The 55,942-nt window shown below is 60.8% G+C and carries 55 protein-coding genes, 1 tRNA gene, 1 pseudogene and 1 riboswitch (2 of these 58 running past the window's edge); of the genes and pseudogenes, 28 read left to right on the forward strand and 29 right to left on the reverse strand.

Going from position 1 to position 55,942, the window contains the following annotated elements; all coding sequences use genetic code 11:
- The 3 genes and pseudogenes from AC1DMK_RS06565 to AC1DMK_RS06575 form a co-directional block, all read left to right on the forward strand.
- Positions 1–31 carry the 3' portion of an iron ABC transporter substrate-binding protein gene (locus AC1DMK_RS06565; RefSeq protein WP_477857832.1) on the forward strand. It extends 998 nt beyond the left edge of the window, so 31 of the gene's 1,029 nt are visible here — the last part of the coding sequence; its start codon lies off the left edge, out of view; the stop codon is at positions 29–31.
- 63 nt (positions 32–94) lie between these two features.
- Positions 95–1,766 (forward strand): annotated as a pseudogene (locus AC1DMK_RS06570) (ABC transporter permease).
- Positions 1,763–2,800: an ABC transporter ATP-binding protein gene (locus AC1DMK_RS06575; protein WP_037059063.1), complete on the forward strand. Its 1,038-nt coding sequence runs from the start codon at positions 1,763–1,765 to the stop codon at positions 2,798–2,800. The pseudogene AC1DMK_RS06570 and the gene AC1DMK_RS06575 overlap by 4 nt, the downstream one beginning before the upstream one ends.
- On the opposite strand, the gene AC1DMK_RS06580 is transcribed toward AC1DMK_RS06575, so the two are convergent.
- From AC1DMK_RS06580 to thiC, 6 genes are all read right to left on the reverse strand, one after another.
- A complete protein-coding gene (locus AC1DMK_RS06580; RefSeq protein ID WP_477857834.1) occupies positions 2,801–4,129 on the reverse strand; it encodes a glucoamylase family protein in 1,329 nt (442 codons plus the stop codon).
- A 125-nt stretch (positions 4,130–4,254) separates the two neighbouring features.
- On the reverse strand, positions 4,255–4,893 hold the full coding sequence (locus AC1DMK_RS06585) for a thiamine phosphate synthase (RefSeq protein ID WP_477857835.1): 639 nt from the start codon (positions 4,891–4,893) through the stop codon (positions 4,255–4,257).
- Positions 4,890–5,663: a thiazole synthase gene (locus tag AC1DMK_RS06590; protein ID WP_477857837.1), complete on the reverse strand. Its 774-nt coding sequence runs from the start codon at positions 5,661–5,663 to the stop codon at positions 4,890–4,892. The genes AC1DMK_RS06585 and AC1DMK_RS06590 overlap by 4 nt, the downstream gene beginning before the upstream one ends.
- Positions 5,664–5,666: 3 nt before the next feature.
- Positions 5,667–5,864, reverse strand: a complete 198-nt coding sequence (thiS, locus tag AC1DMK_RS06595) for a sulfur carrier protein ThiS (RefSeq protein ID WP_037059067.1) — start codon at positions 5,862–5,864, stop codon at positions 5,667–5,669.
- The gene (gene thiO / locus AC1DMK_RS06600; RefSeq protein WP_477857838.1) at positions 5,861–6,859 is read right to left on the reverse strand and encodes a glycine oxidase ThiO; all 999 of its coding nucleotides are present in this window, start codon (positions 6,857–6,859) and stop codon (positions 5,861–5,863) included. Before thiO ends, thiS begins: the two co-directional genes overlap by 4 nt.
- Before the next feature lies 1 nt (position 6,860).
- The gene (gene thiC, locus AC1DMK_RS06605; protein ID WP_037059069.1) at positions 6,861–8,687 is read right to left on the reverse strand and encodes a phosphomethylpyrimidine synthase ThiC; all 1,827 of its coding nucleotides are present in this window, start codon (positions 8,685–8,687) and stop codon (positions 6,861–6,863) included.
- Between the two features lie 92 nt (positions 8,688–8,779).
- Positions 8,780–8,891, reverse strand: a riboswitch (TPP riboswitch).
- Positions 8,892–9,091: 200 nt separating this feature from the next.
- Here thiC and AC1DMK_RS06610 point away from each other — a divergent pair.
- Positions 9,092–9,391 carry a hypothetical protein gene (locus tag AC1DMK_RS06610; RefSeq protein ID WP_477857840.1) on the forward strand — a complete coding sequence of 100 codons (300 nt, stop codon included), beginning with the start codon at positions 9,092–9,094 and terminating at the stop codon, positions 9,389–9,391.
- 66 nt (positions 9,392–9,457) lie between these two features.
- Here AC1DMK_RS06610 and AC1DMK_RS06615 read toward each other — a convergent pair whose 3' ends face one another.
- Positions 9,458–10,423: an Abi family protein gene (locus AC1DMK_RS06615; protein WP_477857842.1), complete on the reverse strand. Its 966-nt coding sequence runs from the start codon at positions 10,421–10,423 to the stop codon at positions 9,458–9,460.
- 257 nt (positions 10,424–10,680) lie between these two features.
- Between AC1DMK_RS06615 and AC1DMK_RS06620 the strand changes: the two genes are divergently transcribed.
- Together AC1DMK_RS06620 and AC1DMK_RS06625 are read left to right on the forward strand one after the other, a co-directional pair.
- Positions 10,681–11,082: a hypothetical protein gene (locus AC1DMK_RS06620; RefSeq protein WP_477857844.1), complete on the forward strand. Its 402-nt coding sequence runs from the start codon at positions 10,681–10,683 to the stop codon at positions 11,080–11,082.
- A 920-nt stretch (positions 11,083–12,002) separates the two neighbouring features.
- Entirely contained in the window at positions 12,003–12,173 is a 171-nt protein-coding gene (locus AC1DMK_RS06625) for a transposase (protein ID WP_477857845.1), read from the forward strand.
- Positions 12,174–13,416: 1,243 nt separating this feature from the next.
- Here the strand turns inward: AC1DMK_RS06625 and AC1DMK_RS06630 are convergent.
- Positions 13,417–13,731 (reverse strand): helix-turn-helix domain-containing protein, encoded by a 315-nt coding sequence (locus AC1DMK_RS06630; RefSeq protein WP_477858138.1) that lies wholly within the window; start codon positions 13,729–13,731, stop codon positions 13,417–13,419.
- Positions 13,732–13,917: 186 nt separating this feature from the next.
- Positions 13,918–13,992: transfer RNA gene (locus AC1DMK_RS06635), tRNA-Gly, on the reverse strand.
- A gap of 256 nt (positions 13,993–14,248) precedes the next feature.
- Here AC1DMK_RS06635 and AC1DMK_RS06640 point away from each other — a divergent pair.
- The 4 genes from AC1DMK_RS06640 to AC1DMK_RS06655 all read left to right on the forward strand — a co-directional run bounded on the left by AC1DMK_RS06640 (position 14,249) and on the right by AC1DMK_RS06655 (position 16,747).
- On the forward strand, positions 14,249–14,758 hold the full coding sequence (locus AC1DMK_RS06640; RefSeq protein ID WP_477857847.1) for a prolyl-tRNA synthetase associated domain-containing protein: 510 nt from the start codon (positions 14,249–14,251) through the stop codon (positions 14,756–14,758).
- A gap of 53 nt (positions 14,759–14,811) precedes the next feature.
- Positions 14,812–15,777, forward strand: a complete 966-nt coding sequence (gene trxA, locus AC1DMK_RS06645) for a thioredoxin (RefSeq protein ID WP_477857848.1) — start codon at positions 14,812–14,814, stop codon at positions 15,775–15,777.
- Positions 15,778–15,877: 100 nt separating this feature from the next.
- Positions 15,878–16,549: an LON peptidase substrate-binding domain-containing protein gene (locus AC1DMK_RS06650; protein ID WP_037059451.1), complete on the forward strand. Its 672-nt coding sequence runs from the start codon at positions 15,878–15,880 to the stop codon at positions 16,547–16,549.
- A gap of 9 nt (positions 16,550–16,558) precedes the next feature.
- Positions 16,559–16,747 (forward strand): Trm112 family protein, encoded by a 189-nt coding sequence (locus tag AC1DMK_RS06655; RefSeq protein WP_037059073.1) that lies wholly within the window; start codon positions 16,559–16,561, stop codon positions 16,745–16,747.
- Here the strand turns inward: AC1DMK_RS06655 and AC1DMK_RS06660 are convergent.
- Positions 16,744–17,958 carry a ubiquinone biosynthesis hydroxylase gene (locus tag AC1DMK_RS06660; RefSeq protein ID WP_037059082.1) on the reverse strand — a complete coding sequence of 405 codons (1,215 nt, stop codon included), beginning with the start codon at positions 17,956–17,958 and terminating at the stop codon, positions 16,744–16,746. The genes AC1DMK_RS06655 and AC1DMK_RS06660 overlap by 4 nt on opposite strands.
- 86 nt (positions 17,959–18,044) lie before the next feature.
- Here AC1DMK_RS06660 and tesB point away from each other — a divergent pair, with 86 nt between their 5' ends.
- The 6 genes from tesB (at position 18,045) to AC1DMK_RS06690 (ending at position 25,631) form a co-directional block, all read left to right on the forward strand.
- On the forward strand, positions 18,045–18,929 hold the full coding sequence (tesB, locus tag AC1DMK_RS06665; protein ID WP_477857850.1) for an acyl-CoA thioesterase II: 885 nt from the start codon (positions 18,045–18,047) through the stop codon (positions 18,927–18,929).
- A 210-nt stretch (positions 18,930–19,139) separates the two neighbouring features.
- Complete coding sequence (locus AC1DMK_RS06670; protein WP_037059084.1) at positions 19,140–19,490, forward strand: P-II family nitrogen regulator; 351 nt, start codon at positions 19,140–19,142, stop codon at positions 19,488–19,490.
- Between the two features lie 23 nt (positions 19,491–19,513).
- Positions 19,514–20,878 carry an ammonium transporter gene (locus AC1DMK_RS06675; protein WP_477857851.1) on the forward strand — a complete coding sequence of 455 codons (1,365 nt, stop codon included), beginning with the start codon at positions 19,514–19,516 and terminating at the stop codon, positions 20,876–20,878.
- A 242-nt stretch (positions 20,879–21,120) separates the two neighbouring features.
- A complete protein-coding gene (locus tag AC1DMK_RS06680; protein ID WP_477857853.1) occupies positions 21,121–23,790 on the forward strand; it encodes an FtsK/SpoIIIE family DNA translocase in 2,670 nt (889 codons plus the stop codon).
- Positions 23,791–23,926: 136 nt separating this feature from the next.
- On the forward strand, positions 23,927–24,601 hold the full coding sequence (locus AC1DMK_RS06685; protein WP_037059088.1) for an outer membrane lipoprotein carrier protein LolA: 675 nt from the start codon (positions 23,927–23,929) through the stop codon (positions 24,599–24,601).
- Positions 24,602–24,827: 226 nt separating this feature from the next.
- Positions 24,828–25,631, forward strand: a complete 804-nt coding sequence (locus AC1DMK_RS06690) for an exodeoxyribonuclease III (RefSeq protein WP_477857855.1) — start codon at positions 24,828–24,830, stop codon at positions 25,629–25,631.
- A 25-nt stretch (positions 25,632–25,656) separates the two neighbouring features.
- Here the strand turns inward: AC1DMK_RS06690 and AC1DMK_RS06695 are convergent, their stop codons facing one another.
- Positions 25,657–26,112, reverse strand: coding sequence for a cyclic nucleotide-binding domain-containing protein (locus AC1DMK_RS06695; RefSeq protein WP_037059092.1), 456 nt, complete (start codon positions 26,110–26,112; stop codon positions 25,657–25,659).
- A 1-nt stretch (position 26,113) separates the two neighbouring features.
- The gene (locus AC1DMK_RS06700; RefSeq protein WP_037059094.1) at positions 26,114–26,797 is read right to left on the reverse strand and encodes a response regulator transcription factor; all 684 of its coding nucleotides are present in this window, start codon (positions 26,795–26,797) and stop codon (positions 26,114–26,116) included.
- Between the two features lie 142 nt (positions 26,798–26,939).
- Between AC1DMK_RS06700 and AC1DMK_RS06705 the strand changes: the two genes are divergently transcribed.
- Positions 26,940–27,488: a L,D-transpeptidase family protein gene (locus tag AC1DMK_RS06705; RefSeq protein WP_196246727.1), complete on the forward strand. Its 549-nt coding sequence runs from the start codon at positions 26,940–26,942 to the stop codon at positions 27,486–27,488.
- A 139-nt stretch (positions 27,489–27,627) separates the two neighbouring features.
- Positions 27,628–28,458, forward strand: a complete 831-nt coding sequence (locus AC1DMK_RS06710) for an aldo/keto reductase (protein ID WP_477857857.1) — start codon at positions 27,628–27,630, stop codon at positions 28,456–28,458.
- Between the two features lie 52 nt (positions 28,459–28,510).
- On the opposite strand, the gene AC1DMK_RS06715 is transcribed toward AC1DMK_RS06710, so the two are convergent.
- The 5 genes from AC1DMK_RS06715 to rplS all read right to left on the reverse strand — a co-directional run bounded on the left by AC1DMK_RS06715 (position 28,511) and on the right by rplS (position 33,162).
- On the reverse strand, positions 28,511–29,050 hold the full coding sequence (locus AC1DMK_RS06715; RefSeq protein ID WP_477857859.1) for a SixA phosphatase family protein: 540 nt from the start codon (positions 29,048–29,050) through the stop codon (positions 28,511–28,513).
- A gap of 121 nt (positions 29,051–29,171) precedes the next feature.
- Positions 29,172–30,581, reverse strand: coding sequence for a 3-isopropylmalate dehydratase large subunit (gene leuC, locus AC1DMK_RS06720; RefSeq protein WP_037059100.1), 1,410 nt, complete (start codon positions 30,579–30,581; stop codon positions 29,172–29,174).
- Positions 30,582–30,823: 242 nt separating this feature from the next.
- Positions 30,824–31,648 carry an amino acid ABC transporter permease gene (locus AC1DMK_RS06725; protein ID WP_037059101.1) on the reverse strand — a complete coding sequence of 275 codons (825 nt, stop codon included), beginning with the start codon at positions 31,646–31,648 and terminating at the stop codon, positions 30,824–30,826.
- Positions 31,649–31,667: 19 nt separating this feature from the next.
- On the reverse strand, positions 31,668–32,465 hold the full coding sequence (locus AC1DMK_RS06730; RefSeq protein WP_037059103.1) for a transporter substrate-binding domain-containing protein: 798 nt from the start codon (positions 32,463–32,465) through the stop codon (positions 31,668–31,670).
- A gap of 154 nt (positions 32,466–32,619) precedes the next feature.
- The gene (gene rplS, locus AC1DMK_RS06735; RefSeq protein WP_037059104.1) at positions 32,620–33,162 is read right to left on the reverse strand and encodes a 50S ribosomal protein L19; all 543 of its coding nucleotides are present in this window, start codon (positions 33,160–33,162) and stop codon (positions 32,620–32,622) included.
- 344 nt (positions 33,163–33,506) lie between these two features.
- Between rplS and AC1DMK_RS06740 the strand changes: the two genes are divergently transcribed.
- The gene (locus AC1DMK_RS06740; protein ID WP_477857862.1) at positions 33,507–34,961 is read left to right on the forward strand and encodes an NCS1 family nucleobase:cation symporter-1; all 1,455 of its coding nucleotides are present in this window, start codon (positions 33,507–33,509) and stop codon (positions 34,959–34,961) included.
- A gap of 108 nt (positions 34,962–35,069) precedes the next feature.
- Here the strand turns inward: AC1DMK_RS06740 and AC1DMK_RS06745 are convergent, their stop codons facing one another.
- Positions 35,070–35,933, reverse strand: coding sequence for a haloalkane dehalogenase (locus tag AC1DMK_RS06745; protein ID WP_477857863.1), 864 nt, complete (start codon positions 35,931–35,933; stop codon positions 35,070–35,072).
- A 71-nt stretch (positions 35,934–36,004) separates the two neighbouring features.
- Here AC1DMK_RS06745 and AC1DMK_RS06750 point away from each other — a divergent pair, with 71 nt between their 5' ends.
- A complete protein-coding gene (locus AC1DMK_RS06750; RefSeq protein WP_477857865.1) occupies positions 36,005–36,466 on the forward strand; it encodes a MarR family winged helix-turn-helix transcriptional regulator in 462 nt (153 codons plus the stop codon).
- A 95-nt stretch (positions 36,467–36,561) separates the two neighbouring features.
- On the opposite strand, the gene trmD is transcribed toward AC1DMK_RS06750, so the two are convergent.
- From trmD to ffh, 5 genes are all read right to left on the reverse strand, one after another.
- On the reverse strand, positions 36,562–37,242 hold the full coding sequence (gene trmD / locus AC1DMK_RS06755) for a tRNA (guanosine(37)-N1)-methyltransferase TrmD (RefSeq protein WP_037059113.1): 681 nt from the start codon (positions 37,240–37,242) through the stop codon (positions 36,562–36,564).
- A gap of 8 nt (positions 37,243–37,250) precedes the next feature.
- Positions 37,251–37,820, reverse strand: a complete 570-nt coding sequence (gene rimM, locus AC1DMK_RS06760) for a ribosome maturation factor RimM (protein ID WP_037059456.1) — start codon at positions 37,818–37,820, stop codon at positions 37,251–37,253.
- Positions 37,821–37,937: 117 nt separating this feature from the next.
- Positions 37,938–38,306 (reverse strand): 30S ribosomal protein S16, encoded by a 369-nt coding sequence (gene rpsP / locus AC1DMK_RS06765; RefSeq protein WP_037059114.1) that lies wholly within the window; start codon positions 38,304–38,306, stop codon positions 37,938–37,940.
- A gap of 48 nt (positions 38,307–38,354) precedes the next feature.
- A complete protein-coding gene (locus AC1DMK_RS06770) occupies positions 38,355–38,675 on the reverse strand; it encodes a chorismate mutase (RefSeq protein WP_477857868.1) in 321 nt (106 codons plus the stop codon).
- Positions 38,676–38,691: 16 nt separating this feature from the next.
- A complete protein-coding gene (gene ffh / locus AC1DMK_RS06775) occupies positions 38,692–40,248 on the reverse strand; it encodes a signal recognition particle protein (protein ID WP_477857870.1) in 1,557 nt (518 codons plus the stop codon).
- A 305-nt stretch (positions 40,249–40,553) separates the two neighbouring features.
- On the opposite strand from ffh, the gene AC1DMK_RS06780 reads away from it, so the two are divergent.
- Positions 40,554–41,561 carry an MBL fold metallo-hydrolase gene (locus AC1DMK_RS06780; RefSeq protein WP_477857871.1) on the forward strand — a complete coding sequence of 336 codons (1,008 nt, stop codon included), beginning with the start codon at positions 40,554–40,556 and terminating at the stop codon, positions 41,559–41,561.
- A gap of 14 nt (positions 41,562–41,575) precedes the next feature.
- On the opposite strand, the gene AC1DMK_RS06785 is transcribed toward AC1DMK_RS06780, so the two are convergent.
- Positions 41,576–43,534: an elongation factor G gene (locus AC1DMK_RS06785; RefSeq protein WP_037059124.1), complete on the reverse strand. Its 1,959-nt coding sequence runs from the start codon at positions 43,532–43,534 to the stop codon at positions 41,576–41,578.
- Positions 43,535–43,823: 289 nt separating this feature from the next.
- Here AC1DMK_RS06785 and dapF point away from each other — a divergent pair, with 289 nt between their 5' ends.
- From dapF to AC1DMK_RS06810, 5 genes are all read left to right on the forward strand, one after another.
- A complete protein-coding gene (gene dapF / locus AC1DMK_RS06790) occupies positions 43,824–44,729 on the forward strand; it encodes a diaminopimelate epimerase (RefSeq protein WP_477857874.1) in 906 nt (301 codons plus the stop codon).
- A complete protein-coding gene (gene mtaB / locus AC1DMK_RS06795; RefSeq protein WP_037059128.1) occupies positions 44,726–46,000 on the forward strand; it encodes a tRNA (N(6)-L-threonylcarbamoyladenosine(37)-C(2))-methylthiotransferase MtaB in 1,275 nt (424 codons plus the stop codon). The genes dapF and mtaB overlap by 4 nt, the downstream gene beginning before the upstream one ends.
- A gap of 15 nt (positions 46,001–46,015) precedes the next feature.
- Positions 46,016–47,683: a signal recognition particle-docking protein FtsY gene (gene ftsY / locus AC1DMK_RS06800; protein WP_477857876.1), complete on the forward strand. Its 1,668-nt coding sequence runs from the start codon at positions 46,016–46,018 to the stop codon at positions 47,681–47,683.
- A 66-nt stretch (positions 47,684–47,749) separates the two neighbouring features.
- Entirely contained in the window at positions 47,750–48,394 is a 645-nt protein-coding gene (locus AC1DMK_RS06805; protein ID WP_037059130.1) for a septation protein A, read from the forward strand.
- Positions 48,391–48,978: a DUF2585 domain-containing protein gene (locus tag AC1DMK_RS06810; protein WP_477857878.1), complete on the forward strand. Its 588-nt coding sequence runs from the start codon at positions 48,391–48,393 to the stop codon at positions 48,976–48,978. The genes AC1DMK_RS06805 and AC1DMK_RS06810 overlap by 4 nt, the downstream gene beginning before the upstream one ends.
- 29 nt (positions 48,979–49,007) lie before the next feature.
- On the opposite strand, the gene AC1DMK_RS06815 is transcribed toward AC1DMK_RS06810, so the two are convergent.
- The 5 genes from AC1DMK_RS06815 to ccmA all read right to left on the reverse strand — a co-directional run bounded on the left by AC1DMK_RS06815 (position 49,008) and on the right by ccmA (position 52,170).
- The gene (locus AC1DMK_RS06815) at positions 49,008–49,613 is read right to left on the reverse strand and encodes a DsbE family thiol:disulfide interchange protein (RefSeq protein WP_037059132.1); all 606 of its coding nucleotides are present in this window, start codon (positions 49,611–49,613) and stop codon (positions 49,008–49,010) included.
- Positions 49,610–49,777, reverse strand: a complete 168-nt coding sequence (ccmD, locus tag AC1DMK_RS06820) for a heme exporter protein CcmD (protein ID WP_477857880.1) — start codon at positions 49,775–49,777, stop codon at positions 49,610–49,612. Before ccmD ends, AC1DMK_RS06815 begins: the two co-directional genes overlap by 4 nt.
- A 2-nt stretch (positions 49,778–49,779) precedes the next feature.
- A complete protein-coding gene (locus AC1DMK_RS06825; RefSeq protein ID WP_037059133.1) occupies positions 49,780–50,541 on the reverse strand; it encodes a heme ABC transporter permease in 762 nt (253 codons plus the stop codon).
- A gap of 47 nt (positions 50,542–50,588) precedes the next feature.
- Positions 50,589–51,248 (reverse strand): heme exporter protein CcmB, encoded by a 660-nt coding sequence (gene ccmB / locus AC1DMK_RS06830; RefSeq protein WP_037059134.1) that lies wholly within the window; start codon positions 51,246–51,248, stop codon positions 50,589–50,591.
- 271 nt (positions 51,249–51,519) lie between these two features.
- Complete coding sequence (gene ccmA / locus AC1DMK_RS06835; RefSeq protein WP_477857883.1) at positions 51,520–52,170, reverse strand: heme ABC exporter ATP-binding protein CcmA; 651 nt, start codon at positions 52,168–52,170, stop codon at positions 51,520–51,522.
- 261 nt (positions 52,171–52,431) lie between these two features.
- On the opposite strand from ccmA, the gene acnA reads away from it, so the two are divergent.
- Together acnA and AC1DMK_RS06845 are read left to right on the forward strand one after the other, a co-directional pair.
- Entirely contained in the window at positions 52,432–55,122 is a 2,691-nt protein-coding gene (acnA, locus tag AC1DMK_RS06840; RefSeq protein ID WP_037059137.1) for an aconitate hydratase AcnA, read from the forward strand.
- Positions 55,123–55,362: 240 nt separating this feature from the next.
- Positions 55,363–55,942, forward strand: the 5' portion of a protein-coding gene (locus tag AC1DMK_RS06845; RefSeq protein WP_037059138.1) for a DUF1223 domain-containing protein. 158 nt of this gene lie beyond the right edge of the window; the window shows 580 of its 738 coding nt (coding positions 1–580); its start codon is at positions 55,363–55,365; its stop codon lies off the right edge, out of view.

Below are 55,942 nucleotides of genomic sequence, written 5' to 3' on the forward strand. Positions count from 1 at the left end.
CGAGTTGATGACCGCTGCTGGTCTCATCTAGGGCCTCGTGTCGCAGGTTCCTCCGGTCAAAACTATTGCTTTTGGCTCAAGAAAACCTTAGGGCATGACGAAATCCGGCAACCGCTTGGTCAAGAGCGGTTGCCTTCCTTTTTCAGGGTGTGAAGGCGCAGGCCTTGCTGCAGGACAACAGATTGCTCGCTCCTGGCCAACAGATGCCGACGGTGCGGCCGATGGTCGGACTGAACCGGCTGCGCGCCCGTATGCCGCATGTCTCCGTCGTCCTCATCGCTTCGGCCGTTGCCCTGTTCAGCCTGGTGCCGCTGGGTTTCATCGGCTGGATCACCGTCGATGTGGGTTGGGAGACGGTCAAGGAGCTGGTGTTTCGGCCGCGCGTCGGCGAATTGCTGGTCAACACCGTCCTCCTGGAATTGATCACCGTTCCTCTCTCCATCCTGCTGGCGGTGACGCTTGCGTGGCTGACCGAGCGCACGGATATTCCCTTTGGCCGGCTGTGGTCTTGGCTTGCCGTCGCCCCGCTCGCCGTTCCCGCCTTCGTGCACAGCTATGCCTGGGTCAGTTTGGTTCCGGGGATGCGCGGGCTGCAGAGCGGCGTCTTCGTTTCCGTGCTCGCCTATTATCCATTCCTCTATCTACCTGTCGCAGCCGCGCTTCGGCGGTTGGATCCGGCGATCGAGGATGCGGCTGCCTCGCTCGGCCTCGGCCCCTGGGAGGTGTTTTTCCGCGCGGTCCTGCCGCAGCTTCGGCTTGCGGTTTGCGGCGGTTCTCTGCTGATCGCGCTGCACCTTCTGTCGGAATACGGCCTCTACGTGATGATCCGTTTCGACACGTTCGCCACCGCGATCGTCGATCAGTTCCAGTCAGCCTACAACAGCGCGGCCGCAAACATGCTGGGCGGCGTGCTGGTCGGCTTTTGTCTCCTGCTCCTTACGCTTGAGGTTTTGCTGCGCGGCAACGAACGCTATGCGCGCGTCGGATCAGGCTCGGCCCGTCCGGCCGATCGCCGACGTCTCGGCTGGTTCGTCGTACCAGCGGTGCTCCTGCCAGCCTTGTTGGCCTGCCTCACTCTTGGCGTGCCGTTGGTGACGCTTGTGCGCTGGCTCTATCTCGGCGGCATCGATGTCTGGCGACTGGATACGGTGGGCAATGCGTTCGTGCAGACCATAGTCCTTGCCGTCGCCGGCGGCATACTGGCGACGATGGCAGCTGCCCCGATGGCCTGGCTTTCGGTGCGTGCTCCTGGACGGTTCCAGCGCATTCTCGAAGCTTGCCACTACTATGTCGGTTCTCTGCCAGGCGTCGTCGTGGCGCTGGCATTGGTCACGATCACCGTCCGGCTGGTTCTGCCGCTGTATCAGACGTTCGCAACGCTTGTCGTTGCGTATATTCTCCTCTTCCTGCCGCGCGCAATGGTCGGTCTTCGTGCCAGTATCGCGCAAGCCCCGGTCGAGCTGGAGCGCGCTGCCATGGGTCTCGGGCGCACGCCGGCGCAGGCGGTGCGGCAGGTCACCATGCGGCTTGCGGCACCGGGAGCGGCAGCCAGTATCGCTCTGGTGGCGCTCGGCATTACCAACGAGCTGACGGCGACTTTGATGTTGGCGCCCAACGGCGTCGAGACGCTGGCGACCAAATTCTGGTCGCTGACCAGCGAGATCGACTATGTGGCGGCCGCGCCTTACGCCTTCATGATGGTGGTGCTGTCGCTGCCGCTGACCCTTCTCCTCCATGCTCAATCGAAACGGACTGCCGGACAATGACGCTGCTCACGATCGCCGGCACCAGCAAGCGCTACGGCCATGTCCAGGCGCTGGAAAACATCTCGCTCGATGTCGCGGCCGGCAGCCGCACGGCCGTCGTCGGGCCTTCGGGTTCGGGAAAGACAACGCTTCTTCGCATCGTCGCCGGTTTCGAGCAGCCGGATATCGGACGGGTGACGCTGGACGGCGAACTCCTGGCCGATGGACCCGTCGCCGTACCGGCGTACAAGCGCGGCATCGGCATCGTCTCGCAGGAAGGCGCTCTCTTTCCGCATCTCAATGTCGCCGACAATATCGGCTTCGGTTTTCAGCGCGGGACGCCTGATCGTGACAAGCGCATCGCCGAGCTACTCGATATGGTCGAGCTCGACCGCAACATGCTGACCCGCCGGCCCCACCAGCTCTCCGGCGGCCAGCAGCAGCGCGTGGCGCTGGCGCGTGCGCTTGGCCGCAAGCCGCGACTGATGCTGCTCGATGAGCCATTTTCGGCGCTCGATACAGGACTGCGGGAAAACATGCGCAAGGCCGTTGCACGTGTCCTGCAGGCGGCTGGCATCACCACCATCCTCGTCACTCACGATCAAGCCGAGGCACTGTCCTTCGCCGATCAGGTTGCCGTGCTGCGCGAAGGCCGCCTCATTCAGGCCGGGTCACCGCAGTCGCTCTATCTGCACCCGCAGGACCGAGAAACAGCTCTCTTCCTGGGGGATGCGGTGATGCTGCCCGCGATCATCAAGAACGGCTTTGCCGATTGCGCGCTCGGCCGTGTCGCTGTCGATAGCGGCTATCAAGGGAAGGTCGAGATCATGCTGCGCCCCGAGCAGATCCGCGTCGTCACGGACGACAGCGAGCCGAAGTATGGCGGGCGCGTCGTCGAGGTCGAGTTTGGCGGCGCCACTTGCACTGTTGCAGTCTCGCTTGAAGGCGTGGCGCTGCCGCCGATCCTGATCAAGACCTCGAGTGTGGCGCTTCCCGAGCGCGGCGACCGCGTTCGCCTCGACATCGCCGGCAAGGCGCATGTGTTCGGCCGCTGATCAGGCCGTTTTGCGCTCGGCGTCATTGATGCTCGCGTCGAGCCAGCCGCCGGTAAAGCCCGCTCGCTGAAGGCCGGCGCGGATCACCGGCGATTGCCGCATCAGGCTCCAGATGAAGTCCGAGCGCTCGTTTTCGATCGACATCACCAACAGCCCCTGATCGATGCCGACACAACGGTCGTCGACCCAGCCTTCGGGCCGCGCGGTCTTGACCGTCGGATTGAAGCCGCCGGGAAAGCGGTCTTCATAGAGCAAGGCGGGATAGGTTGAGAGAAGCGCGCGAAGGCCCCCGAGCGAGGCCTGTCGATCGTAGGGAAGACAGGCGAGTGCTGCCCAGGGAGCAAGCGTACCATCGTCGGGGCCGAGAGGGGCCCCGCGAGCGGCGTAACCCAGGACGCGTGGGCGACGACCTCCGCGCATGTTGCGCGTGGGCGGTGGACCGTCGGTGGCGGAAAGACCCCAGACATCCTTGTTGTAGCCGACGAAATGGCCGGGGTTTCGCTCGGCGTAATCCCGCTGAACGGCGATGCAGGTCTGCGTGTTGCGGAAATAGTCCCAGTTTTGCTTGGCCATCGGCCTGTCCTGGATGCCGCGGAAATCGATCCATGCATGCGAAAACAGGTGGATGAACAGCGGCCCCGCATAAAGATAGGCCTGATCGCCGAAGAGCATCCACGAATAGCTGGATGTAAAGGCGTCGTAGCTCGATTGCGGGATCGGATGCGTCGGCGAAGCAAGCGCCAGCATGTAGAGCAGGACGGCTTCGTCGTAGCCCTGCCAGCGCCAACGCAGAAAGCCGCTTCCCGGCTTCCAGCCCATGCACACGGTCTGGCCCTTGTTCAACGCCCAGTGCCAGTCGATTCGCTCATAGATCAGGGTCGCCAGCCGGCGGATTTCGGTTTCTGCCTCGTCGTCGCGGTCAAAGTAGGCTGCCGATGTCAGGATGCCGGCGACGAGCAGCGTGGTATCGATGGTCGAAAGCTCGCTGTTCCAGGCGCGGTGGCCGGTATCCATATGCAGGAAGTGATAAAAGAAGCCGTGGTACCCGATCGAGTGGCGTTCGCGGCCCTGATGGCCGTCGGCGAAGAAGCATAGCGTTTTCATGGTGCGCTGCACGGCGTCTGGCCGCTCCATCCAGCCGCGTTCGACCGCAACGGTATAGGACGACAGCGCAAAGCCTACCGCCGCGATACTGCAGGGAACGCCCGCAACGGAGGTATCGGCAACAAGGCCGTTGTCGGGATTGTAGTGCTTCGGGAAATAGTTGAATGCACCCCGCTGCAGCCTGTCGATCAGCGCGGCGTCTGTTTCCTCGGTCCGTTGCAGCATGTGCTCCAAGCCCAATTTGTTGTCCCGCCCCCGGTTCACCATGCGCAAGCGCCGCGCGCAAATCAATCCTTTTTGAAGAAACTGTATACTCTGGATGTCCATGCAGCCTTACGTCGCCTTCTTCTTCAGCGTATCTCCCCCTTCGACCACGCTTGCGCTGTTCTCCAAGCAGAGGTAGCCGCAAGCCATTCCTTCGTTCTTGTCTCTGGATCGCCGTTCAGGGTGATATCGGTCACCACTGCCGCGCTGTCTGCACCATGCCCAAAGACGCCTTCGATGCGGTCTATGTTCAGACCGCCGATGGCGACAAGCGGCAGATCACCGATGCGCGCTTTCCATGCGCTGAGCCGATCCAGCCCTTGCGGAGCCCATTTCATCTGCTTGAGTATGGTCGGATAGACCGGGCCAAGCGCGATGTAATCCGGCTTTGCGGCCAACGCGGTTGCCAGTTCGGCATCGTCATGGGTCGAGAGCCCAAGTTTCAATCCAGCTGAACGAATGGCCTGGAGATCGGCCACGGCCAGATCCTCCTGGCCGAGATGCAGGAAGTCGCACCGCTCCTCGATGGCGAGCTCCCAGTGGTCGTTGACGATCAGCTGGCATCGATGTGCAGCGCATATCGCTTTCGCCGCACGGATCTCGGCGCGCAGTTCTGCCTGCGTCAGGTCCTTGATGCGGAGCTGCACCAGCTTGACGCCGAGCGGTACCAGCCGGGCAATCCAGCCGGCGCTATCGACGATGAGGTAGAAGGGATCGAGCCTCATGAAAAGACCGCCCTTCCGATGACCGGCGTTGAAGGTACCGCCATGTCGCGCGGCTCCATCATGCCGGCGCTGAACGCCTGCCTGCCTGCCTTGATCGCGCTGGCGAAGGCTGCCGCCATGGCGACGGGATCGCCAGCCCCGGCAACGGCAGTGTTGAGGAGCACCGCGTCGAAGCCGTGCTCCATGACGACGACCGCATGCGACGGGCGGCCGATACCGGCGTCGACAATCAGCGGCACGTCGGGGAAATGCGCGCGCATGGCGCGAAGGGCAGGCAGATTGAGCGGTCCGGCAGCACTGCCGATCGGTGCGCACCAGGGCATAAGGACCTTGCAGCCCGCCTCCAGCAGCCGTTCGGCCACCACCAGGTCGTCGGTCGTATAGGGAAACACCTCGAAGCCTTCGCTTGCAAGAATGCGCGCGGCCTCGACCAGGCCGAAGACGTCGGGCTGCAACGTATCGTGGTTGCCAATGACCTCGAGCTTTATCCAGTTGGTGGCAAACACCTCGCGCGCCATCTTCGCCGTCAGCACCGCCTCGGAGACACCATGGCAGCCGGCGGTGTTTGGCAGGATGCGAACGTCGAGCGCCCGGATCATCTCAATGAACGCGCCGCCATTGCGGCCTCCGGCGGTCTCGCGGCGCAGCGAGACGGTGACGATCTCCGTTGCCGAATGCCTGACTGCTTCTTCGAGAATGGCTGGTGAGGGGTAGCGCGCGGTTCCCAGCAGAAGGCGGGAGGCAACTTCGGTTTCATAGAGCTTCAGCATCGATCAGCCTCCCTGCATCGGCGACAGGATTTCGATTGTGTCATTGTCGCTGAGCGCGTGGTCGAGGCGGTCTTCGCGGTGTACGAGCTCTCCATTGACGGCCGTCGCCAGCCACTCGCCCTGGTATTCCAGCAGCGCGAGCAATTCGGACAACGTCTTTGCTTGGATAGTCCGGGGCTCGCCATTGATAAGCAGTTTCATGAGGCATCCCTTCCTGTTGTATTTAGGGCGGTGGAATTTGACGAAAAGACAAGGTCGGCCGCTTCGGCAGCCAGTGTCGGCGCCAGCAGGAAGCCGTGGCGATAGAAGCCGTTGAGCGACACCACGTTTCCATCGCGGGTCGCGCGGGGGAAATTGTCTGGGAAGGCAGGGCGGATGCCGGCGCCGGTTTCCATGACGGCTGCGTCCGCAAAGGCTGGATGCAGCGCATAGGCGGCGTTGAGCAGTTCCATCAACGAGCGTGCCGCGATCGGTCCGTCGAAGTCCGTCTCGATCATCGTGGCGCCTACCATGAAGCGGCCATCGCCACGGGGAACGACGTAGACCGGAATACGCGGATGGAGCAGGCGAACGGGTCGGGCAAGTTCGATCTCACCGGTCTTGAGGTAGAGCATTTCGCCGCGTATGCCGCGCATGCCGCGCATGCCGCCGGTCCCTCTCATTCGCGCGATACCGGTGCAGTCGACGACCTCATCAAAATTGCATTCGTCGGCAGGCTCGCCACTGAAAGCGACGCCCTCTGCCGCGAGCTTTTTGCGTAACGACGTCAGGACCCGTCGGGGGTCGAGATGGGCTTCCTGCGGGAAGAACAGGGCGTGCCTGAAGCGCCCGGCAAGCGCCGGTTCCAGTGAGGCGATGCGCTCCTCTTCGAGCCATTCATACCCGCTGGTTCGCCCGGCAAAGCGCTTCAGCTCGCCTTGGTCGCGGGCCGGCGCGACCACAAGCGTTCCGTTGCGACGTACCTCACCCGGCAGGATCGCGTCCCACCGGTCGGCGGCGTCGATGCCACGCGCGAGCACCGCCTCGCCGGCGCTTTCACGCTCGCACCAAGGCGCCAGCATACCGCCGGCGAGCCAGGATGCGGCATGGCTGTAGCCCGGCCGGGGGTCCGCGACCGTGACATTGGCACCGCGCGCGAGGAGTTCATGGGCGGCCGTGAGGCCGGCGACGCCGGCCCCTTTGACAAGGACAAGCATGTCACTCGGCCGCAGGCTTGACGGCATCGACCGCCATGTAGAGATCGCCGCCTTCCCGGTATTTTGCCGCCATGGCATCCAACCCTTCCTTCTGCGCCTCGGCGCGGATGTCGTGCGAGATCCGCATGGAGCAGAATTTCGGGCCGCACATGGAGCAGAAATGTGCGACCTTGTGGGCCTCCTTCGGCAGCGTCTCGTCATGGAAGCTGCGAGCCGTCTCCGGATCCAGCGAGAGGTTGAACTGATCCTCCCAGCGGAATTCGAAGCGGGCGCGAGACAGGGCGTCGTCGCGCAGCTGGGCGGCCGGGTGGCCCTTGGCAAGATCGGCGGCGTGGGCGGCGATCTTGTAGGTGATGACGCCGGTCTTGACGTCGTTGCGATCCGGAAGGCCAAGATGCTCCTTCGGCGTCACGTAGCAGAGCATGGCAGTGCCGAACCAGCCGATCATCGCCGCACCGATGCCCGATGTGATGTGGTCGTAGCCGGGTGCGATATCCGTCGTCAGCGGCCCGAGCGTGTAGAAGGGCGCCTCGCCGCAGACGGCGAGCTGCTTGTCCATATTCTCCTTGATCTTGTGCATCGGCACATGGCCTGGACCCTCGATCATCACCTGGCAATCCTTCGCCCAGGCGATCTTCGTCAATTCGCCCAGCGTTTCCAGTTCGGCAAACTGGGCCGCGTCATTGGCGTCCGCGATCGAGCCGGGGCGCAGGCCGTCGCCGAGCGAGAAGGACACGTCGTAGGCACGGCAGATGTCGCAGATTTCGTCAAAGTGCTCGTAGAGGAAGCTTTCGCGGTGGTGATGAAGACACCACTTGGCCATGATCGAACCACCGCGCGAGACGATGCCGGTGACGCGGTTGACTGTGAGCGGGATGTAGTGAAGCCGCACGCCCGCATGGATGGTGAAGTAGTCGACCCCCTGTTCGGCCTGCTCGATGAGTGTGTCGCGGTAGACTTCCCAGGTCAGGTGTTCGGCAATGCCCTCGACCTTCTCCAGCGCCTGGTAGAGCGGTACGGTTCCGATCGGCAGCGGCGAGTTGCGGATGATCCATTCGCGGATGTTGTGGATGTTACGGCCGGTCGACAGGTCCATGACGGTATCGGCGCCCCAGCGTGCCGCCCAGACCATCTTTTCGACCTCTTCGGCCATCGACGAGGTGACGGCCGAGTTGCCGATATTGGCATTGATCTTCACCAGAAAGTTCCGGCCGATAATCATCGGTTCTGCTTCGGGATGGTTGATGTTGGCGGGAATGATCGCCCGTCCCGCCGCCACCTCCTGCCGGACGAATTCAGGTGTGACGTGATCGGGAATATGGGCGCCGAAGCTTTCGCCGTCGCGTACCATTGCTTCGACCTTGGCCTTGCGGCCGAGGTTTTCGCGGATGGCGATGAACTCCATCTCGGGCGTGATGATGCCGGCCCGCGCATAGGCGAGCTGGGTGACCGCCTTGCCGTCCTTTGCCCGCAGCGGTTGACGCTGGCCGGGAAATTCGGGCGTGAGGCGCTCGCCGCTGGCAAAGCCGTTGTCTTCGGGGCGGACATGCCGGCCCAGGTAGGCCTCGACGTCGCCGCGGGCGAGCACCCAGTCGCGGCGCAGTTCAGGCAAGCCTTGCTCGATGCGGATGTCGGCGCCGTCGATGGTGTAGGCACCGGACGAATCATAGACCACAACGGGCGGCTCGCCCGATGTCGGGTGGACGCTGATCTCGCGCATCGGCACGCGGATGTCGGGATGGATATCTCCGGGAATGTAGATCTTCCGGGATGCCGGAAGCGCGCCGGTGGTCACGGTCGGGGTGAGATTTTTTGCGGCAATATTCATGGTTGAGGCTCCAAGTTTGCAATTGGAGACCCAGTCCTCAGCCGGAAAGATGAAAAGACGCCAGCACGGATTCCACGCGTGAATCCGAAGCCTTCCGAGCGCTTGCACCGTCCCTACGCCAGTATGAACTGGATCAGGTTCAACGGGTCACTGCGCGCGATAGCAGTATCTCAGCCCCTTGCCGGGACCCCCCTGGTGAATGCGAAAAGGTTAGAGTGTATGGGGCGACGCTGTCAACCCATCGGCATTGCAGCCATCGACAATGACGGCACGCTTCTTGGCGTTGTAATCGCCATGCCGGCGGAACCGACCCGGACACCGCGGATTGCAAGCCCACCAAAACGACAGGGCCGACAACTGGCAGTCTGCCGGTTGAGCGATCCTGAATTCAGGCGTTCGATGACTTGCCGAGACTTCTGGTCGCCGGCTTGGGGGAGTCAAAATCCTACGTCATAGCCTATCGCCCTGCCGGCAAAGGCCGTTCAGCGAATATGAAGCGCGTGAAAGTCGGTTCGCCCGAAACGATTAAGACCGCTTCCGAGGCGTGCAAGATTGCGTTTTCTATGCTTGGCAAGGTTGCTGCAGGCGGTGATCCAGCGAAGGATAGAGCGGAAGACAAGCGTCGCAAAAAGTCGCGCGTCACTGACCTCCTCGATCGCTATGAAGTCCTGACCCTAGCTGATGCGAATAGACGACGTGGTTGACTGGAATCACGGGTAGCAAAGGCGCCCGTGCTGTCGAGCCACGTCGCCGTGTATTAATTCGTACCGCTACGGTTGCCAGACCGGCTCCGCGAGCCAATTTCCGGGAAATCCGGCGTTCTGCATATTGATTGGAGGAAGGATAGGCAGGGTTTGCACATGAGTACGGAGGCGTTGCCCCCATTCGCTGCTAGGATTGATCACTTTCATCAAAACCTGAAGAATGAGCACTGCTGCATAAAGACGTGTCTTAGCTTGGGTATTCGCTTGGACGTGATCAACAAATGGCAATGACCCTGTGGCTGGCCATTTTGGATGATTGACCAGTGGCTTGTTCCAGAGGCGCGAATGATGAGCGCAAACGTTTCGAACGTCGTTCAAGCACCTCATCCAGCTTTCCAAAACCCGGCTGTCGTTGATCCCATAGTGATTTGCAATTTGATCGCGATCTTGGACCTGCAAACCGGCATACAGCCTTGAGAGAGAGCCAAATTCCCATAGTTCGACATCGATCCAGATCGGCGGATAGTCACCGGCATACTTCTGTTTAAAGTGTTTTGCAAAGTCCTCTCGCGAGTCTTGGAATTTCTTATCCTGCCTGCTCAACCACTCGTGATGCAATGTATCTGTCGAGTTTTTTGCCTGTCGGCGAGCAAAGTTACCATGGAGGTAACGAGGGTCGCGGTGGGCTCGCGGATTGTACTTTCCAATTAACAGCGCGACATCCGTTCTGATTGCGATTTCAACTCGCTCCAGCGCATCGAGCACAATCAGACGCAATTTCTTGTCAAATACGTACAGTGCCATGATGTCGGCAAACGTGACCTTTGGCCGAAAATCATCTTTAATTGAGTGAGAGCCGTCTGGGAGTATCTCAGATTGCCTGAACGGAAACCAGTAGGCGCTTAGACGATAATATCCTATGCGGGAAAGACACGCTTTCGCCTTAGGAAGGTCGGTAATAGACATTCCACGCGCTTGCAAGAGCGCAACCTGCTGATCGGTCGTCAGATAAGGTTTGGTGTAAACTGTCATCAACTTTTAAAATGAAGATCGACCCGTACAAAAAGTGCAAGCACTTAGTGAAGAGGGGCCGATCGTGTCGAGAACTGATATGATGCATCAATCCGCCATTAGCAAGGCGACAATCGAATCATCATTAAAATATGGTAGCAAACGAGTTGCTACCATATTGAAATACTCCGGTCAACAGGCATTGATGCCATTGAATTGACTGCGGTTTCACCGTATCAGATTAAACTGCAATGTGTTGCAAAAAAGATGGAAAATCGATGATCCTAGGCAAACGTGAGCGTCAGATCTTAGCGGAAATCGAGACCATTGAGGCTTACATAAAAGAATTAACTGTCAAGCGCGATCTGCTACAAGCCCAGCTTCTAGGTTCCCGTTCGATTGATATGGGAATTTCCGACGTAAATCGCAAGAACAGCGCGATACGAATAATGGTTGAATCGATTGTCGTTGACGCTTTGAAGACATCAAATGGGGCACTTCGATCGGCCGAGTTGCTGGAGATTTCGCGGAAGATCGATCACGATCTTAAAGGCTCCACTTTCAGAACGTATCTCCACCGGATGAAGGTAAAAGGCATAATTTGCCAAGCCGATAGGGTGGGCTATTGGCGGCTTTACCCTCAATTCAAGCCCCGCCTCAAGGTAATCGACGACTTTTGAACAGGTGGAGTTCGACTGGCCCAAGATTTCCGTAGTAGATCGTACAGATTTCTAACGGAGATCTCGTTCAAACTCAGTTCGAATAAATGTCTCAAGCGTCCGGACATCCGGAGAGTTCACGATGGGGTCGGCGCTGGACAGAAGCAACAGCAGTGCGGCGTCAATCTTCTTATTGGCGATAAGTGGCGGCGGTTCGTTCGGAAGGGAAAGCCTGAACTCGAACTTTGGTTGCCGTTGTCGAGCGACAACCTGATTTCATGGCGTGCCGCCATAACTATGTGATCGTCGGGCGACTGCGCTTTCCCTGCATGAACGCCACTCGCTACATTTGCAACATACTCAATAACGCTCTTTCTCGAGACCCAAGAACCCCTGAAAAACAGTACCTCCTGCTTACCAAAGCACTCTACGCTCAAGTCCATGCGCGCGTCTGGATCGAATGAGTTGAAACCGGCTGTCGAACCCTCGTGAGCTGCTAGGGCCATGACGTCTATCCCGAATATKCGAGTGCTTGCCCCGACGAAAACATGCGCTGGTCGGCTCCTGCTGGTGACGTAAATCGGTTTGAAATCCGGCGCGCTCACTGCGATTTTTCCTATCCGGGGGTTCGCAATTCGCGTCAGGGTGTTTTCCACCACACATCGTCGGAGAATGGCACTCATTCGCCGAACCTCACCTGGATCTGCCTCATCGGCAGCCAGAAGTCGCCGCAAGTATGCTAAGTCGTCGAGCATTGAGAGCGCGGCTTCTTTAGTTTCGTCGACAAGCTGCCGCTTCTTATCTTCAGGCATGGGTTTGCCCATTTGAACTCCTAAATAAACGTAAGCACCCGATTGGCACCGCCTGCCGGATAGCGCCTTGATGGCCTAAGACACGTCATTAGCGACGTCGTTAGCGACGTGTCTTAGGCGAGGTATGGGATGCGTGTCGAAATTCTTGGTCAGGAACGGCGGCGGCGTTGGGGTGACGAGAAGAAGCTCGACATTGTCATGTCGGTTGGGCTCGATGGTGCGACGGTCACTCAGGTTGCCCATCGACACGATGTGACCCGGCAGTTCAGATGGTCGCAATGGCACGATCACCGTCCTTAGAACGCCTGACAGCATGTCCGGTACCGGAGCGTTGTTCTGGCCGACGGCACCGCGGGGAACATAGCCTTTGGGCGCGCCGCTACGAGTGTTCTTGCTGAGAACCAGGAGCCGCCGGCTCCACCAGCGGTTACTCCAGCGATCGAGGGCGCTCCCGCCCAAATGACGGCCGCGCAACCATCCAGCCCGAGTTCGCCGACAACCAACTATCCTTCGACATTCGCGGCGTCGCCAGCGTCCGGTTCATCCTATTCCGGATCATCGAACAGGATCTACACCGGGAACTGCCCGACACCAGAAAGTCTGGACGCCGCAGGTCGTCGCTGTGGTGCTCGGAGCGCGGCGTCCAGGCCGGGCGGTTATCGCGGATATGGGAGTTGGACGCCGCCGCTCGCAGCTATGGGGAACCGTCAGTGTAAGAGGCTACTATCGAAAGAATGGAACATATGTTCGTAGCTACACGCGCCGTCGGTGATAGCGGACGCAGGAATCCTGTGGACAGCGCGAGATTTGGGCTCTTTCTGCAACCAGAAGATTCGATCTCACAGAGAGAATCGCTCAAATGGTTGGGTCGACACGTGAATCAGACGTGTCGACCCAATAGTGTAGCGGCCGGTTGGGGCTGCTGTGTGATCACCGCCGGACCATGAGTCATACGGCGGAAGCAGTCAAGGCCCGACCGGTTCTTTTGAAAAAAGGATCGAGCATGACCATGAAATATCCACAGCCATACAGGCTGACGTTTGGCGACGCCGTTGACGTCTGGCTCCGACATTGGGCCGGTGACTACCAGCACAAGATCGCGGCTGCATACGGCGTGAATCCGGGTCGGATAAACGAAGTCCTTAAGGGGCATAAACACCCCGAGAGTGAAGCTGTCGCCATGTCGAAAAGGAGTGCCGCCTGATGTCACAATGGCAAATAGCGCTCGTTCGTGAGCAAGGCGTCAATTTTGCTGTTGCGGCCGTCCGCGACCATGTGATCCACAACCAGCAAGAGGCGGAAGGGCTCATCACGGCCCTTAGCGTGAGGCTTTCACAACCTGTTGTATTGTTGGGCGCTCAGCGACATGAAACTTACGGGCGCCCGGACATAGTCCGCTTTATGCGAAACGTGCACCCGTCGCAACTTCCGTGGCGCCGGATGAAGCTGGCTGGCTAGAACGGACAGAGTTGGGCACAGACATGTGCTCAGCTCTTCGTCAAGCATCAGGCGCTATAACTCCATTTCGATGAGGAAGTGATTGTTAGCCAGCAGTGGCAACCGGCGCGTGAACGCGGACCCGACCGGTGCGGTCATGGGTTTTGCTTAGGCTGACGTCGATGTCGACGCCTAGGGCGGTCAGATAGTTCACCAACCTATCCACCGTAAAGCCTTCAAGCCTCCCACATGTAATGTTTGATACCTTTGCTTGATCGGTACCCAAGATGCTGGCGACCTGTTTTTGCGATCCGTCCGAAACACGAAGATTTTGCCGTTGTTCACCAGATACGCAGCGATCGGCAGCATTCCGGTTCGGAACTGGAATTCGGCGATCGATACGCCGTTGTATCCCTCCAATCGCGTACTCAGATCAGCCTCAGCTGCGGCTTGATGACCTACATTCGTCTGGCAACCGGCGGTCGCCAGCAAGGAAGATATCGCAAGGCAAAAACGAGCTCGTGCTGCCCCGGTGCTGTCCGAATAAGGTCGGACCCGACACGCAATCCGCCGAAGCGGAGTAACTTATTGATTTTCTTTGGAAAACTGGAGCGGGCGAAGGGATTCGAACCCTCGACCCCAACCTTGGCAAGGTTGTGCTCTACCCCTGAGCTACACCCGCTCAATCCACATCGGTCCGGGGTAGTTGTGAGGACCGTGGGCGCCACCTTGCGGCGACGGGCGCTATATCGCCCAAACGATTTTCAAATGCAACAGGGAAATGACGGAAACCCGAAGAAAAATTCGGCCGGGCTCGATCTGAGCGCCAAGAACGCAGCAAACGCGGGGAAAAGCGTCAAATGCGGGCGTTGCAAAAGACGCATGAGGGACGTAATCAGGGTGTCTTGCCGCTTTCCATGATGCAGACGGATCCTGAAATGACCGAGACGATGCCGAAGACCGCTGACGATTTGTTCGCTTTTCTCGATGGGCTGGGTGTAAAACACAGCACCAAGACTCATGCGCCGGTCTTCACAGTCGCCGAATCGGTGTCGCTGCGGGACGAAATTCCCGGCGGGCACACGAAGAATCTTTTCGTCAAAGACAAGAAGGATCAGTTCTTCCTTCTGACCGTCGAGGAGAACGCCGCCGTCGATCTGAAAACGGTGCATACGCTGATCGGCGCGGCAAGCAAGGTGTCTTTCGGCAAACCGGAGAAACTGATGGAGTATCTCGGCGTGGTACCGGGTTCGGTGACGGCTTTCGGCGCGATCAACGATTCGACCGGCAACGTCACCTTTGTGCTTGATGCGGACCTGATGAAGGAAGAGATCATCAATTGCCACCCGCTTTCCAACGACGCCACGACATCGATCGCAAGCGGTGATCTCGTTCGCTTCATGGAAGCGACCGGGCACAAGCCGCTTGTCTTGAAAGTGACGTCCTGACATACGATTTTAGCGCTAGAAAAGCCGGTTAGCCGGCGCGGCGGGAGAGACCTATGAGCGGCAACAACAATCCCTACAGCAATTCCTTTGGCCAGCTGTCTGCAACGGCAAGCTTCGGCGATGCATCGGTGCCATCACCAGACGGCCACATCAAGGACACGACGACGGCGACCTTTGCGAAGGATGTCATCGAGGAATCCCGCAACCAGCCGGTCCTGGTCGATTTCTGGGCGCCGTGGTGCGGCCCCTGCAAGCAACTGACGCCTGTCATCGAAAAGGTGGTCAACGAGAGCCAGGGGCGCGTCAAGCTCGTCAAGATGAACATCGACGATCATCCGTCGATTGCCGGCCAACTGGGTATCCAATCGATCCCGGCGGTCATCGCGTTCGTCGGCGGTCGGCCGGCCGACGGCTTCATGGGGGCGGTTCCGGAAAGCCAGATCCGCGAGTTCATCGATCGTATCGCCGGTCCCGCCGGTGCCGATCAGGCCGCCGAAATCGAAGCTGTCCTGAAGGAAGCGGACGGCCTTCTTGCCGCTGGCGACGTCAATGGCGCAGCGCAGCTCTACGGCGCCGTCATGGAGGCAGACCCGGACAACGCCAAGGCGCTTGCCGGCATGGCCGAATGCATGATCGCAGCCAATCAGCACGAGCGGGCGCGCGAGGCACTCAGCGATCTGCCGGAAGAGGTGGCGAAGGATGCCGCGATCCAGGCGGTCCTCAAGAAACTCGCGCAGATCGAGGAGGCCCGCAAGCTCGGGGATCCTGTGGCACTCGAGGATCAGCTCGCCCGCAACCCCGACGACCACGAAGCGCGCGTCAAACTGGCGAAGATCCGCAACGTCGAGGGCAAGCGTGACGAAGCGGCCGAACACCTTTTGTATATCATGCGCAAGGACCGCACGTTCGATGACGACGGCGCACGTCGCCAGCTCCTGCAGTTCTTCGAGGTGTGGGGGTTCAAGGACCCCGCGACCGTTGCGGCACGGCGCAAACTTTCCGCCATGCTCTTCTCCTAAGTTTGCGAGAATGGCCCTTGCGTTTTCGAGGGCGTACCCCACATTCCGTTAGTGCGGGCGCATGACGTTGCGCCTTGCCGATGATGCGGGACCAGCCTCTATGCAAGTGGGGAATGCACGATATCTGAAACCCGGCGATCTGCCTGACTCGATCGCCGTTTTCCCTTTGGCGGGCGCCCTTCTGCTGCCAACAGGGCAGCTGCCGCTCAATATTTTCGAGCCGCGCTATCTGGCGATGTTCGACGCTGCGCTGACGGGCAACCGGCTGATCGGCATGGTGCAGCCTGCGCTTGGAGATACAGTGGACAGGCACGGCGATGCCAATCTGGCGTCAGTTGGCTGCCTTGGCCGCATCACTTCGTTTGCGGAAACAGGCGACGGCCGCTACATCGTATCGCTCACCGGCATCTGCCGTTTCCGTCTGCTGGAACAGAAGGAAACGCATCAGCCGTTCCGCACATTCCGCATCGCGCCTTTTATCGCCGATCTGTCGGCACGCGACGAGGAGGATGCCGTCGACCGGGTAGCGCTTCTTGCCGCGTTCAAAGCGTATCTCGACGCCAACAAGCTCGAGGCCGACTGGGAGAGCGTGGAGCGTGCCAGCAACCTGACACTCGTGAACTCGCTTGCCATGATGTCGCCCTTTGGGCCGGCCGAGAAGCAGGCTCTGCTGGAAGCGCCCGACCTCAAGACCCGGGCCGAAACGCTTATCGCAATCACCGAGATCGTGCTGGCGCGCGTCTTCGGTGACTCCGACACTGTTTTGCAGTAAGGCCGTCGTATGGACGAGAAACTCAGCCGCGTCGATCCGAAGCTCCTGGAGCTCCTGGTCTGTCCCCTGACCAAGGGCCGGCTCATATACGATCGCGACCACGGCGAACTGGTGTCGGAAAAGGCACGTCTGGCCTATCCGATCCGCGACGGTATCCCGATCATGCTGGTGTCGGAGGCGCGGGAACTGGACGACTAGATCGCCTGGCCGGCAAGCAGGCGTGGATTGTCTTTCGCGGTCGTGCCGGCGGCCTGTCCGATGAAGAAGGATTTGAGGCCCGGCAGCCGGTCGACGATGCCGAGGCCGAAGTCGCGGGCGATCCGGATCGGCGCCAGGTCGTTGGAAAACAGCCTGTTGAGGACGTCGGTCGTGACCCCCATTCGGAAGGTGTCGAAGCGACGCCAAGCCTGGTAGCGCTCCAAGATGTTGATCGAGCCGATGTCGAGGCCCAGTCTGTCAGCCTCAACGATMGTTTCGGCAAGGGCTGCGACGTCCTTGAAGCCAAGGTTCAGTCCCTGGCCGGAAATCGGATGGATACCGTGGGCAGCATCGCCGGCAAGGGCAAGACGCGGAGCCACGAAGGCGCGCGCGAGGGTGAGGCCGAGCGGAAAGGCGCGCTTGTCTCCTACAACCTTCAGAGTACCGAGCTTGTGGCCGAAGCGGCGTTCCAGTTCCTCCTCGAAAATCAGATCGTCGGAATTGACCAGACGGTTTGCTTCCGCGGTCGGTTCCGTCCAAACCAGCGAGGAGCGGTTGTCCTTCAAGGGCAGGATGGCGAAGGGGCCGGCGGGCAGGAAATGTTCCTCGGCGCAACCGTTGTGCGGGCGCTCGTGCTCGACCGTCGTAACGATCCCCGATTGGCCGTAATCCCAGGACACTGTTTTTATTCCCGCCAGTTCGCGGACATGCGAGCGGACGCCGTCACAGGCGACCACTAGGCGGGCTTCCATCACCGTGCCGTTGGAAAGTGTCACTTCGGCATGTGTGTCGCCCGTCTTCAGTCCAGTGGCGCTGAGGCCGTGATGGATCTCGATGCCAAGGCGCTCGCAGGCGCCGCGCAATGCGCCGACCAGCGCAACATTGGGAACCATGTGCGCGAAAGGTCGGCCCTCGGTCACTTCGCCGTCGAAGGTGAGGAAGACGGGGCGCACGGGGTCGGCGGTTTTGGAATCGGTGACGATCATCTTGTTGATCGGCTGCGCGTCGGGTTCGATCTCGTGCCAGATGCCGAAGACCTCCAGCATCTTTGTTGCAGCAGCGATGACGGCGGAGGCCCGCATGTCCTTTTTCCAGACGCCTTCCGGTGCCGCCTCGACAATGGCGACGTCGAGATGAGGGGCGGCCTGCTTGACCGCCACGGCGGCGGAAAGACCGATATAACCCGCGCCAACAACCAGCATGTCCCGCATAGCGTCCAGTCCCGTTTCCTGCAAATATCGTATTGATCTATATAGATCATCGCTGCTGCACTTCCTACCGTCCGGAGCCATACAAAATGACGCGAGACACCGAAAAGCCGACGGCCATGGAAACGCTTCTGTCGACGCTCGATCTCGAGCCGATCGAAGTCGATATTTTCCGTGGCGTCAGTCCTCAGGTCGGCTGGCAGCGGGTCTTCGGCGGTCAGGTGATCGCGCAGGCGCTGATGGCGGCGCAGCGTACGGTGGAGCGCGAACGCCTGGTGCATTCGCTGCACGCCTATTTCATGCGGCCGGGCGATCCGTCGGTTCCGATCGTCTATCAGGTCGAGCGGATTCGCGACGGCTCAAGCTTCAACACGCGCCGCGTTGTCGCTGTCCAGCATGGAAAGGCGATCTTTGCGTTGTCGGCCTCGTTCCAGATCGAAGAGCCGGGCTTCGATCATCAGATCGCCATGCCCGACGTGCCGATGCCCGAGACACTTTTGGACGAACAGCAGATCGCCGCACAGTATCTGGTCGATGCCCCGGCGGCCATCCGCAAGTACTGGGAACGCGAGCGGCCCATCGAAATCCGGCCGGTCTCGCTCACGCATTACTTCTCCGGCAAGAAGCTCGATCCGTTCCAGCACGTGTGGGTGCGGGCGACCGGTGCTGTTCCCGACGACAGGCTCTACCAGGCGTCCATTCTTGCCTATCTTTCCGATATGACGTTGCTCGACACGTCGCTTTATCCGCATGGAACATCGATCTTCGATCATACGCTCCAAGTCGCCAGCCTCGATCATTCGATGTGGTTTCATCGCCCCACGCGCTTCGACGACTGGCTCCTCTATACGCAGGACAGTCCCTCTGCGTCCGGAGCGCGAGGCTTGACGCGCGGTAGCCTCTTTGCGCGAAATGGTGTCCTGATTGCGTCGGTGGCTCAGGAGGGGCTGATTCGTAAAAGAGCAGATGCGTAAAAAATGCGCATCTTTGTTCATTTGGGCGTTTTTTGAGCGATTATTGGGCAATCATTTGCCTGTTTATTGGCGCCCTCAATTATAGTTGTTATTTTTCAGTAACTTAATTTTCATTTTTGAATCTGGCACGCCCCTTGAATGTATATCGCCAGTCGCTGTTCGTAAACGTCAGCGGCAAGGAGAGTCGGCTCCGCGCCGAGGACAACAAGGATGGGAAACCAGATGAAAATTGTGATGGCCATTATCAAGCCGTTCAAGCTCGATGAGGTGCGCGAAGCCCTCACGGCGATCGGCATTCAGGGCCTGACCGTGACCGAAGTAAAGGGCTACGGGCGCCAGAAGGGACATACCGAAATCTATCGCGGCACCGAATATGCGGTCAGCTTCCTGCCGAAGCTCAAGATCGAAATCGCAGTCGCCAGCGAAATCGTGGAGAAGGCAGTCGAAGCCATCGCGTCGTCGGCCAAGACCGGCCAGATCGGCGACGGCAAGATCTTTGTCTATTCGATCGACCATGCGGTGCGCATCCGTACCGGCGAAACCGATTCAGAAGCGCTGTAAGGCCGAGCAAGGAGCTGTTTTCAATGTCCATTTCGAAGTTTACTTCCACCTACACGCGCCTTGCCGCCGCGTCCGCCGCGCTTCTGGCGCCGGTCGCCGCCTTCGCGCAGGACGCTGCCGCAACGGTCGCTCCTGCTGCCGCCGCTGCCCCTGTTCCTGACAAGGGCGATACAGCATTCATGTTCATCTCCACCCTGCTCGTCCTGTTCATGATCCTGCCAGGTCTTGCGCTGTTTTACGGCGGCCTCGTTCGCGCAAAGAACATGCTTTCCGTGCTGATGCAGTGCACGATGGTCGCTGCGGTCCTGATGCTGATCTGGGTCATCTACGGCTACTCCTTCGCTTTTGGCGGCTCCGACAGCCAATACTGGGGCGGCACGGCGAAGATGTTCCTCGCTGGAGTCACGAAGGATTCGACGGCTGCGACCTTCTCAAAGGGTGTCGTCATTCCTGAGTTTATCTTCGCACTGTTCCAGATGACGTTTGCGGCAATCACGCCTGCGCTGATCGTTGGTGCCTTCGCTGAACGCATCAAGTTCTCGGCTGTGGTGCTGTTCTGCGCCTTGTGGGCGACCTTCGTCTACTTCCCGATCGCGCACATGGTCTGGGATGCCAACGGCCTGCTCTTCAAGATGGGCGCGCTCGACTTCGCAGGTGGCACGGTCGTTCACATCAACGCCGGCGTTGCCGGTCTGATCGGTGCGATCATGGTCGGCAAGCGTACGGGCTTCGGCAAGGACATGATGGCTCCGCACTCGATGACGCTGACAATGGTCGGTGCATCGATGCTCTGGTTCGGCTGGTTCGGCTTTAACGCCGGTTCCAACCTGGAAGCTTCCGGCGGCGCTATGCTCGCAACGGTCAACACCTTCATCGCCACCGCTGCAGCCATCGTTTCATGGGCAGTTGTCGAAACCCTTACCCGTGGCAAGGCCTCCATGCTCGGTGGTGCTTCGGGTATGGTCGCTGGTCTCGTTGCGATCACGCCAGCTGCTGGCATCGTCGGTCCGATGGGCGCAATCATCATGGGCCTGATCGTTTCGCCGCTGTGCTACTTCTTCGTCTCCGTCGTCAAGAACAAGTTCGGATACGACGATACCGCTGACGTCTTCGGCGTCCACGGCATCGGCGGGATGTTCGGCGCTATTGCCACCGGCATCTTCGCTTCCGCATCGCTCGGCGGTGTCGGCTATGTCGAAGGTGTCACGATGGGTGGCCAGCTCGTCACCCAGCTGACTGCCGTCGCCACCACCATCGTATGGTGCGGCATCGGCTCGGCAATTCTCTACAAGCTCGTCGACGTTGTCGTCGGCCTGAGGGTGACGGTCGAAGCGGAGCGTGAAGGTCTCGACCTCGCAACGCACGGCGAAGCCGCCTACCACTCGTAAATAAAGGCTTGCGGCGTCCGTCACGGGCGTCCTCAAACACCCCGTTGCGGCGTGTTCGAAACGTTTAAGCCGCTTTGGCCCGGTCCCCAGAAAGGTCCGGGCCTTTTTATTTTTCGAATGCAAGATGTAAGGAGTGCATGGTTAATACGGCTTTAACCGTCGTTTGATTAGGTGGAGCGGACGCATTGGGCGCGAGGCGCGTTGGCGATTCGCACGCTTTCAGGCATTGGACGGGTACACACATGGCAAGAAGCACATCGCCAGCAATGGATGGCCGGCCGGACCGTTTCTCCCTATCGGGGTTCATGTTCCGGCAGGCGCAGACCCTTTTGGGCTTTGCCATCTTTCTGTTGCTTGCACTTGCGGTTGCGGCGCTCGCAACGTGGAACGTTGCCGATCCGAGCTATTCCTATGCGACCGGCAATGAGCCGACCAACATTTTAGGCTATGGCGGCGCGGCTTTTGCCGATATTCTCATGCAGTTTTTCGGGCTGGCCAGCGTCGTGGCGCTGCTGCCGGTGGTCGCTTGGGCGCTGGCGTTGATTTCCGGCCGCCGCCTCAGCCGGATTCCGGCGCGCGCCGCAGCATGGGGCGTGGGCTCCATACTGTCGTCGGCCGTCCTCGGTTGCTTTCCGCCGCCACTCACCTGGCCGATCCCGAACGGCATCGGCGGCGTCGTCGGCGATATGATCCTGCGCTTTCCGGCCCTGTTCGTCGGTGCTTATCCAACGGGTGCCTTCGCCACCGCGATCGGCAGCGTCCTTGCGGTTCCGACTGTCTGGATGATGCTGTTTGCCGCGGGCATCGTCGGGCGTACCGAGGAGGAGGAAGCGGAAGAGGAAGCCGAAAACTATGCCACCAGCCGCTCCAAGCTGCGTTCGGTGGGTGACGAGGACGAAGACGACGGAGACGGCGGCTGGCTCGCCTTCGGCGCCCTGACGCATGCCTGGTACATGAGCCAGGCCCGCTTGCGCCGCCTGCTCGGCATGGGCCCGCGCAAGCGCCGGCGGGAAGACGTCGAGTCACCCTACGATTTCAACGATGACGAGTTCGGCAAGCTGAACGAGCCTGTTCGCGCCAAGGCGCCGGCGACGCGCGGCGAACGGATGGAGCCTTCGATGGAACCGCGCGCTGCCTCGCAGCGCCGCATCGTTTCCGCACCGTCGATTTCGCTGAATGACGACGAGGATGACGGCTTGCCGTTCGACAACGACATGCCGCCGCGCCCTGCCGATATCCTGCCCGATGACGACGACGAATGGATGATGCGCGCGCCGGCGAAACCAGCGGGCGGAAGGCCGGAGCATCGCGTCGTGCAACCGTCCTCGCGTCCCAAGCCCGGCGCCCGCGTCGAACGCGAGCAGCAGAGTTCTTTCATTCGTCCCGAGGGCTTCCAGCTTCCGTCGATGTATCTGCTTGCTGAGCCGAAGAACGTCATTCGCGACTCCACTCTGTCAGCCGAAGCGCTGGAGCAGAATGCGCGTATGCTTGAGGGCGTGCTCGAGGATTTCGGCGTCAAGGGCGAGGTCATCCACGTGCGTCCCGGCCCTGTCGTCACGCTCTATGAGCTGGAGCCCGCCCCTGGGATCAAGTCATCCCGCGTCATCGGCCTTGCCGACGATATCGCCCGCTCGATGAGCGCGATCGCCGCTCGCGTCGCCGTCGTTCCCGGTCGCAACGCGATCGGCATCGAACTGCCGAACGCCACGCGCGAGACTGTCTATTTGCGCGAACTCATCGCTTCGCGCGATTTCGAAGGCTCCAAGGCGAAGCTCGCCATGGCGCTGGGCAAGACGATCGGCGGCGAAGCCGTCATTGCGGATCTCGCCAAGATGCCGCATCTTCTGGTCGCCGGTACGACAGGCTCGGGTAAATCTGTCGCCATCAACACCATGATCCTCTCGCTGCTCTATCGTTTGACGCCCGAGCAGTGCCGCCTGATCATGATCGACCCCAAGATGCTGGAACTCTCCGTCTACGACGGCATCCCGCATCTGCTCTCGCCTGTCGTCACCGATCCGAAGAAGGCTGTCGTGGCCCTCAAGTGGACCGTCCGCGAGATGGAAGAGCGCTACAAGAAGATGTCGAAGATCGGCGTGCGCAACATCGACGGCTTCAACAGCCGTGTCGAGCAGGCGCTCTCCAAGGGCGAGGTGATCTCGCGCACCGTCCAGACCGGCTTCGACCGCCACACCGGCGAGGCGATGTACGAGACGGAAGAGTTCGACCTGCAGCCGATGCCCTACATCGTCGTCATCATCGATGAAATGGCCGACCTGATGATGGTTGCCGGCAAGGACATCGAAGGCGCGGTGCAGCGCCTGGCGCAGATGGCGCGTGCCGCCGGCATCCACGTCATCATGGCGACCCAGCGTCCCTCCGTCGACGTCATTACCGGCACGATCAAGGCAAACTTCCCGACCCGCATCTCCTTCCAGGTCACTTCGAAGATCGACAGCCGCACGATCCTTGGCGAGCAGGGTGCCGAACAGCTGCTCGGCATGGGCGACATGCTCTATATGGCAGGTGGTGGCCGCATCCAGCGCGTGCACGGGCCGTTCGTGGCCGACATGGAGGTCGAGGAAATCGTCTCCTATCTCAAGACGCAGGGGTCGCCGCAGTATCTCGATGCCATCACCGCCGACGACGATGAAGACGGCGATTACGGCGGGGGACCGTCGGGCACGTCAAACCTTGCGGATTCCGAGGATCCTTACGATCAGGCCGTTGCAATTGTTCTGCGTGACGGAAAGGCCTCGACGTCGTATATTCAGCGCAGGCTGGGTATCGGCTACAACAGGGCCGCGTCGCTGATCGAGCGCATGGAGCAGGAAGGCATCATCGGGCCGGCCAACCATGCCGGCAAGCGCGAGATTCTCGTTCCGACCGAGGGTGACATTCTCGACCGCTGAAGTCCGGAATATTTTCGCGAAACCGGACTTCACGGAAACCTGATCGCTCCGAAACCGTTACCTTGCCGCAGGCCCGTGAATGCGCCATCAAGACGCCGTGTTTCAGCAGCATTCAGATTGCATAAAGGAGACTTAGATGACCAACTCCGATTCCTTCCTGGACCGCATTTCGCTGACCCGGCGCCACATGATGGGCGCCATGGCTGTCGCTGCGGCCTCGACCGCGATACCGTTAAGCGTCTTTGCACAGGCGGCCGCCGCAGCGTCCAACAACAGGACCGCTCAGGCGATTGCCGACCATTTTTCAAGCGTCGGCACGATGCAAGGCGAATTCGTGCAGTTCGGCCCGCGTGGCGAACAGACCGGCGGCAAATTCTTCATCCAGCGCCCGGGCAGGCTGCGCTTCAACTATGACGACCCGTCGCCCATCCGCGTCATCGCTGACGGCAAGAACGTTGCGATCGGCAAYATGAAGCTCAAGACGTGGGACCTCTATCCCCTGTCGAAGACGCCGCTCAGCCTGCTTCTGGCGCAGCGCATCGATCTTTCGGCAGGCTCGGTAAAGAGCGTCAAGGAGGAGTCCGATCTCACCACCATCGCTCTCGGCAACAATACGGTCTTCGGCAATTCGACAATCACGATGATGTTCGACCCCAAGACCTACGATCTCCGGCAGTGGACGATCACGGACAACCAGGGCAAGGACACGTCGGTCATGGTGTTCAATGTGAAGACGGGCATGCAGTTCGACGACAAGGTCTTCAGGGTGCCCTACGAGGTTATTCCGGGTACTGCCGCCTACCGCGATTGATTTGCGTTCACGCGATCTCTGACGCCCTGCGATCGCAGGGCGTTTTTCTTTGCGCCTTTGCGTTCCATCCTGCGTGGCTTTGTTCCAGAGCATTTCAGCATTTCTTCGAACCCGCCAAAACGCTCTATCTTTTTGTCTTTACGCCATTTCGGACGCAAAACCGCTATGCACTTTTGCTGGAATTGCTCTAAAGCCATCGTCGCAATACGGATTTGAAAGGCAGCCGATGAGTTTCTCCATTGCCACCTGGAACATCAATTCGGTGCGGCTGCGCATGCCGATCGTCGAGCAACTCGTTCTCAAGCATCGACCGGACATTCTTTGCCTGCAGGAAACCAAGGTGCCGAACGAATTGTTTCCCGCAGCACCGCTGCGCGCCATGGGCTACGACCACATCATCATCCACGGTCAGAAAGGCTATCATGGCGTCGCCATCGCCTCGCGCTTTGCGCTGACGGAAGACCACAGGCAGGATTATTGCCGCGTTGGCGATGCCCGCCACATCTCCGCGGTTTTTGAGCGCGGGGGCCGCCGCATCCGCGTTCACAACTTCTATGTGCCAGCGGGCGGCGACGAACCCGACCGGTCCATCAATCCGAAGTTCGGCCACAAGCTCGATTTCGTCGAGGAGATGAAGCAGCTCAAGGCCAATGGAGAGGCCAATACCTCTTCCATTCTCGTGGGCGATCTGAACATCGCCCCCCTCGAACATGACGTCTGGTCGCACAAGCAGCTACTCAAGATCGTCAGCCACACGCCGGTCGAAACCGACGGCTTGCTCGATGTCATGAAGCGCGGTGCTTGGCTAGACTTGATGCGTCAGCATGTTCCGGCGAACGAAAAGCTCTATACGTGGTGGAGCTACCGGGCCAAGGATTGGCAGGCCGCCGACCGGGGCCGGCGCCTGGACCACATCTGGTCGTCGCAGGACCTCGGGCCGCACCTTCAGCGCATCGAAATTCTCAAGGAAGCCCGCGGTTGGGAGCGGCCGTCCGATCATGTGCCAGTGACTGCTCATTTCGATCTCTAGGGCCGGCTTCGGTCTTCGGGAACTGTCAGGCGAAGCGATGAAGCTCGGCGGCGGCCTTGGCCGCGAGCGCAGCGATATTGTCGCGGATGCGGTTTTCGATCAGCTGCGCGGCTTCAGGATATTCTTCGATCAGCCGGTGGAACAGTGCCCGTGTGATGCGGATGATGCTCGTATCCTCCCTGGCGACTGCGGTGAACTTGCGCTCTACCAGAGTGATGAGCGCAAGCTCCGAAAGCATCGTTCCGGCGCCCACGATCGCCTCTACCACTTTCTGTTCGTTCCGACCGGTGCGGCTGAGCTCGACGCTGCCGGTCAGGATGACATAGGCGCCTTCGGCGGGGGAGCCTTCGCGAAACAGTAGCTGTCCGCCTGATATTGCCCGTCGATCCGCGCCAAACGCGATCAGCCGTAGCTGATCTTCTGACATCTCTTTGAAAAGCGGCAGCTGCGAAAGCAGGCGGATATCGTCGTTGAGTGCCATCTTACGGTACGATCTTGTAGCCGCCGTTTTCCGTTACCAGAATTTCGGCGTTGGATGGATCGCGCTCGATCTTCTGCCGCAAGCGGTACACGTGCGTTTCGAGCGTATGCGTCGTGACGCCGGAATTGTAGCCCCAGACTTCCTCGAGCAGGACATCGCGGGTGACGACCTTCTGCTCGGCACGATAGAGATAGCGGATAATCGCCGCCTCTTTTTCCGTCAGACGGATCTTTTGGCCGTTGTCGGTCGTCAGCAGCTTCTGGCTTGGCTTGAACACATAGGGGCCAACGTTGAAGGTGGCGTCTTCGCTCTGCTCGTGCTGGCGTAGCTGCACGCGAATGCGGGCAAGAAGGACGGCAAACCGGAATGGCTTCGTGACGTAATCATTGGCACCTGCTTCGAGGCCAAGGATCGTATCGGAATCCGTATCGTGTCCCGTCAGCATGATGATGGGTGCCTTCAGGCCGCCCTTGCGCAGAAGCTTCACGGCTTCGCGGCCATCCATATCGGGCAGCCCGACGTCCATGATCAGGAGATCGATCGGCGTCGCGCGTGCGCGTTCCACGCCCTTGGCGGCCGTCGTTTCCTGCAAAACAGAAAACTCGTCATAGAGCGAAAGCTGCTCCGTGAGGGTTTCGCGAAGGTCGTCGTCATCGTCCACCAACAGAATGGTGCGTGCGGTCATGCGGCTCTGTCCTCGCCATCTGGTTCCATAGTCCTACGCCACTTTCGATCGTTGGCAAAGATCAAGAGACCAAGCTGTTGTCGTATATGGTGCTATATGATTTCAATCATCGCCCAAGCAATTGCGAAAACACGTGAGAAAGATGGAAAAAACAAGGCAACGCCGATGTATACAGTCAACGATCATCACCGTACGACCCGCGCCGGGTCAGAAAAGCCGGGCGTTGGTCCAATTCGGTGCAATCGTGGTGCCTGCTGCAATCGGTCGCTCGGGCCGAACCGTGTTGAAACGCGAGGGTGATGGCGCAACGCCGATCGCGTCGATGAAGCTGCTTTTCGGGTTCCGACGCGGCGAGCGGCCATCGCGCCTCCAAACGCTGCTTCCGATTCGCCGCATCCGCAAAGACATGCTGTGGTGCGATCAGCCTGACGATCCCAACTACAACCGCCTCGCTAAGTCACCGTTTCGGCCGAGCCATGAAGAGATGAAGCGCGGCGACGGACTTTACGACGTTTGCCTGGTCATGGACTGGAACGTCACCTCACGTGCGCGCAACCGCGGCTCTGCCATTTTCTTTCACCTGATCAAGCCGGGCTACGAGCCGACCGCGGGATGCGTCGCAATTCATCCGCGCGATATGCGCCGCCTCTTGCCGTTCATACGCAGGGGGACGGTGGTTCGCGTTGTGTGACGTCGGGGGTGATAATCGGGAGGCGATGACCTATATGCGTTTCGACCTGCGCGCGGGCTGAGATACGCGCAGGCACATCAGCGGGAGACCGCTGACCGAACACGCCCGGTGCAATTCGTTGAGCTTTCGGAGACATATTGTGGCACAGCAATCCATCATCACTTTCCACGACGGCCATTCCATTCCTCAGCTCGGCCTCGGCGTCTGGCGGACGCCCGATGATATTGCCGCGCCCACGGTGCGCACGGCGATCGAGGCCGGATATCGCCATGTCGATACAGCCGCGGTCTACGAAAATGAGGTCGGTGTGGGCGAGGGCATCCGCACCTCTGGCATCGACCGCAAGGATATCTTCCTGACGACCAAGCTCTGGAACGACGACCAGGGCTATGATTCGACGCTGAAGGCCTTCGACAAGAGCCTGAAGCGGCTAGGTACCGACTATGTCGATCTCTACCTCATTCACTGGCCGGCACCGACGCGCAACCGCTATGTCGATAGCTGGAAGGCCTTGGCCAAACTGAAGAAGGAAGGTCGCGCCCGTTCGATCGGCGTATCGAACTTTTATCCCGAGCACATCGATCGGTTGATTTCCGAAACCGGCGTCGTTCCGGTCATCAACCAGATCGAGCTGCATCCGGACTTTCAGCAGAAGGCAGCTCAAGCAGCACACGAGAAACTGAACATCGCCACCCAGTCCTGGAGCCCGCTTGGCCAGGGAAAGCTCATCGATCATCCGGTGATCGGCGATATCGCCAGGAAGCATGGCAAGACGTCCGCGCAGGTCATCATCCGCTGGCATTTGGATAGCGGTCTCGTCGTTATTCCAAAGTCGATAACGCCGTCGCGCATCGAGGAGAATTTCAAGGTCTTCGACTTCAAGCTCGACGGCGACGACATGGCGTTGATCGCCAAACTCGACAATCATGGAGCCCGTATCGGGCCAGACCCGAAGACGGCGACATTCTGAGACGCGAGACGGGCGGCGCCAAGCCGCCCCCTGTCATTGATGGTACCTGCATTCAGGCGAGCATGCGCGGCGTCACGAAACGCTCCAGCTTCCCGCATCCCGGTGAGAGATCTTTCCAACTATCCGCCTCGAAGGCGAGTACCGCGAGGCTGCCAGTCGAGAATTTTTCCGACATGCGTCTGCGCGCATCGGAATCGCCTGTGCCGACGAGGCCCTCCGCGAAGTCTGCCAAACCGGGATTGTGCCCGACCAACATAATTGTCCGGATCGCCGGATCAACGTTGACGAGGATGCCGGCCATGCGGGCTGCCGAGGCTGCATAAAGCTCCGGTACGTCGCGCCGAGAGGTTGGGGGCAGTGATCTTGCCACGAGCCCCCATGTTTCCTGCGCGCGTCGCGCGGTGGAGACGAGGACGAGGTCTGGCAGCAGCATTTCGTGGGCCATATAGGCCCCGATCAGCGGCGATGCCTTCTGCCCACGCTCCGCCAGTGGACGGTCGTGATCAGCGACATCCGGCGGCCAGGCGGATTTCGCATGGCGCAGAAGAAGAAGACGCCGCCATTGCGGCGCGCTGGTGCTTGACGCATCCATGTCGCTCACCCGAACAAACAACAGGCAAACAGTCGCGTGACGTATTGTGGCACCGAATGCGGGTCATGTCTTGCGAAGACGGATGGCTTCCCTCACCGATGGGCGAGGGAAGCATATTGCGTCAATTCCACTCGCGGATATCGACGAAGTGGCCAGCGATCGCGGCTGCGGCGGCCATCGCGGGAGAGACAAGGTGCGTGCGGCCCTTGAAGCCCTGGCGGCCTTCGAAGTTGCGGTTGGAGGTCGATGCGCAACGTTCGCCCGGCTTCAGGCGGTCGTCGTTCATGGCCAGGCACATGGAGCAGCCCGGTTCGCGCCAATCGAAGCCCGCATCCTTGAAGATCTTGTCGAGGCCTTCGGCTTCCGCCTGTTCCTTCACGAGGCCGGAGCCCGGAACGATCATGGCGTTGACGGTCGAGGCAACGGTCTTGCCTTCGACAACCTTGGCGGCTGCCCGCAGATCCTCGATGCGGCCGTTGGTGCACGAGCCGATGAAGACGCGATCAACAGCGATGTCGGTGATCTTGGTGCCCGGCTTCAGCCCCATATAGTCCAGAGCGCGCCACTTCGAGGTGCGCTTCGTCTCGTCCTTGATCTCGTCCGGGTTCGGAACGATGCCCTGAACCGAGATGACGTCCTCGGGCGAGGAGCCCCACGAGACGATCGGCGGCAGTTCCGCGGCGTTCAGCGTGACGACGCGGTCGTAGTGGGCGCCTTCGTCCGATGTCAGCGTCCGCCAGTAGGCGATCGCCTGCTCCAGCGTTTCGCCCTTCGGAGCGCGCGGCTTGCCCTTGATGTATTCGAAGGTGATGTCGTCAGGCGCGATGAGGCCGGCGCGGGCGCCGCCTTCGATCGACATGTTGCAGACGGTCATGCGGCCTTCCATCGACAGTGCGCGGATGGCTTCGCCCGCATATTCGATGACGTAGCCGGTCCCGCCTGCAGTGCCGATTTCGCCGATGATGGCGAGAACGATGTCCTTGGCGGTGACGCCGGCCGGCAGCTTGCCGTCGACCTGCACCAGCATATTCTTCGCCTTCTTCTGGATCAGCGTCTGGGTGGCGAGAACGTGCTCGACCTCAGACGTGCCGATGCCATGGGCGAGGGAGCCGAAAGCGCCGTGGGTCGAGGTGTGGCTGTCGCCGCAGACGATCGTCATGCCGGGCAGGGTGAAGCCCTGTTCCGGCCCGATGATATGCACGATGCCCTGGCGCTTGTCGTTCTCCGAGTAGTACTCGACGTTGAACTCGGCGGCGTTGATGGCAAGCTGCTCGACCTGGATGCGGCTTTCCTCGTTCTTGATGCCGAGATGGCGATCGGGCGAGGTCGGGACGTTGTGATCGACGACGGCGAGCGTCTTCTCAGGCGCGCGAACCGTGCGGCCGGTCATGCGCAGGCCTTCGAAGGCCTGCGGCGAGGTGACCTCGTGGACCAGATGGCGATCGATGTAGAGAAGACAGGTGCCGTCCGGCTGTTCATCGACCAGGTGGTCGTCCCAGATTTTGTCGTAGAGGGTACGCGGTGCGCTCATGGCAGTGGGTCCGTTTTTGGATGCGTATGGAGAATGGAGTTTGGCGGACAGGTCCGCCCGGCCGTCATTCGATCAACGAAGTCGGCTGTTGAGCGCACCGGAAACGGTTGCAAAGAAGCGTGCCGGCAGGCGATAATGATCCTGCAGCACGAAAATATGCGCCCCAATGCACTTGAACTTGGATTCCATGAGCCGTCACATATCAATTTTTGGCGACGGCGGCAATTCTAAACATCAAGCCGCTATCTCCGGTCCTTCCCGCGCATCCGCTTCTCCACCTGCCTTAGGGCAAGCGACAATCCGATCGTCAGGATGAGGTAGATATAGGTGACGATCGAATAGGTTTCAAAGAAGCGGAAGGAGCCGGAGGCGTAGATTTTGCCCATCTGGGTGATGTCGGAAACGCCGAGTACGGAAACGAGCGATGAGTCCTTGACCATGGCCACGAAGTCGTTGGAGAGCGGCGGGAAGATGACCTTGATCGCCTGCGGAAAGACCACGAGGCGGAAGCGTTGGTAGCGCGACAGGCCGAGTGCCTTGGCTGCCTCGATCTGCCCGTGATCGACGGACTGGATGCCGGCGCGAAAGACCTCGGCGATGAAGGAGGAGTAGCCGATCATCAGCGCGATGATTGCCCGCCACATCAGCGAGAACTCGCGTACCAAGACAGGTTCGAAGAGGCCGGCGCGAACCAGCGGCGTGGTCGCGAAATTGTAGGCGGCGACGATTGCGGGCGCGCCGACGAACGCGACATAGAACAGCAGCACCAGCATCGGCACGCCGCGGATGACCTCGATGTAGAAGCGCGAGATCTGGCGTAGCACGACGCTGTCGGAAAGGCCGAGAAGGGCGATGCCGAGGCCAAGCGCGATCGCCAGGGAAAAACCCACCAGGGTGACGAAAACGGTGATGCCGACGCCGTTGAAGACGGTGCGGAAAACCTGCGCGTAGATGTCGTTGGTGACGATGACGGCGGCAAGGACAATGCCGACGACAACAAGGGCGACCAGCCACCAAGGGTAGTCGCCCTTACTATGTTTGCCGGGGGCCGGCTGAGGCGCTAGCACAGGGGAGCTGAAGAGCGGATCATTGACCCATCTTGTAATCGAGGAACCACTTCTTGTTCAGCGCATCGAAGGTGCCGTCGGCTTTCAGGCTTGCGATCGCGGCGTTGAGCGGAGCGACCAGGTCGGAGCCCTTCGGGAAGATGAAGCCGAAGTCCTCGGTGCCGAGCGGGCCGCCGATGACCTTCAGGCCGCCGTTGGAGGCATCGACATAGCCCTTGGCCGCAACGCTGTCGGTCAGCACGACGTCGACGTCGCCGGCCTTCAGCGCCTGGACGGTGGCGCCGAAGGTTTCGAAGAGCTTGATGCGCGGGTTCTGCTCGTTGCCGTCGAGGATCTCGTAGACGGCGGTGTAGAAGGGTGAGGTGCCTGGCTGCGCGCCGACGAGGCCGTCGTTGAATGCGCCGAAGGTCTTGGCGTCCGTGAAGCGGCTTTCATCGCCGCGCACCAGCATGAACTGCTGCGAGCGCAAGTAGGGGTCGGAGAAATCCACCTTGGCCTTGCGGTCGTCCTTGATGGTGATGCCGGTCATGCCGATGTTGTACTGGTTGTCGGAGACAGCCTGGATCATCGCGTCCCAGCTGGTGTTCTGGTACTCGACCTTGAAGTTCAGCCGCTTGGCGATCTCGTTCATCGCGTCATATTCCCAGCCTATGGCCTTGCCGGACTTCGGATCGACGAACTGCAGCGGCGGGTAGGCATTCTCGGTGACGACGACAACCGGCTTGCCCTTGAGGTCGGGGAGATCGGCGGCAAAGGTCGCCAGCGGCGAAAGAACAAGAGCGGTCAGTCCTGCGAGGACGGTGCGGCGGAACGTCATTTTGAAAAAGTCTCCCCGAATTGTGGCTGGCGGAAAACTGTCATAGTTGCAAAGTGGATGGCAAGGGCAATTGCCCAAGGCAAAAGGTCCAAAAACAGAAAAGGCGGCCCGAAGACCGCCTTTTCGCGCAAAGAATTTTGCGTCAGCGCAGAACTTATTCTGCTGCCGGTTCCGCAGCAGCTGCGGCCGCTGCTTCGGCAGCCGCCTTGGCTTCTGCGGCTTCCTGTGCTGCCTTTTCGGCTGCGAGCGCCTGAGCTGCTGCAACCTTTTCGGCTTCCAGGCGTGCCTTTTCCTCGGCGATAGCGGCGCGCTCGGCGTCGTTGAGCTTGCGGGCGCGAACGCCGGTGTCTTCAACGATACGAGCAGACTTGCCGCGACGGTCGCGCAGGTAATAGAGCTTCGCGCGACGGACCTTACCGCGGCGAACGACGTCGACGCTTTCGATCATCGGGGAGTAAACCGGGAATACGCGCTCGACGCCTTCGCCGTAGGAAATCTTGCGGACCGTGAAGTTTTCCTGCAGACCGCCGCCGGAGCGTGCGATGCAGACGCCTTCATAGGCCTGAACGCGGGTACGGGTGCCTTCCGTGACCTTCACGTTGACGCGGACGGTGTCGCCCGGGGAGAATTCCGGAAGCGTGCGCTTGGCTTCGATCTTGGCGACCTGTTCGGCCTCAAGCTGCTGAATGATGTTCATGACTCAACCTCTTTGTTGGTTCAACAGCCAGAGCGCTCTAAACGATCTATCCTTGGTCAGGCCGCAGATATTTGCCGGTAAGGGCAGGAGCGAATTCGTCTGTCTTTCTTTGCTTGGTTGATGGGAAATTTCCCATTCCGGGCGTGCGCATACCCTATTGCGCGGGCTTTGTCACCCCTTGCGGCGCAAATTTCATTGTCCGAAGGCGGCGACRGCATGGTGCCGTCACGCAGGAACGGCATCAAGTCTGTGCATTATTTGATTAAATATTTGTCAAATGCACAAGATGACAGCACACTGGATTGTGGCCATTTTGTGGTCTTGGGAGATCGGAGAGGGGAATCATGACAATCAGCAATCCATCGCCCTCGTTGCATAACGAGGACTTGGCGCCCGCCAGGGAGAGGAAGTGGGGCGCCTTCAGCATCTTCAATGTGTGGACGTCAGACGTCCACAGCCTATGGGGCTACTATCTGGCTGCGAGCCTTTTCCTGCTCTGCGGCAGTTTCATCAACTTCGTGCTCGCCATCGGCATCGGGTCGCTGGTGATTTTTTTCCTGATGAGCCTCGTCGGCAATGCTGGCGTCAAGACCGGCGTTCCGTTCCCGGTGCTTGCGCGTGCCTCATTCGGCACGTTCGGAGCCAATGCGCCGGCGCTCGTGCGTGCCGTCGTCGCCTGCTTCTGGTACGGTGCGCAAACGGCGGCGGCATCAGGCGCGATCGTTGCGCTCCTGATCCGCAACGAGAGCCTTCTTGCCTTCCAGCAGAACAATCATCTCTTCGGCCATTCGACGCTCGAGGTCATCTGCTACGTGATTGTCTGGTCGTTGCAGCTGCTGATCATCCAGCGCGGCATGGAGACCGTCCGCAAGTTTCAGGATCTGGCCGGCCCTGCCGTTTGGATCATGATGCTTGTTCTCGCCGTCTATCTCGTGATCAAGGCAGGTACCTTCTCCTTCGGCAGCGAGATCCCGCGCGACGTGCTGCTCGAGAAGACGAAGGATGCCGGCATTCCGGGAGAGCCGGGTTCGCTTCCCGCGCTTGCCGCCGTTGCCGCGACCTGGATCACCTATTTTGCAGCGCTCTACCTGAACTTCTGCGATTTTTCGCGCTACGCCAAGGACGTCAAGACGTTGCGCAAGGGCAATCTCTGGGGCCTGCCGATCAACCTGATCGCGTTCTGCCTCGTGGCTGGGGTGACGACGACGGCGGCGTTCACGGTCTATGGCGAAGTGCTCCTGCATCCTGAAGCGATCTCTGCGAAATTCGATAGCTGGTTCCTGGCACTGCTGGCGGCGCTTACCTTCGCCGTCGCGACGCTCGGCATCAACGTGGTCGCGAATTTCGTCTCGCCGGCCTTCGACTTCTCGAACGTCTTCCCGCGGCAGATCAGCTTCAAGCGCGGCGGCTATATCGCCGCTCTGATCGCGCTTTTGCTTTATCCGTTCGCACCATGGGAGACGGGTGCCGCCCACTTCGTCAACTTCATCGGCTCGACCATGGGGCCGATCTTCGGGGTGATGATGGTTGACTACTATCTGATCCGGAAGGGCGAGTTGAACGTCGCGGCGCTCTACCAGGAGAACGGCGAGTTCCGGTTCCAGGGTGGCTGGCATGTGAATGCTTTCATTGCATTCGCGATCGGCTCGCTGTTCTCCTCCATCCTTCCGACCTTCACATCGTTCCTGCCTGACTGGTGGGGCACCTATGGCTGGTTCTTCGGCGTCGGCATCGGCGGTGGGGTCTATTATCTGTTGCGCATGGGCGCGCGGCGATCCGTCGTCGGCGCTGCCACCTGAAATCGGCAAACCTCCGGCTTCGGCCTGACCGAGACGTGGATTACCTGGTCGCAAAAATCGGTCGCATAGCGTCGACTTTTGCGGCCGACGTCTGCGACAAAACCGTGGCTAACGGAGCTGATGCCGATCAGCCCACGATCGAATAGCTTGCGCGATCGCCAATGGCTGATCTTCCGGGCAGACATGTGCGGCGGGCCCGCATCCCTCGATTTCGAGCGATGCCATGTTCTGGATTGCCCAGTCGATCAATCTTGGGCCGATCATGAGCGTACCCTCGTCACCATCGAAGGCAAGCAGCAGTTTGGGAACGGCAGGTGTGGAGGCCAGCCATTCGTCATAGGCTTCGATGCGCTTGATCGTGTCTGCCGGCGTGCCTTCAATCGGCATCTCTCGCGGCCAGGCAAGCAACGGTTTGCGGCTGTCCGCCGTCGGATAGGGCTGGCGGTAGACATCGTGATCCTCGGGGCTCAGTCCGGTGCGCACGGTCAGTTTCAATGCCTGTTCAATGAAGAAATTCTCGCCCAGCACTTTTGCCTCGCCGGTTCCCGGCGCGCGCAGCGTTTCGTAGCGGGCTCGGTGGGATGCCGGGAAATCCTCCCATGTCAGGGGCCGGAGGATCGTCTCCATCAGCACGATCCCTCGAATACGTCCGGGATGGCGGGCAGCCCAGTCCATCGCCAGCGCACCACCCCAATCGTGACCAACAAGAATAACGCCGTCCAGGTCGAGAGCGTCGAACCAGGCATCGAGGTAGCGGGCATGATCGGCAAACCGGTACGCAATAGCCGGTTTGCCGGAACCGCCCATGCCGATGAGATCCGGTGCCAGGGTGCGGGCGGGAGCGCCGATATTCGGCATGACGTTGCGCCAAACATATGAGGAGGCGGGGTTTCCGTGAATGAATACGAAAGGGACGCCGGCTCCGGCGTCGCGGTAGTGAATTTCGGAATCGAGAATGGATAAGGTCGGCATGACTTTATTCCCCGTGTACTTATATGGTAAGGTACCTGTCTATATACAAATTTAGACAGGTACCTGTCAATATGGCTGACACACCTTTTCCGGATTCTCCTTCCCTCGGTGTACTTTTGCGCCTCGCACACCAACAGTTCTCGTCAGGCGTCGATGAAGCTCTGGCGGAGGCCGGCTTTGATGACATACGTCCGCACCACGCGAGCGTTTTCACGTTCGTTTCCGACAAGGGCATGCAGGTATCGGAACTGGCTGAGAAGGCGCACGTGCGCAAACAGTCGATGGCGCAGACTGTCGAGGAACTTGAGACGCTTGGTTATGTAGCCCGGCTTGCCCATCCGACGGACAAACGCGCGCGCCTGGTGTTTCTTACCGAACGCGGAAAGAAAATCCGCCCGCTGGCGATGAAGTCCGGCAAGCGTATCGAGGAGGAATGGCTCCAGCTTGTCGGTGTGAATGATCTCAAGACAGTGCGTTCGGCACTTGAGAAAATACTCGCCGGCCTTGCGGTGGAAAGCAAAGCCGAAAAATAGCAATTTGCATTTTCGGCTCTATCACAGGGCTGCTGCCCGATTGAAGCAACGGTCTTGCGACTGGCTGGGGCTTCGGCCGGGCATTCTCTTCCTGCTTACCTGTCCAGCAGGTCCGGCCGCCGCTCTCTGGTCAGTTGCACGGCCTGTTCACGCCGCCACTTGTCGATGGCGCCGTGGTTGCCGGAGGTCAGTATCGGCGGGATGTCGCGGCCTTCCCATTCCTGCGGGCGCGTATAGTGCGGATGCTCCAGCAGACCACCTTCGAAGCTCTCGTGGAGACCCGACAGATCGTTGCCCATGACGCCTGGCAGGATGCGGACGATGGCGTCGAGCATGGTCAGGGCGGCCGGCTCGCCACCAGACAGCACGTAGTCGCCGATCGAGACCTCCTCCAGTTCGCGGGCGTCGATGACGCGCTGGTCGACGCCTTCGAACCGGCCGCAAACAATGATTACGCCGTCACCAGAGGCAAGCTCGCGCACGCGCTCCTGCGTCAGCGGCTTGCCGCGTGGGCTCATCAGCAGGCGGGGACGGGTGTCGTTGTCGGATACGGTGTCGATGGCGCGGGCCAGGACGTCTGGCTTCAGCACCATGCCGGCCCCGCCGCCAGCGGGCGTATCATCGACGGTGCGGTGTTTGTCGGTGGCGAAATCGCGGATCTGCACGGCGTCCAGCGACCATTGGCCACGCTCCATTGCCTTGCCGGCCAGCGAGACACCGAGATGGCCCGGAAACATCTCCGGGTAGAGTGTCAGCACGGTCGCCCGGAAAGCCATGGGCTGCCTCACTTTTTCTTTTTCGGCTTGTCCGGCGCAAAGCTCGGCTCTTCGTCCGGATCCTCGACGAGGCCGGCTGCCAGCGGATCGATTGTGATCCTGCCGCTTTCGAGATCGATCTCCAGCACAGACGCTTCGGAGAACGGGATCAACACCGGGCGCTTGCCGGGACCTTTGAGTTCGAGAAGGTCGCCTGCGCCGAAATCGAAGACGCCGGTCACCGTGCCATAGCTGACGCCCTGGTCGTCCAGCGCTTCCAGCCCCTCGAGGTCGGCATAGAAGAACTCGTCCTCCTCCAGCTCCTCGTCCGGCAGGTTGTCGCGCTCGACGTAGAGCTCCAGCCCGTTCAGGGCTTCGGCTGCATTGCGGTCGTTGATGCCGCGGAAGCGAACGACGACGACGTTCTTCGCCTCGCGGATTTCGAGGACCTCGAAACTGCGGCCGTCGAGGCTGTGCAGATGGCCGTAGTCGCCAAGGGCGGTCGGGTCGGCGGTATAGGCCTTGGCGCGCACTTCGCCGCGAAGGCCTTGCGCGCCGCCGATTGTTGCCATCAGCACCGGGTTTTCAAGCTTTGTCATGGCGTCCTTCATGTGAAGCCGGAAATCTGGATTTCTCATAAACGATGTGGGACGGAATGGAAACGAAAACGGGCGGCATGTCGCCATGCCACCCGTTCAATCAGGGAAGATCCCGAATTATTCTGCGGAAGCAGCAGCTTCGGCAGCGTCAGCGATCTTCTGAGCCTTTTCAGCGGCACGCTCCTGAGCGCGCTTGCCTGGCTTTGCCTTTTCCGGGTTATTCTTGGCATCGCGCTTTGCAAGGCCAGCTTCGTTGAGGAAGCGCAGAACGCGGTCAGTCGGCTGTGCGCCCTGTTCGATCCAATGCTTGATGCGGTCGCCGTCGAGCTTGACGCGCGCGTCGTTGTCCTTGGCGAGCATCGGGTTCCAGGAACCGAGGTTTTCCAGGAAACGGCCGTCGCGCGGCGAACGGGCGTCGGCGAGAACGATGTGGTAGTACGGGCGCTTCTTGGAGCCACCGCGGGCGAGACGAATTTTCAGTGCCATTTTCTTTACTCCTTGGATGTGTCTGAACCGCCGATTAAGCGGTGTAGGTTACTTTGCGACGGCGCCGTTCTCGGCGTGATCCGCTGCGATCTGCTCATGATGCCGGATGACTTCCTTGATGACGAAGTTCAGGAACTTCTCGGCGAAATCCGGGTCCAGATTGGCATCCTTCGCCAGGTGGCGGAGGCGTTCGATCTGGTATTCCTCGCGCGCCGGATCGGCCGGCGGCAATTTGTACCTGGCCTTGAGGACGCCGACCTCTTTGGTGCAGCGGAACCGTTCGGCCAGGATATGGACGAGTGCCGCATCGATGTTGTCGATCGACTGGCGGTAGCTCGCAAGCTGGGCTTTGATTTCAGGATCAGTCATCGTTTACGCGACCCCTTCACTTCTTCTTGGGCAAACCGGGAAGGCCCGGGAAACCACCACCGAGGCCTGGCAGCCTGGCGCCGCCGAGACCGGGCAAACCAGTCGGCATGCCGCCGCCCGGCTTTGCGAGACCGGCAGCCTCAGACTGCTTGTGGAGCGCTTCGAGCTGCTTGGGGTCCATGTTGGAGAGATCAGGCATGCCGCCCATACCGCCCCCAAGGCCCATCTTGCCGGCAAGACCGCCCATCATCTGCTTCATCATGCCGCCTTTGCCCTTGCCACCCATCATCTTCATCATGTCCGCCATCTGGCGATGCATCTTCAGAAGCTTGTTGATGTCGGAGGCGTCGGTTCCGGAGCCGGCGGCGATGCGCTTCTTGCGGGAGTGCTTGAGCATGTCGGGATTGGCGCGTTCGGCCTTGGTCATCGAGCCGATAATGGCGATCTGGCGGCCGAACAGGCTATCATTGAGGCCGGCGGAGGCCATCTTGTCCTTCATGCCCGACATGCCGGGCATCATGCTCATGATGCCGCCCATGCCACCCATCTTCTGCATCTGGCGCAGTTGGTCGGCGAGGTCGTTGAGGTCGAACTTGCCCTTGGCCATCTTGGCGGCCATGGCCGCCGCCTTTTCGGCGTCGATGTTTTCGGCGGCGCGCTCGACCAGCGAAACGATGTCGCCCATGCCGAGGATACGGTCGGCGATACGGCGGGGATGGAATTCTTCCAGCTCGCCCATCCGTTCGCCGACGCCGATCAGCTTGATCGGCTTGCCGGTGACGGCGCGCATCGAAAGGGCCGCGCCGCCGCGGCCGTCGCCGTCCATGCGGGTCAGTACCAGGCCTGTGATGCCGACACGTTCGTCGAAGCTGCGGGCGAGATTGACGGCGTCCTGACCGGTCAGCGAGTCCGCGACCAGCAGGATTTCATGCGGGTTCGACTTCTTCTTGATGTCGGCCATCTCGGCCATCAAGGGCTCGTCGATATGCGTGCGGCCGGCGGTGTCGAGGATGACGACGTCATGGCCGCCGAGCTTGGCGGCCTGCACGGCGCGGGCGGCAATATCGGTCGGGGACTGGCCTGATATCACGGGCAGGGTGTCGATGCTGGCCTGAGCGCCGAGCTGGCGAAGCTGCTCCTGCGCTGCCGGACGGCGCGTGTCGAGCGATGCCATCAGCACCTTCTTCTTATCGCGCGTGGTCAGGCGGTGGGCGATCTTGGCCGTCGTCGTCGTCTTGCCGGAGCCCTGCAGACCGACCATCATGATCACGACGGGGGCGGCGGCGTGCAGATCGACACCGACGCCTTCGCCGCCGAGCATCTCGATCAGCTCGTCATGGACGATCTTGACGACCATCTGGCCCGGTTTGATCGATTTCAGGATCTCGGCGCCGACGGCCTTTTCTCGCACACGGTCGGTGAAGCCACGGACGACGTCGAGCGCGACGTCGGCTTCCAGCAAGGCACGGCGAACCTCGCGCAGCGCTGCAGAAACATCGGTTTCCGAAAGCGCGCCACGGCCTGTCAGTCCATTCAGAATGGATCCAAGACGGTCCTGGAGGTTTTCAAACATCGGCTCTTCCTTACAGTTTCCGGTATGGCGGAAACCTCGTGCTTTTCCTTGACGAAAACAAGACGCATAGCCAAAAAGCACCCGAGGGCGCATCGCGCTGTCGGGTGTGGACCTCCGGGATCGCTTTATACCTTTTAGGGTCCCGGTCGGTGGCTCGAGTCTTGAAGCTCGTCGCAGATTGAGCGGCGGTAAACAGGAAATCGGGCTGAGAGTCAAGGCAAGGCAGCCGAATTACCGCATTGCGACCTTTCAAAACCGGTCGACGCAACCCAAGTTCAGTTCCCGTCCATCGAGGCCGCCGCCCTATGCCACGCGCTAAACCGAAAAACCGCTACTATCAGGGCCCGGTCTCAGACCACTTCGACGGCACCCATTTCTTCAATCCAGGCGGCGTCGAGCCGCTGGGTTTTCGCGATCTCCTGAAATGGCAGTTTGCAGGCGGCCGCAATCGCTGGCCCAAGCAGGTTGCGAGCCCGTTTGCGCCAGCAAGGCCGCAGGCTCGCATTTCCGGCGACGGCTTGCGCGTCACCATGGTCGGGCATGCCTCGATGCTTATCCAGGTGGGCGGCCTCAATATACTGACCGATCCCTTATGGTCGGAGCGCGCCAGCCCCTTTCGTCTGGCCGGTCCAAAGCGCGTTGTCCCGCCCGGCATCCGTTTCGAAGATCTGCCGCCGATCGATCTCGTCCTGGTTTCACACAATCACTACGATCATCTCGATGTCGCGACGCTCAAGCGGCTTCAGGCGAAGCACCGTCCGCATATCATCACGCCGCTTGGCAACGACACGATCATTCGTCTCGCCTTGCCCGAAGCACGGATCAGTGTGACGGATTGGGGCGAGCGTATCACTATTTCGCAGGGCATCACGATCGATGCGGAGCCTGCCCATCACTGGTCGGCGCGCGGCACCGGGGATCGCCGCATGGCCCTTTGGGCAGCCTTCGTCATTTCGACGCCGGCGGGCAAGGTCTACCATATCGGTGACACAGGCTTTCACGGGGGTGCAAACTACAAGGCTGCCCGTGAGAAACATGGCGGTTTCCGCCTCGCGATCCTGCCGTTCGGCGCCTACGAGCCGCGCTGGTTTATGCAGGGCCAACACCAGAACCCAGAAGAAGCGGTGGCCGGGATGCAGTTGAGCAACGCCGCCTACGTGGCGGGACATCACTTCGCAACATTCCAGCTGACCGACGAAGCGATCGACGCACCGGTTACAGCGCTTGACGCGGCGCTCCGCCAGCAGGGGTTTGCGCCAGGGCGATTCAGGCCGCTGAGGGCGGGCGAGGTGTTCGATGTGCCCGTGGCGTGAAATGTCGCCTGTCGTCAACTCGGGTGTGTTCCGGCACCGTGCGCGTTGATGATCGCCTCGGCCTCCTTGCCGTAGAGTTCCTCGAAATGGTCGAAGGTCTTGGAGAAGTATCCGATCCCTTGCGTGGCCGAGCGCAACGCCCGCGCCAATTCCTCGAGTGTCCCGCCGGGTACGAGCGCGCGGAAGATATCCCATCCCTTGGCGCTCTCATCGCGATCGAAACCGAGCACTTGCCCCCTCAATGAGGACACGATTGCCACCACGCCGCCGGAAAAGACCGACGGTATGTGGATTTCGACCCGTGCCACCGGTTGCATCAGAACGGCCGCCGCCTGTGACAAAGCCTGCTTGACGCCCATCTTGCCTGCGGCCCGAAAGGCGAACTCGGAACTGTCGACGGAATGGTATTGGCCGTCGGTGAGTGTCACCTCGACGTCGATCACCTGAAAGCCGAGAGGGCCTTTCTCCATGGCTTCGCGTGCTCCCGCCTCCACTGCAGGTATGTAATTTCGGGGAACCGTGCCGCCCTTCACCGTCTCTCCGAAGGTAAAGCCCTGGCCGCGCTCGTTGGGGCGCACACTCAGCTGGACGTCCGCGAACTGTCCGGCGCCGCCGGTCTGCTTGCGATGGCGGTAATGGATGCTCGAGGGTTTCGATATGGTTTCACGATAGACCGGGTTTGGCGACCGATCTGTTACCTCGACCCGGAAGACATCCGACAATGTCTTGCGAAGATCACGAAGATGCACGGGCCCTTGAGCACAGATCAGCTGCGCGCCCGTTCCCTCCTCCTGCATCACCTTCAGGCCGCGGTCGGTTTCGGCAAGCTTTGCGAGCGTTGCCGAAAGCTTGGTTTCGTCGCGTTCGCTGCCGGGCACGAGGATGCGTTCGAGCATCGGTGTCGGCGGCTCGGTCCATTCTGGCGGTTCTGCTGCAGCCGTCGCGGTCAGCAGGGCCGGTACCGGCAGGTGGTCCGATTTGATGGCGCCGAAGACCTGGCCGGCCGGAATATTGCCCGCCAGCGGGCGCCCGGTGCCGGCTTCCTGGATAGCGCCGAGCCCGGCGCCGCCGAGTGCGGCACCCTGCTTCAACCCGTCGCCAAGCGCGCGCACCAGCACTGTCTTGCCGATGTTGGCGCGGTGGTGCGCGTGAAAGCTGACGGCGAGCAATGCGCTTCCATCGAGACTTCCGGCAACGGCAAGGCGGCCGCGAAGAGCCGCAACCGGCGGTGCCTCGTGACGCAGTGCCTTCATCAGACGCTTGATCCCGTTGCTGTGAGAGGCCGCGCCAAAGAGCACCGGAATGATCCTGTTTTCCTTCAGCGTGCGCGAGGCGATGGCAAACAGCGCGTCGCTTGCGGGCTCACGATCTTCGATGAGCTCTTCCAGCAGCCAATCGTCGAATTCGGAAAGCTGTTCCAGCAATTCGGCGCGTGCTTCGTGCTCGCGCTCCGCTGAGCTGGCGGGAAGTTCGACGAGTGCGGACGGCTGACCCTCGCGGTAGCGCCAGGCGCGCTCCGAAATCAGGTCGCAGCTGCCGACAATCGTGTCTCCCTCGCGGATCGGCACCTGCCTGAGGACGAGCGGGTGACTTGAATAGGCCTGCAGCGAGGCGATGACATCGCGAAGACGCCCCTGCGGCTCGTCGATCCGATTGACGAACAGGATGCAAGGTGTTCCCGACGCTTCGACGGCCCGCAGATAAGGCGCGGCCAAGACGGCCTCGTCAGGGGCGGGCGAGACGCAGAGGATACAGGCGTCGCTTGCCAGGAGCGCATCCTGGGCAAGCGCCAGGGATTCGTTCGTGCCTGGCGTATCCAGCGCGCACCATGTTTCGCCTGCGAAGTCGAATTCCGTGAGGCTCGATCCATACGGAGAGATAGCCTTTCGCGGGGTGCCTTCCAGCGCGGTCAGCTTTGCCACCAGTGTCGACTTTCCCGTCTGCGAAGGTCCAAGTACCGTGAAGCAGCGCATCGGCAATCCTCCCATAGCCAAAAGCACGCGTCCAAAAACAAAGAATGCCTGCAACTGAAGCAAAGCGCTAGATAGTTGCGATCATTCTTAAATACAGGGGCGATGGTCGAGCCCGCGAGACTTTCATGCTGTGCCGTGGGAGTTCCGTGACGAGCGGCTATCTGCGGGACCGGAACGCCCGGCAGAACGCATAAAGTCAGAAGCTCATCCGTCGAGCCATTCCTGCACCCACTGGTAATTCTCGCGCATTTCCGCCATATACAGCCCAAACAGACATGGACATGAGATGATGAGCAGAACGGTCGAATTCGCGAAGATGAACGGGCTTGGAAACAAGATCCTGGTCGTCGACATGCGTGGTCGCACCGACAAGGTGACGCCTCAGGCCGCGATTGCTCTGAACGCTGCTGCCGAGACGCAGTTCGACCAGATCATGGCGATCCATGATCCGAAGGCTGCGGGCACCGATGCCTGGATCGATATCCTGAATTCGGATGGCACAAAGGCGCAGGCCTGCGGCAATGGCACGCGCTGCGTGGTGCAGGCGCTGGCGGCGGAGACCGGCAGACGCGTTTTCACCTTCCAGACCGTCGCCGGCATTCTCAATGCCGTTGAGCTCGAGGATGGGACGATCTCGGTCGATATGGGCAAGCCGGTGTTCGACTGGGACAAGATCCCGCTTGCCGAAGAATTCCACGATACCAGCCGCATCGAGCTGCAGATCGGGCCGATCGACAATCCCGTGCTGCATTCGCCCTCCGTCGCCTCGATGGGCAATCCGCATGCGATCTTCTGGGTCGATCGCGATGTGATGTCGTTTGATCTGGCCCGCTTCGGGCCGCTTCTCGAAAACCATCCGATGTTTCCCGAGCGCGCCAATATCACGCTCGCCGAGGTGACCTCGCCGACATCGATCACGACGCGCACGTGGGAACGCGGCGCCGGGCTGACGCTTGCCTGCGGGTCCGCTGCCTGTGCGGCGGCGGTCTCGGCGGCGCGGACCGGGCGCACCGGTCGCAAGGTGTCGATCAAGGTGGCCAGCAGCCCGCACGGTGGGTCGCTCACCATCGACTGGCGCCAAAGCGATGATCATGTCGTCATGACCGGCCCTGCCGAATGGGAATGGTCCGGCATCGTCGATCCGTCAACGGGGCTCTGGTCGCGCGCCGAGGCGCAGGGGGCGGAAGCGCGGTGAGTGGCGTCGAGGTCATCACATTCGGCTGTCGTCTCAACACCTACGAATCCGAAGTGATGCGGGCCGAGGCCGAAAAGGCCGGGCTTAACAATGCCATTCTGGTCAACACCTGCGCCGTCACGGGCGAGGCCGTGCGCCAGGCCCGCCAGGCGATCCGCCGGGCGCGGCGCGACAACCCCCATGCGCGCATCATCGTCACCGGCTGTGCCGCACAGACCGAGAAAGAGACCTTTGCCGAGATGGCCGAGGTCGATGCCGTGCTCGGCAACGAGGAGAAGCTGAAGAGCACCTCCTATCGCGCGCTGCCGGATTTCGGCGTTTGCGCCGAGGAGAAGCTGCGGGTCAACGACATCATGAGCGTTCGCCAGACGGCACCGCAGATGGTCAAGCACATCGACGGGCATGTGCGCGCCTTTATCCAGGTGCAGAACGGTTGCGATCATCGCTGTACCTTCTGCATCATTCCCTACGGACGCGGCAATTCGCGTTCCGTGCCGATGGGCGCGGTCGTCGATCAGGCGCGCCGGCTGGTCGAGAGCGGCTATTGCGAAATCGTGCTGACCGGCGTCGATGCGACCAGCTACGGCGCCGACCTGCCGGGTGAGCCGACGCTCGGGCTGCTTGCCAAGACACTGCTGAAGCAGATCCCCGATATCAGACGCCTGCGCCTGTCCTCGATCGACAGCATCGAGGCGGACAGGCATCTTTTCGACCTCATCGCCGACGAGGCGCGCTTCATGCCGCATCTCCACCTGTCGCTGCAACATGGCGACGACATGATCTTGAAGCGGATGAAGCGCCGGCATTCCAGCGCCGATGCCGTTGCCTTCGTCAATGAGGTCAGACGGTTGCGCCCGCAGATCAGTATCGGCGCGGACATGATCGCGGGCTTTCCGACCGAGACGGAGGAGATGTTCGGCAATGCCGTGCGGCTTGCCGAAGAGGCCGGCATCGCGCACCTGCACGTTTTCCCCTACAGCCCGCGGCCGGGAACACCTGCTGCCCGCATGCCGCAGCTCGACCGGGCGCTGGTCAAAGAGCGGGCCGCAAGATTGCGGACCACTGGACATCGGCTGTATCAGTCCCATCTCGACGGCATGGTCGGAACGCGGCAATGGCTGCTGGTGGAAAACAACGGTCTGGCGCATACGGAAAACTTCACGCTTGTCGCAGCGCCGGGCCTTAGCCCCCGCGCGCTGGTGCCGGTGACGATCACCGGCCACAACGGCAAACATCTCGACATGCAATTGACGGCCGCCGACGCGGCCTGAGTTTACGGAATCCCCATGGCGTTCAGTTTCATCAAAAAGGTCTTCACCTTCGGCCCCGACAAACCGGCAGAGGAGAAGGCACCTGACACGGCCGAGACGAGAGCGCTCGAGGTCGAGCTGGAGCCGCAGTCGCGGGTCGAGGACCTGCCGGTCTCGGCCGATCCGGTGCTGCCGGAAGAGATGGATACGGCCGGTGGGCCGGCCGGCGATATCGGTGACGATGGGCCGCTACGAGCGGCGGAGGCTGCCGCGGTCGCGGAACCTGGGCCGGAGGTGCGGGCAGAGGACGTTTCCGAGGTTCTGCCTGGCGAGATCGTGACGGGAGATATGGGGCTTGTGCCGCTGTCGCTGCCGGAGGCAGAGGCTGCGGCGGACACGATCGAGACTGCGGATGCCCCCGCTGGCCTGCCGGTCATCCCCGCAGGTGAGGGGACGGACGGACAGCCCGACTTCAGCCAATCAGCTGAGATCGTCGAGGATACAACGGAGCTGGGTGACATTTCCCGTTCCTTCGACCGATCCGGTCCAGACGTATCCCAAAGTGATGGGGGCGTTGCCGTGGAAGACGGCGCCACCCGTCTCCCCCCACCTGTGGAGGGGATGCCCGACAGGGTCGGGGGGGAGTTTGTACCCTTGGACCTGCCCGATGCAACGAAAGATCAGCACCGGGGCGAGACTGCGGAGCCTCAGCCCGAACCCATTCTCCCCAAGGGCTTCGCCACAGGCCCCGCCGTTTCCGAGACCGTCGCCATCGTCCCGCCGGCAAAGCTCTCCTGGTTCCAGCGGCTGCGTGCCGGCCTTGCCCGCACCTCGTCGCAGCTCACCGGCCAGATTTCGGCACTCTTCACCAAGCGCAAGCTGGATGACGAGACGCTGCAGGATCTGGAGGATCTACTGATCCAGGCCGATCTCGGTGTCGAAACGGCCATGCGCGTCACCGATACGCTCGCCTCCGAACGCTACGGCAAGGATGTGACCGGCGAGGACGTCAGCCGCATCATGGCGAGCGAGATCGCCAAGGTGCTCAAACCCGTTGCAAAGCCGCTGCAGCTCGATCTCAGCCACAAGCCGCATGTGATCCTTGTCGTCGGCGTCAACGGTACCGGCAAGACGACGACCATCGGCAAGCTTTCGGCCAAGCTTTCGGGCGCCGGCCTCAAGGTCATGATCGCTGCGGGCGATACCTTCCGTGCCGCCGCCATCGAGCAGCTCAAGATCTGGGCCGACCGCACCAAGTCGGAATTCATCGGCACCAAGCTCGGCGCCGATGCGGCCGGCCTTGCCTATGACGCCTTCGAGCAGGCGAAGGCGAAGAAATGCGACGTTCTGATCATCGACACCGCCGGACGCCTGCAGAACAAGGCGGAGCTGATGGCCGAGCTTGAAAAGATCGTGCGCGTGCTCGGAAAGCTCGACCCGGATGCGCCGCATACGGTGCTGCAGACGCTCGATGCCACGACCGGACAGAACGCGCTGAACCAGGTCGAGATCTTCCGCAACGTTGCCGGCGTCAACGGCCTGATCATGACCAAGCTCGATGGCACAGCGCGCGGCGGCATCCTTGTCGCCATCTCTGCCAAGCACAAGCTGCCGGTCTATTTTATCGGCGTCGGCGAGGGCGTCGACGACCTGGAGCCGTTCGAGGCTGAGGATTTCGCCCATGCCATTGCCGGTCTCAATTAATGATGACACAGATATGCCGCCAAGCGCGGGCAAGCGTGACGCGACGAAGAACGGACGAGAGATAGAATGACAACCGAGAGCGATACCACCCCAAGTGAGGCCGACCGGCACCATCCGATGCTGAAGCTGGCGCTGGAACTCGGCCCATTGATGATCTTCTTCTTCGCCAATCTGCGCGGTCCCTGGCTGGTCGAGAAGTTTCCGGCGCTGACAGCACTTGGCGGGCCGCTGTTCGTCGCAACCGCGCTGTTCATGGCGGCGACGATCATTTCTCTGCTGGTGTCGAAGGTCGTGCTCGGCCATTTGCCGATCATGCCCTTCGTTTCCGGTATCGTCGTGCTGATCTTCGGATCACTGTCGATCTATCTGCAGAACGAAACATTCATCAAGATGAAGCCGACGATCGTCAATGCGCTGTTCGGCGTCGCCCTGCTCGGTGGCCTTGCCTTCGGCAAGTCGCTGCTCGGCTATGTCTTCAACGCGGCCTTCCAGCTCGATGCCGAGGGCTGGCGCAAGCTCACCGTCCGCTGGGGCATCTTCTTCCTCTTCCTTGCGGTGCTCAACGAAGTCGTGTGGCGCAATTTCTCCGATGACTTCTGGGTGGCTTTCAAGGTCTGGGGGACAATGCCGGTGACCATCATCTTCACGCTTGCGCAGATGCCGCTGATCATGAAGCATACGGTAACGCCTGCAGGAGAGACCGAGAATTGACGACGCTGGAGACGGCACAGAGAACGAAGCATCAGACGTTCTGGTTCGCCGCGTGCCTGGCGGTTCTGCTGGTCCAGATCTTTGCCGAATACATGATGGGGCGAACCCCGATCTGCACGTGCGGCTATGTCAAGCTGTGGGAAGGTACGGTCAATTCCAGCGGGAATTCGCAGCACCTGTCCGATTGGTACACGCCGTCGCACATCATCCACGGGTTCATTTTCTATGGCCTCGCGCACCTTCTCCTGCGCGGCAAACCGATCGCCATGCGATTGCTGTTGGCGCTGGTCATCGAATCCGGCTGGGAACTGCTGGAAAATTCGCCGCTGATCATCGATCGTTACCGCACGGCGACGATATCGCTCGACTACTACGGGGACAGCATCCTCAATTCGGCGATGGACACGGTGTTCATGGTCCTCGGCTTCTTCTTCGCCTCGCGGGCGCCTGTTGCGCTCACGGTGGCGATCGCCATCTTCTTCGAGATCTTCACCGGCTACATGATCCGCGATAATCTGACGCTGAACGTGCTGATGCTGATCTGGCCGCTGGAGGCCGTCAAGACCTGGCAGGGTGGGGTCTGAGCAGTTCTCGGCGTGGGATTGAAAACCCCTTAAGAAACAGGCTTGCCCAGCGCCTTCTGCATCGCCGGAAACAGGCCTTCTCTAAGGCTGATGTCATCAAACGGCCCGACGCGCTTGTAGAGGATGGTTCCGTCCGGGCCGAGCAGATAGCTTTCCGGAATGCCGTAGACACCCCAGTCGATCGCCGCCTGACCATTGGGATCGACGCCGATCGCAGCATAGGGGTTGCCGAGTTCGCCGAGGAAGCGCAGCGCGTTGTCGTTCTTGTCCTTGTAGTTGATGGCAACGATGTTGAGGCGGCTGTCCTTGGCCAGTTCCTTCAGGATCGGATGCTCCTCGCGGCAGGGAATGCACCACGAGGCGAAGACGTTGACCAGCGTCAGCTTGCCCTTCACGACGCTGTCCGTCAGCGCAGGCAGGTTGGCACCCGCGAGCGGGGCGAGGTTCAGCGACGGCGCCTTGGTGCCGATCAGGGCGGAGGGAATTTCCGAGATATCCTTGCCGTGGACCTGCTGATCGTAGAGCATCTTCGCAGCCGTGGCGGCGATCCCCCCGAAGACGACGAGCGGGATCAAGGCGAAGACGTAGCGCCCGAGGCCGCGCTTGGCCCTGTTGGTTTCCGGTGCCGCGCTCATTGACCTTCCTTTGCGCTTGACGAGCGGCGGCGGATGCCGGAGGCCTCAAGCGTCGCCATATCCTTCCGGCGGGCTCGACCGTCGGCCCATGTCCGGAGCGTCACCGCGACGGTGACGAGGGCGGCGAAGGCGTAGGAACTGTAGACATAGAAAGCGTGTGTCACGGTCATCCCTCGCGGCTTGCGAGACGTGCTGCCATACGGCGCTGGGCGGCGATGCGGCGGCGCCAGATCTCGTTGCGCATGGCCATGACGTGCAGCGTGAAGAAGAGGGCGGTGAAGGCGATCGCCATTACCAGCAGCGGGCGCAGGAATTCGGGATCGATCGCCGGCCCGTCGAGGCGCAGGACGCTGGCGGACTGGTGCAGCGTATTCCACCATTCGACCGAGAACTTGATGATCGGAATGTTGACAAAACCGACGAGGATCAGCACCGCGCTGAGGCGGGCTGCCTTCGACGGGTCGTCCATGGCGCGGTTCAGCGCAATCAGGCCGAGATACATCAGGAAGAGAATGAAGACGGAGGTGAGCCGTGCGTCCCAGACCCACCAGGTGCCCCACATCGGCTTGCCCCAGAGCGAGCCGGTCACCAGTGCGATCAGGGTGAAGGCGGCGCCGAGCGGCGCGGCCGCCTTGGCGGACACATCAGCCAGGGGGTGGCGCCAGACCAGCGTGCCGATCGCCGAGACGCTCATGATCGTGTAGCCCATCATCGCAAGCCAGGCGGCGGGCACATGGATGTACATGATGCGGACCGTTTCGCCCTGCTGATAGTCGCCCTCGGTCGTGAAGCTGAGATACAGCCCCACGACGAAACAGAGGGTCGTGAAGCCGGCCATCCAGGGAATGGCGCGCGCGGCCAGCGCCAGAAACTGCGTCGGGTTGGCGAGGTCGCTGAATTTGCTGATGGCTAGGCTCGTTTCGCTCATGTCATTTCCTTACCGCGATCTGTCACTTGCCGCAATCGAGCGCTCCATCAATCCGATGTGTTGCGCAGCGCCAATGCTGCCGCCGCGGGTCCGAGCACGGCGAAGAACAGTGTCAGCGCGATCAAGATCAGGAATGGCGGGAGAAAAGGCGTTGCTCCTTCKACCGCGGCATAGGTGGCACTGACGCCGAAGATCAGTACCGGGATCGCCAGCGGCAGGACGAGGATCGAGACCAGCAGACCGCCGCGCGGAAGAGCAACCGCGACAGCCGCGCCGACGGCACCGATGAAGGTGATGGCGGGTGAGCCGACCAGCAGCGTCAGCATGGTTGCGCCGATCGCCGTTTCGCTCATGTTCATGAAGAGGCCGAGCAGCGGCGAGGCGATGACGAGAGGCAGGCTGGTGGCAATCCAGTGTGCCAGACATTTGACGAGCACGGTGATGACCAGGGGCGTTTCCTGCATCAGCATCAAATCGAGCGATCCATCGTCGCGCTCGGCCTGGAAAAGGCGATCGAGGCCGAGGAGGGCGGCCAGCAGCGCACCGATCCAGACGATGGCGGGGCCGATGCGGGAAAGCAGCTTGAGATCCGGCCCGACGCCGAAGGGAATAACGGCGACGACGGTGAGGAAGAACAGCACGCCGATGAGGGCACCTCCGCCGGCGCGGATGGAAAGCTTGAGGTCACGCAGGAGAAGTGCGGTCATGGGCGGGGTGCTGGCTCCTGGGTGATGACGGGGTGCTTGTCGGACATGTTGCCGGTTATGGCTGAAAACCCCTCCCCTATGGCTGCGACAAAAGACCCATCGCCAACCCCTCCGCGCAAATGGGAGGGGCCAAGTTGGGGCCCTTTCTGGCACAGAAACGTGATCGCTGCGGGTGTCGAGAGGTCTCGATCGTGCAGAGCTGCTCCGGCACGCAAGCTCCTCCCCCTGGTGGGGAGGGGTCGGGGAGGGGACGTTGGTGCAGGCACATTCGTCATCCCCACACCCCGTGATCGACGCCGGCAAAACCGGTCATGTGCAGTTCGCGCGCATTCTCCAGCCCCAGGGGCTGATGGGTCGCGGCGAGCACGATGCCGCCTTGCTTGCGATGTGCCTCGATGAGATCGGCAAACAGCCGATCGGCGCTTGTGTCCAGCGCCGCCGTCGGTTCGTCCAGAATCCAGACCGGGCGGTAGGCGACGAGCAGCTTGGCAAAGGCGAATCGGCGTTGCTGGCCGGCGGAGAGGTAGCCGAACGGCAGATGGGTGATACCGGCGAGGCCTACCGCGCCGGCGGCGTCCTCGATGGACAGTTGGGGAAGAGTGCCGTTGCCGACGCCAAGGAAGTCGCGCCAGAACGTCAGATTTTCGTCGACCGTCAGCTCGTTTTTCATCGCATTGCGGTGGCCGAGATAGTGGCTGACTTCGCCGACATTGTCGTCCGCACGACCCTGCGAATCAGTGAATGTCACCGAGCCTCTTTCCTGGCGCAACAGACCGGCCAGGACTCGTAGTAAAGTTGACTTCCCTGATCCATTTTTCCCTGTCAGAACCAGCGCTTCGCCCGATTCCAGGCGAAAGGACATGCCCTCGAAAATCAGGTCTTCGCCCCGGCGTGCAGCGAGATTGGCGGCGTCGAGATGCATGGCATATCCGTCGTTTAAGTTTTCAGTCATCGCAACGCAAAAAATGTCCGAAATGGGCTACGCCCTCTCTGGCACCTTTCATAGAAACTATCTATAAGACCCGCAACCACGCCAGCGGTCGGCGTGAATATCATCCTTGCGCCGAACATGGAGCATTTGTTCCACGGGCGGACAGCGGAAATGGCCGTACCCGCATCCTGATGTGCATTAAGTGCATAGGCGTCCGCACGACTGTGTTCGCTATCGGAAACGGGGTCTCTCGTGTCTAAATCTCTTGACAGCTTCAATTGTCGTTCCACGCTCAATGTGAACGGTAAGGACTATATCTATTACAGCCTTCCCAAGGCTGAGGCCAACGGCCTAGCCGGCGTTTCGAAGCTTCCCTATTCGATGAAGGTTCTGCTCGAGAACCTGCTGCGCTTCGAAGATGGCCAGTCCGTCACCAAGGACCATATCCTGGCTGTTGCCGAATGGCTTGATAACAAGGGCGCTGTCGAAAACGAAATCGCCTATCGCCCGGCACGCGTGCTGATGCAGGACTTCACCGGCGTTCCCGCCGTCGTCGACCTTGCCGCAATGCGCGACGCGATGGTTTCGCTTGGCGGCGATCCCGAAAAGATCAACCCGCTCGTTCCGGTCGACCTCGTCATCGACCACTCCGTCATCGTCGACGAGTTCGGCACGCCCCAGGCCTTTGCCAAGAACGTCGAGCTGGAATATCAGCGCAACGGCGAGCGCTACCGCTTCTTGAAGTGGGGCCAGCAGGCATTCAAGAATTTCCGCGTCGTTCCTCCAGGCACCGGCATCTGTCACCAGGTCAATCTCGAATATCTCGGCCAGACCGTCTGGACGAAGGAAGAGGACGGCGAGACGATCGCTTATCCCGATACCTGCGTCGGCACCGATTCGCATACCACAATGATCAACGGCCTTGGCGTACTCGGCTGGGGCGTCGGCGGTATCGAAGCGGAAGCAGCCATGCTCGGCCAGCCGGTCTCGATGCTGCTGCCTGAGGTCATCGGCTTCAAGCTCACGGGCAAGCTCAAGGAAGGCGTCACGGCGACCGACCTCGTGCTGATGGTCGTGCAGATGCTGCGCAAGAAGGGCGTTGTTTCCAAGTTCGTCGAATTCTTCGGCCCTGGTATGGACAACATGCCGCTCGCCGACCGCGCAACGATCGGCAACATGGGCCCGGAATACGGCGCGACCTGCGGCTTCTTCCCGGTCGACGGCGAAACGATCAACTACCTCAATATGTCGGGCCGCACCAAGGACCGCATCGCGTTGGTCGAAGCCTATTCCAAGGTGCAAGGCATGTGGCGCGATGGCGACGGTTCGGACCTCGTCTTTACGGACACGCTGGAACTCGATCTCGGCGACGTCGTGCCTGCCATGGCGGGCCCGAAGCGTCCGGAAGGCCGCATCCCGCTTGAAAACATCGCTTCCGGTTTTGCCGGCTCGATGGATGCCGACTACAAGAAGCCCGGCCAGCTCTCCAACCGCTATGCGGTCGAAGGCACCGACTTCGATCTCGGTCATGGCGACGTCGCAATTGCTGCCATCACGTCGTGCACCAACACCTCCAACCCGTCCGTCCTGATCGCCGCCGGTCTTCTCGCCCGCAACGCGGTTGCCAAGGGTCTGAAGACGAAGCCTTGGGTCAAGACATCGCTTGCCCCCGGCTCGCAGGTCGTCGGTGAGTACCTTGCCAAGTCCGGCCTGCAGGCCGATCTCGACAAGCTCGGCTTCAACCTCGTCGGCTTCGGCTGCACGACCTGCATCGGCAACTCCGGCCCGCTGCCGGCGCCGGTTTCGAAGACGATCAACGACAAGGGCCTCATCGTTTCGGGCGTGCTGTCGGGCAACCGCAACTTCGAAGGCCGCATTTCTCCGGACGTTCAGGCGAACTACCTGGCATCCCCGCCGCTCGTCGTCGCCTACGCGCTTGCCGGTTCGGTCCAGAAGGACCTGACCAAGGAGCCGATCGGCGAGGACCAGGACGGCAATCCGGTGTTCCTGAAGGACATCTGGCCGACCTCGAAGGAGGTTCAGGAATTCATCTTGAAATACGTCACGCGCGAACTCTACGAATCGAAGTACGCCGACGTGTTCAAGGGCGACGAGAACTGGCAGGCGGTTCAGATCCCTGCGGGCCAGACCTATGCCTGGGACGACAATTCGACCTACGTCCAGAACCCGCCGTACTTCGTCGGCATGGGCAAGACGGGCTTGGGCATTTCCGACATCAAGGGTGCCCGCGTTCTCGGCCTCTTCGGCGACAAGATCACGACCGACCACATTTCTCCGGCCGGTTCGATCAAAGCGGCGTCTCCGGCAGGTGCGTACCTGCTCGAGCACAATGTCGGCGTTGCTGACTTCAACCAGTACGGCACGCGGCGCGGCAACCATGAAGTCATGATGCGCGGCACCTTCGCCAACATCCGCATCCGCAACCACATGCTCGGCCCGAACGGCAAGGAAGGTGGCTACACCATCCATTACCCGTCGAAGGAAGAGGAATCGATCTACGATGCGGCCATGCAGTACAAGGCCGAGGGCGTTCCGCTCGTTATCTTCGCGGGCGTCGAATACGGCAACGGTTCTTCCCGCGACTGGGCCGCGAAGGGCACCAACCTTCTCGGCGTCAAGGCGGTCATCGCCCAGTCCTTCGAGCGCATCCACCGCTCGAACCTGGTCGGCATGGGTATCATCCCCTTCGTCTTCGAAGAGGGCACGACCTGGGCAACGCTCGGCCTTAAGGGTGATGAACTTGTCACCATCGAAGGCCTGGAAGACATCAAGCCGCGCGAGAGGAAGATCGCCAAGATCACCTACGGCGATGGAACCGTGAAGGACGTTCCGCTGCTATCGCGTGTCGATACGCTCGACGAGGTGATCTACCTCAACAACGGTGGCATCCTGCAGACGGTTCTGCGCGACCTCGCAGCCTGATCGATAGAAAGTGCACCGATAGCGACCGCCGGAGAGACATCTCCGGCGGTTGTTTTTGTTTGGCCGGCTGTGGCTTGTCGCGTCGGCTCACGACGATGTGTTTCGGCGTCGCTTTCAGACGCTTGGTCTCACCCGTTCGTGATTTTTCGTTTGAACGGGGAAAGACTATCTCTACGTTCATTGATCGGAACCTGCGGCCTTCTCGTTGGCTGCCGGCGCTGAAGAAAAAGGTGAAGGTGAATGTTCCCGCGGTTTTTGATTTCACTGGTTGCAGGTATGGCCCTGGCGGGCCCGCTGTTTGCCCAGGAGGCGCCGAAAGGTGTCGTCGAACTCTTCACGTCGCAGGGCTGTTCCTCCTGTCCGCCGGCCGATGCGGCTTTTCGCAAGCTTGTCGAGCGCGGAGACGTCATTGCCCTGGCCTATCATGTTGATTACTGGAACTATCTTGGCTGGGCCGACACGCTGAGCTCCAAGGAAAACACCGAGCGGCAGTATGGCTATGCGCGGACGATGGGACGCGGCAACGTCTACACTCCACAGGTGGTCGTGAACGGGCGAGATCATGTGGCGGGTGCGGATCTTGGCGGCATCACCGGTAAGATCGACGGATATCTTGCCGAGGGCAAGGGGCTGACGGTTCCGGTCGCTGCGAAGGTCAATGGCGACGAACTCGAGGTCAAGATCGGTGCCGGACCAGGCAAGGCCAATGTCGTAATGGTCTATTTCAACAGGGAAAAAACCATCGACGTCGAGAAGGGCGAAAACATCGGCCAAAAGATCGCCTATCTCAACAGCGTTGCCGATATCGAAACCGTCGGCA

The organism is Rhizobium sp. 05L419 (assembly GCF_056397845.1).

Bases quoted from the DNA above. Each gene is read 5' to 3' on its own strand.
- AC1DMK_RS06825 (WP_037059133.1), bottom strand. From the start codon at position 50,541: ATGAGCGAAACGAGCCTAGCCATCAGCAAATTCAGCGACCTCGCCAAC.
- AC1DMK_RS06650 (WP_037059451.1), top strand. From the start codon at position 15,878: ATGCAAGTGGGGAATGCACGATATCTGAAACCCGGCGATCTGCCTGAC.
- AC1DMK_RS06690 (WP_477857855.1), top strand. From the start codon at position 24,828: ATGAGTTTCTCCATTGCCACCTGGAACATCAATTCGGTGCGGCTGCGC.
- thiC (WP_037059069.1), bottom strand. From the start codon at position 8,687: ATGAATATTGCCGCAAAAAATCTCACCCCGACCGTGACCACCGGCGCG.
- AC1DMK_RS06770 (WP_477857868.1), bottom strand. From the start codon at position 38,675: ATGACTGATCCTGAAATCAAAGCCCAGCTTGCGAGCTACCGCCAGTCG.
- AC1DMK_RS06805 (WP_037059130.1), top strand. From the start codon at position 47,750: ATGACAACCGAGAGCGATACCACCCCAAGTGAGGCCGACCGGCACCAT.
- AC1DMK_RS06640 (WP_477857847.1), top strand. From the start codon at position 14,249: ATGACCGAGACGATGCCGAAGACCGCTGACGATTTGTTCGCTTTTCTC.
- AC1DMK_RS06695 (WP_037059092.1), bottom strand. From the start codon at position 26,112: ATGGCACTCAACGACGATATCCGCCTGCTTTCGCAGCTGCCGCTTTTC.
- trmD (WP_037059113.1), bottom strand. From the start codon at position 37,242: ATGGCTTTCCGGGCGACCGTGCTGACACTCTACCCGGAGATGTTTCCG.
- AC1DMK_RS06750 (WP_477857865.1), top strand. From the start codon at position 36,005: ATGGCTGACACACCTTTTCCGGATTCTCCTTCCCTCGGTGTACTTTTG.
- AC1DMK_RS06615 (WP_477857842.1), bottom strand. From the start codon at position 10,423: ATGACAGTTTACACCAAACCTTATCTGACGACCGATCAGCAGGTTGCG.
- rimM (WP_037059456.1), bottom strand. From the start codon at position 37,820: ATGACAAAGCTTGAAAACCCGGTGCTGATGGCAACAATCGGCGGCGCG.
- AC1DMK_RS06780 (WP_477857871.1), top strand. From the start codon at position 40,554: ATGCCACGCGCTAAACCGAAAAACCGCTACTATCAGGGCCCGGTCTCA.
- AC1DMK_RS06590 (WP_477857837.1), bottom strand. From the start codon at position 5,663: ATGCTGAAGCTCTATGAAACCGAAGTTGCCTCCCGCCTTCTGCTGGGA.
- AC1DMK_RS06680 (WP_477857853.1), top strand. From the start codon at position 21,121: ATGGCAAGAAGCACATCGCCAGCAATGGATGGCCGGCCGGACCGTTTC.
- AC1DMK_RS06715 (WP_477857859.1), bottom strand. From the start codon at position 29,050: ATGGATGCGTCAAGCACCAGCGCGCCGCAATGGCGGCGTCTTCTTCTT.
- AC1DMK_RS06730 (WP_037059103.1), bottom strand. From the start codon at position 32,465: ATGACGTTCCGCCGCACCGTCCTCGCAGGACTGACCGCTCTTGTTCTT.
- AC1DMK_RS06580 (WP_477857834.1), bottom strand. From the start codon at position 4,129: ATGCTGCAACGGACCGAGGAAACAGACGCCGCGCTGATCGACAGGCTG.
- AC1DMK_RS06745 (WP_477857863.1), bottom strand. From the start codon at position 35,933: ATGCCGACCTTATCCATTCTCGATTCCGAAATTCACTACCGCGACGCC.
- leuC (WP_037059100.1), bottom strand. From the start codon at position 30,581: ATGAGCGCACCGCGTACCCTCTACGACAAAATCTGGGACGACCACCTG.
- dapF (WP_477857874.1), top strand. From the start codon at position 43,824: ATGAGCAGAACGGTCGAATTCGCGAAGATGAACGGGCTTGGAAACAAG.
- AC1DMK_RS06575 (WP_037059063.1), top strand. From the start codon at position 1,763: ATGACGCTGCTCACGATCGCCGGCACCAGCAAGCGCTACGGCCATGTC.
- AC1DMK_RS06625 (WP_477857845.1), top strand. From the start codon at position 12,003: ATGCGTGTCGAAATTCTTGGTCAGGAACGGCGGCGGCGTTGGGGTGAC.
- AC1DMK_RS06815 (WP_037059132.1), bottom strand. From the start codon at position 49,613: ATGAGCGCGGCACCGGAAACCAACAGGGCCAAGCGCGGCCTCGGGCGC.
- tesB (WP_477857850.1), top strand. From the start codon at position 18,045: ATGACGCGAGACACCGAAAAGCCGACGGCCATGGAAACGCTTCTGTCG.
- ftsY (WP_477857876.1), top strand. From the start codon at position 46,016: ATGGCGTTCAGTTTCATCAAAAAGGTCTTCACCTTCGGCCCCGACAAA.
- trxA (WP_477857848.1), top strand. From the start codon at position 14,812: ATGAGCGGCAACAACAATCCCTACAGCAATTCCTTTGGCCAGCTGTCT.
- rplS (WP_037059104.1), bottom strand. From the start codon at position 33,162: ATGAACATCATTCAGCAGCTTGAGGCCGAACAGGTCGCCAAGATCGAA.
- AC1DMK_RS06785 (WP_037059124.1), bottom strand. From the start codon at position 43,534: ATGCGCTGCTTCACGGTACTTGGACCTTCGCAGACGGGAAAGTCGACA.
- AC1DMK_RS06705 (WP_196246727.1), top strand. From the start codon at position 26,940: ATGGAAAAAACAAGGCAACGCCGATGTATACAGTCAACGATCATCACC.
- thiS (WP_037059067.1), bottom strand. From the start codon at position 5,864: ATGAAACTGCTTATCAATGGCGAGCCCCGGACTATCCAAGCAAAGACG.
- AC1DMK_RS06620 (WP_477857844.1), top strand. From the start codon at position 10,681: ATGATCCTAGGCAAACGTGAGCGTCAGATCTTAGCGGAAATCGAGACC.
- AC1DMK_RS06675 (WP_477857851.1), top strand. From the start codon at position 19,514: ATGTCCATTTCGAAGTTTACTTCCACCTACACGCGCCTTGCCGCCGCG.
- ffh (WP_477857870.1), bottom strand. From the start codon at position 40,248: ATGTTTGAAAACCTCCAGGACCGTCTTGGATCCATTCTGAATGGACTG.
- ccmA (WP_477857883.1), bottom strand. From the start codon at position 52,170: ATGCATCTCGACGCCGCCAATCTCGCTGCACGCCGGGGCGAAGACCTG.
- AC1DMK_RS06670 (WP_037059084.1), top strand. From the start codon at position 19,140: ATGGGAAACCAGATGAAAATTGTGATGGCCATTATCAAGCCGTTCAAG.
- AC1DMK_RS06655 (WP_037059073.1), top strand. From the start codon at position 16,559: ATGGACGAGAAACTCAGCCGCGTCGATCCGAAGCTCCTGGAGCTCCTG.
- AC1DMK_RS06700 (WP_037059094.1), bottom strand. From the start codon at position 26,797: ATGACCGCACGCACCATTCTGTTGGTGGACGATGACGACGACCTTCGC.
- rpsP (WP_037059114.1), bottom strand. From the start codon at position 38,306: ATGGCACTGAAAATTCGTCTCGCCCGCGGTGGCTCCAAGAAGCGCCCG.
- thiO (WP_477857838.1), bottom strand. From the start codon at position 6,859: ATGCTTGTCCTTGTCAAAGGGGCCGGCGTCGCCGGCCTCACGGCCGCC.
- AC1DMK_RS06585 (WP_477857835.1), bottom strand. From the start codon at position 4,893: ATGAGGCTCGATCCCTTCTACCTCATCGTCGATAGCGCCGGCTGGATT.
- AC1DMK_RS06740 (WP_477857862.1), top strand. From the start codon at position 33,507: ATGACAATCAGCAATCCATCGCCCTCGTTGCATAACGAGGACTTGGCG.